This is a genomic window from Leptospira interrogans, from assembly GCF_900156205.1.
In the GTDB taxonomy this organism is placed as follows: domain Bacteria; phylum Spirochaetota; class Leptospiria; order Leptospirales; family Leptospiraceae; genus Leptospira; species Leptospira interrogans.
In genome coordinates, this window is record NZ_FTNA01000010.1 from 57,672 (window position 1) to 115,342 (window position 57,671).

The following is a 57,671-nucleotide window of genomic DNA, read 5'->3' on the forward strand; positions in this document are numbered from 1 at the left end:
TTCGTCCGAAGAAGGTTTCACATTTTGAATAGGAGCCCATCCAAAACCAGGAATATAAACATCCATCGTGTCTTTGAAAGAAACAGAATTTGAACTTGCAATAAAAGCAGTATATTGAGAACGAACAGGAACACCCGAATCCAAAAGACTTTTTTTTAAGGAAGGTATGGTATTTCTAAACAACCTAGCATCAAAAATTTTATCTACGTAATAAGAATTTTTCTGAGTTTCAATTGGTCCGTCTTTTAAAAAAAGTTTTAAATCATCTCCTACTTTCTCTTTTTTTTCCAAAAATTCATCCGTCACGTAATAACGGATATTTTGAGTCCGAACTTCAAAAGAATATTCTAATGTTTGTTTACCTTTGGAATCATCCACACCAAGGACTTTTACAAACGCTTTTTCACTTCCGATAAAATCCTGTTTAAATCCAGTTTGAGCCATTTTTAAATTTCGAATTCTTTGGTGTTCCGTCGTGGGTGGTTGAAAAATTCCAAGAGAACCTCCCGCGATCGATATTTCATTTAACGAAAAAGTTAACCTAACTTTCATTAGACGAATAGTTTCTCCGGAAGCAATAAAACGATCTGTCTCTACAAAAGAAACCTTTCGAACTTCTTTTCCAGCTCGATCGATTACAAAAATTTTACTTCCTAAAAAAACAATTCCTCTGATTTCTTTAGAAGGTGTTTTGATGGAACCAGTAATCGCTCCATTATCCGGATTGTATCGATAGATATTTCCATCGGAAGAATCTGAAACCCAGATAGAATCCCTTGCAAAAACTAAATCCCTAGGTTGAGCCCGGTCCGTTAAAAAACCTCCGATTAATTTTCCGGTTGCTTTGTCCAAAATGGAAATTTTTCCGTTCTCTTGATCTAAAATATAGAGTAGGGAATTAATACTTGCAACCCCGGCAATTTTTTCGATCGGAACCGGAATTCTTTCTGTAACACCGCCTGTATTGGGTTCTACCTTTAAAATAAGTTTTCGTCCGGCCACAAAAATCCTTCCTTCACGAGAATCAAAATTAATTCCTGTAAGAAAAGGAACGTTCAATGAAAACGATTCTTGTTTTCCATTTGGATCAACTCGATATAAAGATCTATGTGTAGAGTCTAAATACCAAAAATTTGTACCGTCGTATGTGAAACCGTATGCGTTTTCCGTAAGTTTGATTTCTTGATCTTGGTCAAAAACCGGAGTCGAAATTACGACCAGAACAAGGATTAAAGATCTGAATAAACCGATTTGAGAGAAGTCCATATTTCCTCAGCAAGACCAGGCCGATTTATATCCGTTCCAAATTGGATGGGAGAAGGTACAAAGATGAAGATCAACGTAAATAAAATCAACAGACCACCAATCTTTCGAACTCGATCCAATGGAACCGCCGAGTCAGGAACAAAAGGATGTTCTATTTTTATGATGAAATAAATCAGGAAACCCCACAGTAACCAGGAAAAATTCCACAGACATAGAAACAAAAAACAAATAAAAAGATAATAAATCCAATTTCTATATTTTTCACCAAAAACGGAATAAATCACGTGACCACCATCTAATTGACCAAACGGAAGTAAATTGATCGCCGTTACAAGAAGTCCAACCCAACCCGCCTGAGCCAAAGGATGAATCCAGACGTCTTGAATGGCAGGATTAAAAGGTCCTAAAATCCATTGATTTACGAAAATCGTAAAAATAGATTCCCCAAAAGAAATGATTCCTGGATTTCCTTTTACACTTTCCATAGGAACCAAAGAAGACATATAAATTCCTACCACATAACAAGGTACGGAAAGAATCAAACTCATAAGAGGACCCCAGATCCCTATGTCAAAGAGTTGCTTTTTATTCCGGATTGGTTCCAGAATTCGAATGACCGCACCCATAGTTCCAATAGGGGCTAATGGAATTGGTATAAAATACGGCCAGGTTACTTGAATACCGTAATAACGGGCTGCTAAAAAATGCCCCATCTCGTGAGCGAAAAGAATTATAATCAAAGAAAGAGAATAAGGAAGTCTAAGAAAAAATAATTCCTTTAAAGATTCAGCCGATAAGAAAGGGATCTTGAAAAATTCACTCTGAAATGTGAGAGTCAAAAAGGTTAATACAAACAAAATTATGTGTGTTGAAAATTTATATTGTTTCAAATTTATATTCTATTCTTCTTAGAAAGAATCCTCTTTACATCATATCACGAATTTTGAACCTTTTCCTTAACAGTTCTTGTTCAAACCAAATACTTTACAGGTATGATAATTTTTAAAATTTATCTTCCCAAGTTTTTGAAAAAGAATGTCGAATTGTTTCAGAAAGGTTAATTGTAGTTTTGGGAAAATGGAGATTAACATTTGTTTGAAAATATTAAATTTATAAGGAAATATGATCCCGCTGCTAAGTCTTACTTAGAAATTGTACTCTGTTATCCCGGTTTACATGCCCTCTGGTTTCATAAACTGGCTCATTTTCTTTATAGGATGAAACTCCCTTTAATCCCAAGGATGATCAATACTTTTTCCAGATTTATTACTGGAATCGACATTCATCCCGGAGCAAAAATTGCAAACGGGATTATGATCGATCATGGACACGGAGTTGTAATCGGCGAAACCGCCACAATCGCAAAAGGGTGTTTAATTTACCAAGGTGTTACTCTTGGGGGTACTGGAAAAGAATCTGGAAAACGTCATCCGTCTTTACTCGAAAACGTAGTGGTAGGCGCAGGCGCTAAAATTCTTGGAAATATTACGATCGGAAAAAACGTACGTGTAGGTGCTGGATCCGTAGTTATGAGAGACGTTCCACACGATAGTACGGTAGTCGGAATTCCTGCCAAAGTAGTTCGCTCTAAAATGCCAATCGGCGAAGAAGGCGAACACATGTTGGATCATAACGAAATTCCGGACCCGGTCGCTAAAGTATTTTCTATCCTACTTGAAAGAATAGAAACTCTTCAAAAAGAAGTGCATTCTATAGATAAGAGCGGGATTCATTCCGTTAAGTCAAACGACAATCTGGAAGAAATTTTAGATGAATTTATACACGGCGGAGGAATTTAAAGATCTATTTTGAAAATTTACGATTCTAAATTATTTAACGTGAGTTTGACGTAAAAAAATCTGGGCGAATCCGGCTGTCTATGGCAGCCGGACCGGGCTCTCAGCTCTGGTCAAGTTATTGTAAAACTCCAGAATTAGATTAAATTTTTATAAAATACCAATAACTTAACCTCGCATCGATCCCTTTCGCATTATGCCGAATTCACGTTATTTAGATCAAATAAGCGCGGATTTATTTTAAAATTCACATTATATATTTATTATGTAGCCAAATCTGAAAAAGAGCAAAGGATCAAATCGCGAAGAAAGGTAATATTGATACGATCCTCTTCTTTGTCTTTGAGAAAATTCGAATCATTTTGTAATCGTGTTTGAGATTAAAAAGAACTGCCTTAATAGCAGATTTTCTCAAAAAAAGTAATTACTCCTAGGCATATGAAAATAATACCAAGTTATTAACGGCCAAATTTGCGAAAAAAATAACGATACTTAAAAATACCGCAAATTCGGGATTTACGACATTTTAGAACAGGCCAAAACATTCAAATTTTTGAAACAATCTAATCCAAGTATTCTATTTATACGTCCGAGTAATAATTGCGAAACAATCACAATCTGTAAGAACTTTAAAATATAAACTCTTACAATCTAAGAGAAACCCCGCAAAAAGTTACGGGGTTTACTAACGAGGAAACAATTTTTTTAAAATTTAAAGGTGGTTATTTTTTCGGAATGAAACAGTCAATTCCATCGTTTTTTAATTTCGATTTCAACGATTCCGCCTCAGTTCTGCTTGCGAAATCCCCTAACTGAATTACAAATAAACCATCTCTTGTAAATAGGAAAGTTTTTTCACCGTATTCTTGTCCAAGATTAGATTTATAAGATTCAGCTCTAGATTGTTCCCGAAAAACACCTACTTGAACCGTATATCCTTTAGGAGCACCTTTGATATACTTTCCACCGGCAATCGGTTTGTTTTGATAATCCGATTTTTGAGGATTTAGTTTTTCAGGTTTTCCATCTTCTAAAAGAGCTTCTTCATCGTCAGAATTTTCGAGATCTTCGGATTCTTCGTTTGCAGCTCCTCCACGTTTTACTACTTTAATACCTACTTTAGCAATACCTACATCTTTAAAATCTAAAGTATCTGCAGCTTTTTCAGAAAGATCAATGATTCTATCCTTTACAAAAGGTCCTCTATCGTTGACACGAACTATAACTTCTTTTTGGTTTTCTAAATTTTGAACTCTAATGATGGAACCTAAAGGAAGTGTTGGATGTGCAGCAGTTAGTTTTGTTTTATCAAATTTTTCTCCGCTTGCCGTTGGTTTACCGTGAAACTTTGCGCCATACCAGGAAGACATTCCAACTTCGTCAAAATCTCCAGAAGAATTGGTTTTTTCAGGTGGTTGAGCTTTTGCATACTTTTCAACACTCAATTCTTCTTCGAAAGATCTACGTGCAGGTTTTTGAGAAACGAAATTTGAATTAGAATCCATCGGAATAATTTCTTTTTCAAAAAAAATCTCCGACGGATCTCCAGAAGCGCTGACGCTTCGTTTAGACTCTACCGACGCACAAGACGTAAAAATGATCAGGGCGGTTAAGATTGCTATTTGTTTCATAGTTTCCTCGGTCCTATTGATTCCTTTAAACAAATCGGTTGATCTGGAAAAAACCATTACAACTTTTTGAGTCGTCCGGGATAGAAATGATTCCGATAGTTATACTATGACAGGAGCGGATATAGGCAAAAGATTCAACCAAGCTTTGAACTTAGAAAAAGAAGGCAAATATCCAGAAGCGATTTTACTTTATGAAGGTTTAATTCAATCCCAACCAAAATACCAAAAGTCTTATTTAAATTTAGGAGCGCTTTATTCTAAACAAGGTAACTCCAAAAAAGCGATTGAGATCTATCAAAAAGCCCTACAGGTTGGAAAATCACCTGAACTTTACTATAACATTGGAATCGAACTTTATAGAAGTGGTGAAACAGAAACTGCAATTCGATCTCTTAAAAAATCTTTAGAAATTGAAAAGAAATTTTTAAAGTCACATATTCTACTTGCGTATTGTTATAGACAACTTGAGAAGGATGATAAAACAGAACTTTATCTTACCAATGCGATTCGGTTAGATCCTAAAAATCGAATGGCGCTTACAGCTCTTGCAACTCTATATTTTGAAAAAGAACGTTGGAAAGAATGTCTTGAAGCGGCCAACAAAGTAAGCAAACTTTTTCCGAACGATTCTAGAATGCAGGTGCTTCTTTCTGAAGTTCATACTCGTCTAGGAAATTTTAAACAGTCTTTTGAAATTCTTAAACAAGCGACTTCACAATCGAAAGGATTTACTCGTTTTTTAGACACAATCGAAGAATTCAAAAAAAATCCAGAAGAAGCAGCTTTCTTTGATTCATTAGAAAAGCTTACAAAAAATAAATTGAACGAATTTCGATCAAAATTTGAAATGAGTCAGGAAAATCCAGAAGACTTCTCTCCCCCAAACCCTCAGGATGCACTTGATCTTTCTTTGATGTATTTATTCCATGGTGACAAAGAGCGAGCTCTAAAATACATGCTCTATGCACAAAAACAATTGGAAGAATCAAATTCACAAAACGATGTCTGATTTTGATCTATTCAAAAACGAATTTTAGAAAAACGTTAAGTATTAGTCCCTACATTTTTGAATGATAAGATGATATTTTATAGTAAGACAAAGTTGTATAAGAGTTTTCATATTTTACAATATTTAAGAAACAACTACAGTAAACTTAAAAAACGATTTTTTTTATCATTCGTTCGGATAAGACTTTTTTCATTAAAGATCTGTTGCAAAATTCAGAAAATGTGGGAACTCATACGGGAATTTACTATCGAAAAAATAATTCAAAATTGTAAAACGAGCTTTATGAGACGTAATCTGTGGGAACTACCACGTTTTTCTTTTCGAATTTTAAAATGCACCTTACCATTTTTTATCATTTCCCTTTTTCATTTTTGTATTTATCCAATTCGAGAGGCGGAAGTCTTAGAAACGGATGTTTCATTTTTATATTTGAACTCTACTGAATTTCCACAAAACGAATTAGAAAAAATGAATTCGATTTGGAAAGTAAGAAAGCTTAGAGACAAAGGAACTACAGCGGAAGATAAAAATAATTTGGGAATTTTATTTGCAAAAAATTCGCTTTTGGATGATGCAGAATCGTTTTGGAAAGAGTGTATGAAAATTTCAGAATCAAATCCAGTATGTTTTTCAAATTTGATTCGAATGTATTATTTAATCGATGAATACGAAATCTCAAAAAAAGAAATTTCTATTTATCTAAAAACTGCAAAAAAAGAACAAATTCAGCAGGTCAAAAAATTACTCACAAATCAGAATCGGAAAGAAGAAACCATTTTACTTTTAGACGTTCAATCTAAAATCCCAGGTATGGAAGTAGTATCTTGGGACGAATTGAGTACATATTTTCTCGAAAAACAAGATTACGAAAAAGCGTATTTTTATTTGGAAAAAATTTTAGAAATCAATCCATATCATAAAAACGCTCGTGCTTCTATGGTTCTTTTAGCTCATGATCTGGAAAAATGGGACGATCTTTTAATGTTCGCAATGAATCTTAATTCTACGGATGATAAGATTCCGGATTTAAATTATTATATTGCAAAAGCATATTATGAAAAACGAAATTACTCCGAAGCTCTGGAATGGATTCGAAAATCCCCCGAATCCGAAAGAGAAACTCTTTCGTTTATAGAACTCTGGAAAAAAATTTTACTTTCGGTAAATCCGAACTCGGACTTACATCCGATTCTTACTTATATTAAAAAAATGCAAGCCAAGGGTATACAAATTAAAGAAGAAGACGTTCTGCCAACTCTCAATCCTTCCGGAAAAAAAACGATCGAAGATATTAAAGTAGGAAGATAAATACTTAGAACTATAAAATAAAGCACCCAGTACTCTGCGCTGAAGCAGTATTTTGTAATAGAAATTTACTGCATGTCCCAACGTGAGTTTGGCAAAAAATTTATAATTCTGAAAAAAGCTGGAATCTGAACTCTACAGATTAATCCTTTAAATGCAGAACTACCGCAATTTATAAAATAGAAGTTTATAACACTTGAATCTGTCGTATTCAAATTCAAGTGTGGAAACAAACTACTGTAGATTACGATTTTTAGGAGCAAATTCTAAAATTGTAGGAACTCATACTTTTACTTTTAGAAAATTTTTTTACACCGAGTTCACGTTAAAATAGGATTTAAATTTTGACGATAACCGCAAAACAGCGATTTTGTGCAAAAATCTGATTAATGATTCTTTTATATTCCATAGTAATTCCCACAATTTACAAAGTTTAACTGTAAATCCATGATTTGTGAGAGTTCCCACATCTATTTTTTACGAAAAAACTGACTAAGATAAAACGGATTTCTTAGATCGAATTTACTTTAATTTTACTTTATCGAAAAACTTACTACTCAGCGCATAAAAATAATACTTATGCTGATGTGAGACCTTCTTCTAAAAATTAACAAATCCGGATTAAACGCCATTTTTTGAAAACTTCCACATCCTTGGTAAAATCGATTGTTAATTTTCGATACTGTTTTTATACGTCGGGTAGTAAACTGGATAACCTAAACGTCTCGCTTCCTCATTGAAGCCGAACGGATTTTGATCCTGCCATAACAATTACTTATTCATTAAATTCCAAATTTTCAAAGCTTGTTTTAAATTTTTAGGTTCATGAGTTCGGATATATTCTACATTTTGAATACATAAATAAAGTTCGGCAATTACGGTAGGAATTTCTCTTTCTTCTACTTTCAAACCTCCGAGCGCATTTCCTAAAAATGATTTTTTTGTAACCGAAACCATCATCGGAGAAAACTCTTCCTGGAGAGTTTTAATTTTTTTTAATACTTCAAAACTCACCTGAAAATCAGAACTGAGAAAAAAACCCATTCCAGGATCAAAGATCAATTGCTCTTGTGCAATTCCCGCGTTTAATAAAATTTTTTTTCTTTCACGAAAAAACCGTACAATTTCTAAAATTACATTATTTGGTGTTAGATGTGATTTTGTTTCCGCACGATTGGAATGATTATGAGAATACATCAAAATAAACTTTCGATTGGTTCTGGCATATTTGGAAATCTCTCGAATAGATTCTTCATCTACAAAGCCTCGGATATGATTAATAAATTCCACACCCGCAGATAAAGAATTAGCAATTACTTGAGGTTGAAAAGAATCTACGGAAATACGAACTCCTTTTGCAACCAAATTGGAAATTAACTCCTTCATTCTTATCCATTCGATTTCGGGACCGATCAAACTTGCTTGAATATTAGAAGACTGAGCGCCTATATCAATTACATCTGCGCCTTGGTTTAACAGAGAATTTGCTTTTTCAGAGGAAGATTTAAAAGTAAGATACTTTCCTCCATCGGAAAATGAATCTTCGGTAATATTCAATACCCCAAAGATCTTTGTAGAATAACTTGAAGAATTCGAATCTTGTTTACTTTCCATCTTTAAAAACTTAGATATAAGACCGATACTCTAAGTAAGATCCTGAATTTAAACTAAAAACAATAATCTTTATATTCTTTTCGGAGCGGGTTCATGCGTCCTTTTTCTAAATTAATTTTTATTCTGGCCTTTTGTATTTTTTTGCCCGTTTTCTCTCAACCTCTACCGGACCTTCCGGAAAAACAATTTGGTCAACCTCTTAATACACAAAACGACGAATACAATCCTATAGTAAGCCCAGATGGAAGATACATCGTATTCCAGTCCAACCGTCCAGGCGGAGAAGGAGGAATGGACATTTGGATTTCCGAGAACATTCGCTTTTTAGATAAGGAGATACCAGCAGAATGGACTAAACCCGTAAATATGAATCAAAATATTTGGGAAGAATTAAAACGTCCACCAGCTGCTGGAGTTCGTAAACCAAATCTATTCAACTCTAACGCGTTTGAAGGTGGAATTTCAATTCTTTTCGATTCTAACAACGCGCCTTCGGAAATTTATTTTACTTCTACAATTAACCTTGCTGTTGGGCGTTCCGGTTTTGAAGGTTTGAATATTTATAGAACAATTAAAGATAAAAAAACAGGAAGATGGACAGACCCAGAACATCTCAGTGAAATTAATTCCAACTTCAATGATAAGATGCCCGCAATTTCTCCCGATGGAAATTTTTTGATCTTCTCTTCGGACCGTCCGGGGGGTTACGGTGATTTCGATCTTTGGATCTCGGTTCGTAATCCAAAAAACGGAAGTTGGTCCCAACCTAAAAATTTAGGTTCTCCCCTCAACTCTTCCGAAAGTGAAATTCTTCCTTTCATTCATCAAGACGGAGAACAACTTTATTTCAGTTCTAATCGAGAAGACGAAAGAAAAAAATTTAAGATTTTTAGAATATTCTTAAAATATAAATCTGCTCTAGACAACATGTTAGAAGACGAAGAAGAAACCGAAGAAATTCCTACAACCAAACCAACTGAAATCTTAATTCCTAAAATTGATCAATCTTCTTTATTACTTCTTCCCAAACCGTTTAACACTGATAAGTGGGAAGGTTTTGATAACGAAGGAATCAATTTTGACAAAGACGGTATCTGGGCTTATATTTCTTCCAATCGTTCTGGTGGAGAAGGTCAATTTGACATTTTCCGCTTTCAAGTTCCGGAATCTATTCGCAACTCCTATACTTTAAACTTCAAAGGTCTAGTTTTGGATGGTTCCGAAAAGACAATGATTGGATTAGATTCTACTTTAAAAATTTATGATGGAACTAAACCGGCTAACGTAATCACTTCGAAAAGAATCGGAGGAGATCTTAGCAAAGGAAAACCTTCTAATTTTGCAACAACTCTTCAAACCGGAAAGGTTTATAAAATAGAAATTAGTTCTCCTGGCTTTCATCCTCAAGAGGATATTTTGGATTTAAGAGGAAACATAGGTAAAAATCGAAAAGTTTATAGAACCTACGTTCTTTTACCAATTCAAGTTGGAGAAGGTAAAACGGAAGAAACAAAAATAGAACAACCCATAGAGAATCAAAAACCAAATTCTGCCGCGTTGAAAGTCATCGTAGCAGACGCATCTACAAAACAAATCATACCAGACGCTAAAGTTACTCTTTTTACACCTATGAACCGCAAAGGAGAATCTCTTGTCCAAGATGCGGATAAAAAATCTTTTCTTATTAAAAAATTACCAGATAACGATTTTGAATTATTTGCAACAGCTTCGAAATATATTTCTGAAAGTATCAATATTATTCAAAAAAATATTTCCAAAAATGGAACTGTAACAATTTATCTGAAAGCAGAAAGCGACGTAGATCCGGTTTATAATCTACGAGTTTATTTCGAATTTAATAAAACAAAAATCACAGAAGAGAATAAAAAGTTGCTAGATCCTCTTGTAGGCTATCTTTTGAAAAATGCGTCCGATAAAATTGAAATTGGGGGACATACCGACAACGTAGCCTCTAAGGAATATAACACAAGATTGAGTGCCAAAAGAGCCCGTAACGTTTACGAGTATCTTCTTTCAAAAGGAATTCCGGAGAAAAGAATGAGAATCAGGGCTTATTGGTATTCACAACCGGATGCAGACAATGAGACAGAAACCGGAAGAGCAAAAAATAGAAGAGTTGGTTTTAGAAAGCTCTGAGGAGTTTTCATGAGCGTACAATTTCAAACCCACATGCAAGCTCAAAGATCTTGGGAAACGATCCAAGATGTGAATAAGATAAAGTATATTCTCAAGGAATATATTCATTTTCAAGGTCTACTCGTTAAAGAATCTCCTTTTCATCAGGAATTAAAACCGATGGAAATTAGAGAAGACGGTACTTTCATTTTTCCAATTGATTCCACTTTAACAAACATCAACGACGAACTTGTACTTTATAGAACCCTCTCCAAACACATAGAGATCAGCTTTGACGTAATCGAAAAAACCGACACTCAGATTATATGCAAACCTCTCTTTGCAAGGATCGCAAAAGCAAAAAGAATGTCTCCTCGTATCGAAGGTTTGATGGGGAAAGTGATAGCTCATAAATTTTTAATTCCTAGAAAAGAATTAGATATTGCTAAAGTTCTAGGGACTTCCGGACAAATTATACTTAACGATTTAAATCGAAAAGTAAAACAGATTTATCCTTCTTCTAAGCTAGTATTCAATTCTTCTAAAGAACTTTCTCCAGAAGAAGAATTAGTAAAAAAATATAAAAAACCGATTTATATCCGTGATACGTCCACTTTGGATTCAAATCCAGAAGGGGAATTTGCAAACTTAGATTTACTCCCAATCAAAGAAACTCTCCAAGAGGAATTGATTTTAGAAGAAAGACTTCGTTTTTTCAAAAGCAGTAAAACTCGTTCTCTTCTTATCTATCCTATCCTTTTTAAAAGTGGGGGCGAAACTCAAATATTTGCGATGGGAGTAATCGAATCGAGTGAAGGCCCGATTTCGGACCAAGTCGTTCCTCTTTACAAAGAGATGGAAGAAATTTTTAATTCAAGAATGGGGGATTCAAATACAAAATCTCTGGATAAGAGACAAAACATTCTGAATATATCAGAAGGCGGAATCCTACTCGAAGTAACCGATCCAGAATTGATTCAATCTTTTTTGCACAAACCAGTTTTTACTGCGGACATTACTTTTAAGATGCAAGCCCCTCTGCGGTTTGCATTTCACATCCGACATATTTCCCAAGTCGGAGAAATCTATCACGTAGGCGCAGAAATAGTTGGCTCCAACGATGCTAAGGCAAATATGACTCTATTGAAGAAAAATATGAACTTCATTAAGACTCAGTAATTTGCCTTGGAAAATCAGAAAAACTTTTTAACCACAGCTCCTTACAAGGGGACCAGAGATTTTTATCCGGAGGATATGAGACTTCGGAACTGGATGTTTTCCGTTATGCGGGAAACCGTTCTCTCTTTCGGCTACGAGGAATACGACGGTCCTATTTTAGAATCCTTCGATCTCTACAAAGCTAAAAGCGGAGAAGAAATCGTTGAACGGCAGTTATACGATTTTATAGATAAAGGAGAAAGAAGAGTTGCAATCCGTCCTGAGATGACTCCTACGCTCGCAAGGATGGTAGCAGGAAATTTACGCAATCTTCCTAAACCTGTACGTTGGTTTTCTATTCCTAATTTATGGCGCTACGAACAACCTGGCAAGGGTAGACTCAGAGAGCACTGGCAATTGAATGTGGATCTTTTTGGAGTGGATTCTCATCGCGCCGAACTTGAAATTCTTTTGATTGCGGATTCGATTTTAAAAAAGTTCGGAGCACCGATTGGAAGTTATCAAATCAAAGTTTCTCATAGAAAACTTTTAGATAGTTTTTTAAAAAATTCCCTCAAACTCAATGGTGATCAAGTTCACGGGGTTTCTAAACTTTTAGATAAAAAATCTAAAATTTCTTCTGAAGCTTTCGAAACAGAAATGAAACCTTTTTTAAATAATTTTAAAGAACAATTCTCCCTGATTGAAACGTATCTCAATTCTAATTTAGAAACAGTTTCTAAGATTCCAGGAATCGATACAAATTCTGTTTCTTTTATCCAAAATTTATTTCAAGAGTTAGGCGAACTTGGAATCGATAAACAGTTGTTATTCGATCCTTCTATCATCCGAGGATTTGATTATTACACTGGTTGTATCTTCGAAGTTTTCGATACCAATCCAGAAAATAGAAGATCCTTATACGGTGGAGGAAGATACGATAATCTCATCGGTTTGTTTTCCAAGGAACAATTATCCGGAATTGGCTTTGGATTAGGCGACGTAACACTGAAAAATTTTTTAGAAGGCCATAATCTAATTCCAAATCTAAGTAGAGAAAAAACCATTTTTCTTCCAATTATGGATGAATCTCTTTTTGTAGATACTTTCAAACTTTCTAAAGAACTCCGTGAAAATGAAATTCTCACCGAAACAATGTTAGATTCCGCAAAAATCGGAAAACAAATTCAAATCGCAGAAAAAAAAGGTTATCGCTACGTATTGTTCCTTGGAGAATCGGAAATCCGCACGGAAACGGTCCAAATTAAAGACTTAATTTCCGGAGAACAAAAAAGCCTTCCAAGAAAAGGGCTTTCGGATACTCTTAAAAAAGATTTTCAACTTTGATAGACATTGTAGATCAAATCGATTTTTCACTCTCTACTTGGATTCGGACAAATCTCCACAATCCTAGATTAAATCGTATTCTTTCCAAAATCAATCGTGGAGAAGTATTTCTATTGATACTCCTTCCTTTTCTTTATTTGAAAAATGACCTTCCAATCGTTTGGTATTGGGTTTTACTTTTTACCGGTTTAATCACCTATGCAAATGATCGTTTTGTGCTTTTTCTAAAAAAGCTCATCGCAAGAAAAAGGCCTCTTATCACGATCGCTGGAAAAGTTGATTCTAACCCGGATATGAAACACTCGTTTCCTTCCGCTCACGCCGCCAATTCCATGACTGCCGTTTTGATTCTTGTACTGTTGTTTAAATTTTCTCCGGCCCTGATTTTAATCAGTTTTTTAGCCGGAGTAGGAAGGTTACTTTCTCTTCATCACTTTGTAAGCGACGTGATCGGAGGTTGGATGATCGGGACGATTTTCGGTTTTTTCGGCTTATTTCTTGGAAGCGCTCTTCTTAGGTTTTGCTGCTCCTGACTTAGATCCCAAAGCGTCTAACGTAAGTTTATGACGAACTTCACCCTGGTAAGTAATTGTAGTCGAAGAAAGAATTTCATCATTTAGATCTAAATTGATTTTTTTATCCTTAATCAACAGTTTAAGAAAATTTAAAACGTTCTTGCTGAACATTTTAGATGCGTCTGCAGGAATCGAACCAGCAAGATTTTTATGACCGATCACGGTAACTCCTTTTGGAGTAACTACATTTTGTCCATGTTTTGTATATTCGCAGTTTCCGCCCATAGAAGAAGCAAGATCCACAACTACAGAACCTGATTTCATATTATCTACGATCTTTTTAGTGATCAATAATGGGGCTTTTTTTCCAGGAATGAGCGCAGTTGTTATGATTACATCCGCCTTTTGAGCGTATTTATCGATCGCTTCTTGTTGACGTTTTTTATATTCTTCGGTTTGTTCAACCGCATAACCGCCAGCAGCAGCAGAATGGGAAGCGCCTTCTACTTCTACAAACTTCGCTCCAAGAGAATGAACCTGCTCTTTTACTTCTGGTCTTGTATCGAATACGTCTACTACCGCGCCCAATCTTCTACTGGAAGCGATCGCTTGTAATCCAGCAACTCCGGCTCCAATAATCAACACGGAAGCAGGTGTGATGGTTCCAGCCGCCGTAGTAAGCATTGGAAAAAATCTGGCTAAATGAGAAGCCGCGAGCAATACCGCTTTGTAACCGGCAACCGTTGCCTGAGAAGAAAGTACGTCCATAGACTGGGCTCTCGTAATCCTTGCGATTGCATCTAAACTTAAAACTTCTACCTTTTTAGAAGCAAGTTTTTGAACTGTTTGTGCATTCATCGCAGGTTGGAACATTCCTAAATAAATGGTTCCTGGTTTCATTTTTCCTAATGTTGTAGGGTCGGCAAAATGAATGCTTACAATGAGATTGGACTTATTAATAACATCTTGACGAGATACAAGACTTGCTCCAGCTTTTTTATAATCTTCATCATGATAATAAGATTGTTCTCCAGCGCCTTTTTCTACGAGTACAGTCGCCCCGATTTTTTTAAGCGCATCTACAATGTCTGGTGTAACGGATACTCTCGTTTCTTCTTTAGATTCTTTTAGAATTCCAATGTTCATAATTTATTCCCGGTGATCAAATAGTGCTTCCGGACTGGTCGGTAAAGTACGTCCAGAATTTCTTTGTATAAATTTAATCCAAGTTATTTTTAAAGTATTCGATGGTTTTCCGAATTCCTTCCACAAGAGAAACTTTCGGTTCAAATCCAAGTTGTTGTTTGGCAAGAGTCAAATCTGGTTTTCTACGCGCTGGATCATCTTGAGGTAGCGGCTTATGAACGATTTTAGAAGAAGAACCAGTTTCTTTTAAAACCAACTCCGCTAATTCACGAACTGTAAATTCTCCGTCGTTTCCTAGATTTACTGGCCCATTGAAATTTTCGGTGTTCATCATCCGAACGATCCCTTCTACTAAATCATCCACATAACAAAAAGAACGTGTTTGATCTCCATCTCCGTACAATGTTATGTTTTCTTTTTTTAGAGCCTGAACGATGAAATTACTAACCACTCTTCCATCGTCTGGTAACATTCTAGGACCGTATGTGTTAAAAATTCGAATTACCCGAATATCAACCTTATGATTTCTCTGATAATCGAAACAAAGAGTTTCAGCGACTCTCTTTCCTTCGTCATAACAACTTCTGATTCCGATCGGGTTTACGTTTCCCCAATACGTTTCTTTTTGAGGATGTTCTAGTGGATTTCCGTAAACTTCGCTGGTAGAAGCTTGAAGAATTCTTGCCCCTACTCTTTTTGCAAGACCGAGCATATTCATCATTCCTAAAACGTTTGTTTTGATCGTTTTGATCGCGTTTGATTGATAATGCACCGGACTTGCAGGACAAGCCATATTATAAATCTGATCTACTTCAAGTTTGATGGGATCAGTTACATCGTGTCTGATAAATTCGAACTTAGAATCATTTAAGAGTTTTTGAATGTTCTTCTTTCTTCCAGTATGCAAGTTGTCTAAACAGATAACTTCGTTGCCTTCTTTCAAAAGCCTTTCACACAGATGAGAACCGATAAACCCAGCCCCCCCTGTGATCAATATTCTTTGTTTTTTCATAGTTCTTCTTTTTCTAAAAACTCCGCTGGTAGCGGTTTTCCGTTTAGATCCAACCCTTTACTGAAAAACCATTCCATAACTTCGGGAGTTACTTCTCCAGGAAATGGAGTTTCCTTATTTTCGTTTTCGGAAGATTGGAAAAAATCGTTTTGTTGGAATTCTTGTTCCGGAACTACGATTTCTTCTGATTGGAAAACTTTTTTAACCGATACGAATATGATGGATAAGCTAAAAAAAGACCAAAGGAGAGCAATCAAATATCCCAAAACGATTACCGATTTTGGAACTACCTGAGAAGAATTTGCTCCTGTTATCCAGGCCGCCATAATCCCTGCGTCTGTGTATGCTATGTTTCCGGTAAAATCTAAAAGGTCGTATAAACTATAAAGGGAAATACTTGTTCCTATAAAAACGAGGACAAATCGATTGATTCTAAGATTAAAAAGCCCAAGCAATACAAATCCCAAACCCCAAAAAATTCCAGTATATTGTGCGAGGTTTCCAGGTTTGGAATACGAGATTGTCATCAGTAAAAGAATCGTTCCAAAAGAAATCAAAGTGGGACGTATCATCTTTCCAGAAAAACCTCGGTTTAATAAAAAACCCCCCATCAAACAAGATCCTAAATACCCAGCGGATACTACAAAAATAAAAAATCCACTTCCTGAACTTGCAATGGTTTCTCCGGATTCGTTTCCGTGAAGTTCGATCGTATGAACAGAACCACCGGTTAATAAAGCAGCGATCGCGTGACCGATTTCATGGATAAACACGATAAAATCTTTTAGATAACCTACAAGATGATGATCCCAAAAAGAAAAAAGCGTGAGAGCTATAGATATAAAAATCGTCAGTCTGAGAAATCGATTTCCCATCGATTTAGTTATCGGCAGTTTCTTTTATTTCCAAAAGAATTTAGAGTTTTCCCAAACCTTAGAATCAATCGTCTTTGAATTTCAACAATGTGGTAGTTCCCACAAAAAACCGTCGTATTTGAATGACTTATAGTTTTTTAACATTCTTTTGCTAATGTGAATTTGGCGTAAAGAACTCACGATTCTGAAAAAAGTTGGAATCTGAACTTTACAGATCAATTCTTTTAATGTGGGAACTACCACTCATTTCCATTTAGAATTTATACAATTCCCGCCTGCCTGAGTTTGAGAAATCATATGGATTATCCAAAACAACTTTAAAACGTAGAAACTAACACAAAACTTAGGTTTGTCTGTAAAATGATGTAGGAACTCTTACAAATCACGATTTTACGAACAAATTCTAAAATTCTAGGAACTACTTTTAGAAAATTTTTTCTTGCGCCAAATCCACGTTAAACATTCATTTTTTATAGTTAAAATTCGGCGAGAGTTCCACATTTCAAAGTTCTACCGTAAATTATAGATTTGTGGTAGTTCCCACATTTTTTGTGAAACTCAGCAAACACCTTCTATGGTAGGTGTTTAAGTTTTGGGACGGCCTTTAAGAAGTCTTAAAATGTTTTAAGATTTCGTACAACTTAGCCGCTTTACGAATGGATTCGTCCACGAGTTGTTTGATTTCTCCGGATGTTCTTGCGATCAATTCCGAACTTTCCGCGATGTTTTGCATGGATAAAGAAATTTCATCGGAAGCCGTTTTTTGAAACCCGGAAGATTCGCTTACGGTTTCACCGAGTTGATTGACTTGATCCGTATTCTTTCTGATTTCTCCCAACTTTTCCGCCTGAGCAAATAAAGATGCTCTCACAATCGTAGCGGAAGAATTTACTTCGCCTATATAATCCGTAAGTTGTTTAACGATGGATAAGGATTCTTGAAATTTCTCCGCGCCTAAATTAACCGCCTTTGTAGTGTTATCTATTAGATTGACTATGTCTTTGATAGATTCTCTAGTCTGAGAAGCTAATTTTGAAATTTCTTCAGCCACCACACTAAAACCTTTCCCAGCTTCTCCCGCTCTCGCAGACTCGATGGAAGCGTTTAACGATAGTAGATTTGTTTTTTCGGAGATCGAAGTAATAATTCCTATAATATTTGAAATTCCGTTCGAATATTCTTTGATTTCGTTCATTGCTAGAATTGCTTTTTCAAAAGTTTTTTCACTTTGAGAAGCCTTTTCTTTTACGGAAGAAGTTTGAGAAGAAAGATTATCCATAGATTTAGATACGTTTTGAATCGACTCGTTTACTTTTCCGATTCCGTCGTTAATTGCGGTCAGACCTGTAGATTGTAAATGAATTGATTTTACAATTTCATCTAACGTTGAAGATAGTTCGTGAGAAGCAGACGCTGTTTGTTCCACGGAAGCGGCCTGATTTTGTGTTTTAGATTGAAATTGTTCACTCGACTGAGAAAGATATTGATAAAGTTCCTGATTCTTTTCAAAGTTTTCTTTAATTTGAACCAACAATCCCCAAATACTGATTACAAAAACTCTAAGACTAGAACGAATTTCAAATATTTCGGAATTCCCTTTTTTTTCTGGAATTTCCATGAGGAAATTACCAGATACAATTTCTTTTTGAATTGAAATAATTTCTCGAATCTCTTTTCGATAATTTAGAATTGTATTGATCAAAAAAAGAATTCCTACACTTCCGCAAGAAACTCCTAATATAGGTAATACGATCATACCATTTCGAATCCATTCGAAATTTGCGAACAATAAGGGAACGAAAACAAGTAAGGCATATACTATAATCTTTCCGGAAAGCCCCAGTTTTTTGAATAATATCTGAATACCTTCTTTTAATTTCCAAAGAAATGATTTTGTATTTTTTAGTTGAGAGAATAAAATTTCCGCCCTTCTGATCTGATCTTCAGTCGCTTTTTTACGAACGGACATATAACCGGAAATCACACCTTCGTTCATTACCGGAGTAACCGTAGCATCTACCCAATAATAATCACCTGACTTAGCACGGTTTTTTATGATTCCACTCCAAGGATTTCCATCTTGTATCGTTTCCCACATCTCTCGAAAAATTTCGGAAGGAACATCCGGATGACGAATTAGATTATGAGGCTCGCCTAACATTTCCTCTTCGGAAAACCCGCTGATATTAGCAAAATCCTGACTTACATACGATATTCTTCCTTTCATATCCGTACGTGAGATTAGAACTGAATTGATAGGTATTGTTATTTCTTGACTTGTAATCGGGAGATTTTTTCTCATGATCCGTTACATTAAAAATGAACCTCGAGTATTTAAAACAAGAAATTCAAATAATGTTTCAAAAGAAAAAAATATAAGATGACCGTCTCGTCAAATCGAAAATATATAGAAAACGATCAATAAAAATTGAATATAATTTTATTAGAAATCACCTCAAAAATTTATCGTTTTTATTGCATTTAAGTTTTTAAGACAAATTTTTGTCTCTGGTTAAATTTTATCTCAAAAATTCATTCCATCACTTAAGGACATATTTTATAAAATCTTAATGTTTCCGTTTAGATCTAGAATTTAAACTTTAAGTGATATTACTAATTCCTATAAAATTGAGTACCGTAAATTTTTATTACGAACCTTATTTCAACGTAAAACGCTAGGTACTTTATTAGAGTTGTTAAAAAATTAATTCTCCATCTTGTTTCTATTTCATGAAATGGTCAATTGAAGCAGCTTTGTTAAATGCAGTTATGGAATTTTTCAGCAATTCTATTATATAACTTATAGAAATCTATTTTGAGTTTATCCCAAAAACCGTCCAATGTGAGAACTACTTACTACGAAAGTTGAATGAGTTTAGATCGCTCGAAAGCTCACAAATTTCTAAATGCGACTTAATTTGTAGGAACTACTATATTTTATTAAAAATTTCTAAAGAATGATTGCATAAAATTTTTTGAGGTTTTGGGACAATCTCTTTATATAATCATTATAAAATTAGTAGCACTTTACTTTTTCGTAGATTAAACGATCATTTCAAAAACAAATAGAATATAAGAATTTTTCTACTTTAGAGTTATACATAAATTACCACGATTTTTATTATAAAACTTGTTTGAACACAAAATATTGGTACTCTGTTATATAATTCTGTAACGATTTTAGTCGCTTTAAATTTTATGAAAGAACCGTTTTTAAAAATATAAAGTTTTAAAACAAATTCCAACTTTTGTATAAAACCACATGTTTTATATTCATCACAGTAAATCTATTTTATAGAGATTCCCAGTCATTCTATATGAAAATCTAAATAAAACTTCCCTAGGAATCTTGCCGTACCAATCGACAGAAAAAGGATGGGTTTATGAGCGTTAAACTTTCGTTTTTGATTTCGGGTTTAATTCACACTTTATTATTTCTTTTTTATTCTATAACTTTTCTAAAATTTTCAAAGATAGAAAATTTAAAAATTCATCTTAAAAAAGGAACTACTCCAACAGTAACCCTCAGCTTTTTACAAGATGGTTCAAATAAAAATTCAAAGTCTTTTATGTCTGAAAATTTGAGTAACGAAGGAACTTTAAGAAAGGAAATTGAAAAATTTAAAAACGAAATTCACTTTCCACAAGGCGCTCTGGATCAAAGACTGGAATCGGATTGTTCTTGGGAAGTAAGAATAAAGTCTGACGGAAAAGGGGAAATTTTAAGAACCCTCCAACCCTGTAAATATTCGATCTTTGAAGTCGAATTTAATAGGGCCTTAAGAACTTGGAAATTCGATCTTAAAGAGGGAACAAACCTGATCATTCCGGTTTCCTTTAAAATATATGATAGAGAATTCTGACGTTAACGAATGGTATGTTCTTTATACCAATCCTAGGTCCGAGAAAAAATTAAAACGATTATTCCAAGAAAGGAAGATCGAATGTTTTCTTCCTCTCATTTCTAAAAAGAAAAAATGGTCCGATCGTTGGAAGGTTATCGAAGAACCGATGTATCCTTCTTATATCTTTGTAAAAATTTCATTCTTTAAAGATCGAGTTAGAATTTTACAGTTACCTGGAGCACATCATTTTGTATTTTACTTAGGTAAACCATACATCATCCCGGAAGAAGATCTTGATTTAGTACGAACTTTTTTAGAAACGTATCCAGATAAAATCCAAGTTGAAATCCAAGAAAAACTTTTGCCGGGTAAAAAGGTTCTCATTCAAGAAGGGCCATTCGCCGGATTTAAAGCCGAAATTATACAAAGAAAAAATGAAGAACAAATCGTCGTTAAATTCCCCGGAATGAATTTGGTGACATCGGTAACTCTGGATATAAAAACGTTAAAATTGGAGGAAACTCTTGGATCCAATTTTTGAAAAGATAGAAAAAGCAATCGATACCGAAATAGAATCCATTCTTTACTTTAGAAAAAATTTAGATCCATCTATTAAACAAGCAATCGAATTGATTTTAGAATGCAAAGGAAAATTAATCGTTACTGGCGTAGGCAAATCAGGAGACGTAGGAAAAAAAATTTCTTCTACTTTATCTTCCACAGGAACACCTTCTGTTTTTTTACATCCCGCAGACGCAGCCCACGGAGACGCCGGAATCATTTCGTGTGAAGACATTATCATAGCCATCGGCAAATCAGGTGAAAGTGAGGAATTACTAAATCTAATTCCAACAATTAAAAATATAGGTGCAAAATTAGTTTCGATGACGGCTAACGTAGATTCTAAACTTGCAAAAGAATCAGACGTTGTTTTGATCACGCCAGTTTTAAAAGAAGCCTGTCCTCTTGAGCTAGCTCCTACATCTAGTACCACGATTGCTTTGATTTTAGGAGACGCCATTGCTATGTGTTTGATGGAATTGAAAAATTTTAAAAGAGAAAATTTTGCGCTTTATCATCCAGCGGGCAGACTTGGAAAACGTTTGAGTTTGAAAATAGATGATGTAATGAGGAAAGATAAAGATTTAGCCAAGGTATTACCGGATACAAAGTTAGAAAATATACTCACGGAAATTACAGTAAAAAGACAAGGGGCCACGGGAGTTACAGATTTAAACGGAACACTTTTAGGAATCATTACAGACTTTGATATTCGTAAAAAACTAAAAGAAGGAAAATTGGATTCCTCAATTTCGGCAGAACAATTGATGAACCCAAGTCCTACTATGTTTCTATCTGGATCAAATGCTTATGACGTTTTAAAACAAATGGAATCTAGGCCTAATCCAATTTCAGTCGCTCCGATTGTAGATAATTCCAAAAGACTGATTGGAATCGTTTCCATCCACGACCTTTTACAAAAAGGTCTTTGATTTATGAATCAGCGAGAATTTAAAATCGTTCTTACGATTAACGAAGACGAATTCTTTTCTCTTAAAAAACATCCCTTTTGTGATCGAATTGAAATTCGCCTCGACTTATTTTCTCCTAAAAATATCGGACAAAACTTAGTAGATAAAATCGAAGAACTGAACGCGAAATGTATTTTCACTTACAGACAACCGGAAGACACCGATCAAGTAGCATTTGCAAAAAAAGAAGAATTAGATTTTTATAAAATAATTTCCAAAATTGATCCTAAAGTTCATTATCTGGATTTGGAATTAAATCGCCCTAACGATCTTTTTGAATCGAACCTAGATAAAGGTTTTGGTCTGGTTCGATCTGTTCATAAATTCGATGGAATTTTATCGGAACAGGAAATTAGAGATTGGATTGATAAAGATTTTTATTTAAAATCAGAAAAATATAAATCGATTCTACCTTTAATTTATAAATTTGCTGTATTCCCAAACTCTATTCACGAATTAACTAAATTTCTTTCCTCCTTTAGAATTGTATCAAATGAATTCAGAAAATTGAATATACTTTTAACAGGAATTTGTATGGGGCCGTTAGGAATAGTTTCACGAGTATTTCCGGATTCTTTTGGTTCTATTTTTACTTATTGTTGTTTAAACAACCCCAAAGCTCCCGGCCAAGTGGATTTAGAATCTTTAATCCAATTACGAAATTTATAAGTTTATCTCCAAAATTTTTGTGTAAAATTACACGAGTTCAAGTTAAGGAAATTCATTTTTCTGAAAAAAGTTGAAATCTGAATTTAAAGACGATTCCTAAAAATTGTTGAAGAATTAATTCTCCATCTGTTTTCTTTGAATTGAAATGGAAAATTGAAACAATTTTGCCAATTCCACTATGAAAGTTTTTCAACAACTCTAATATAAAATCTAGGTCTTATCTAAAGCTTGATTATTATTTTGATTTGTTTCTTTATCAGAACCTTTAGTTTCCAAAAAAGACTTAAAAGAAGATTTTTCTTTAAACCGATCAAACTCTTTTTCTTCTGCTGCAGTGGACCAAATCGCTGGTTTTATTTCTGCTGCTTTGCGTATGTATTCCATGGTTTTTTCAAGATTGTCTTTATTCGCATAACATTTTGCTAATAAATAGTAAGCCCCCGAAGAATTATTTACTTTTTCCAAAAGCAAAATCGATTGATCTATCTTTCCAGTATAATAATAAGCTTTTCCTAGATAAAAACGATATTCCCTTTCCTCTTCCTCAGAAGACTGAACGGAATGAAAGTAACGAAGAGCCTTTTCATATTCTCCACGATTTGTATAATAACGGGCTAATTTTAAAATTCCATCGTTATAAACATCTGGAAGATTTTTAAATTCCGGATTTTCCTTTTCCAACTTAGAAGCGATTTCCTTTAAAATCGTATAACCTTCCGTTTCTTCCTTATTTTGAATTTTACAAAGAGCTAAGTACATCCGAATTTCATGAGTTCTTTCACCAAATTCCAGCGCCTTCTCTGCGGTTTTGATTGCGTTTTCGCAATCCTTAACTTCGTATTTGAGTTTAGTTAATCCGATCAAAGGTTGAACCGTATTATGAGCTGTATAAGATTTTCTATAATATTTAGCCGCTTCTTCATAATGTTTCATCTTATGATATGCAACTGCTTGATTTAAATTTGCATAATATAACATTTTTGCATTATCGTTTCCGATTTTATTTTCGAGTTTATCCAAAATACGAAGAGCTTCTGAATATTTTTCCAATCGAATCAAAATTACTCCGTATTTGTAAAGATAATCATGTTTCTCAGGAAAGTCTTTTACAAGTCCTTCTAGTAAAGTTTCTGCCTGTTGAAATTTTTTATGATTCGCATAAATGAGAGACAAATTCCAACGAGCAGATGCGTTGTTCGGTTCCTTTTTTAGAATTTTAAGATATTCTTCTTCGTTACTTGGTCCAGCGGTTTCCGTTTCTTCTGAATGTTTTTTAGAATGGTGATGTACTACGTGATGACCTGAAGAAAGCCTTTCTTCCGCCGTAGATCTAATTTTTTGAATATGCGATAGATCAGGACTAATTTTTAAAAGTCGATTGGAATAAGAAATTACTTCGTGATAATCCCTTTGATAATTAAAATAGAGAATAATTTTTTGATAACAATTGATTAGATCTTTTTTAGGTAAACTAAGACTCACCGCCTTTTTAAAACTTTGAATGGATTTTGGATAATCTCTTCTATATTCGTAGATATAACCCATATACATCCAAGCTTCGCCAGAAGTCGGATTAGCATCGTTAAACTTCTGGAACTCGTCCATGGCCTTGGAAAAGTCCTTTCTTGCATAAGCCTTTTTACCTTCTTTCAAATCCGCATACAACGAGACAGAGAAAGAATACAAAAAAATCGAAAAAAACAAAATTCGAAAAGCCATAGAACCAAATATTAGAAAGGAAATCTTTTTTAAAAGTGAATTTGTGATCTCTTTTTGAATCGGTTTATAATAAATTTCCTAAAATATATCCTAAAAATCCTTTCTTCGTGTTTTAACGAGTTTCATACGTTATTGATTACTTTAGAATTGACTCAACTTTTCAGATTTTTTTAAAGCAAGAGTTTGAGAAGCTCTAAGCACCAAACTCATTGTAGTAATTTGTGGATTGACAGAAAGGCCCGTCGGATATACGGAAGCGTCCATCACATAAATATTTTTATGACCGTACAACTCCATATTCAAATCTATGGCTCCTTTTTCAGGAGAATTTGCGGCTTGAATCGATCCATGAGGATGCGCAGAACCCACCACTAAACTTCCAGGATTGAACTTTTTTTCCAAAACCCAATCAAATTTAGTATTACGATCCACAAGAACAGGAGTTTCCATATCTGTAAACGGGAAGATAAGTTCTTTGGCTCCAGCTGCAGCCTGTACTTCCGCTAACATTTTCAAACCGCGAAGCATATTTTTACCGTCTCCGGAAGTAAGCTCAAAATAAACTTTCCTTCTTCCTAAAGACCATTTTACAGAAGCATTTGCTTCTCCATCAGATCCGTCTCGAACCAATACGATTCCGGCGCTCATATTGGAATATTTTTCGATCTGTTCAAATTGTTTCGATCCGTAAAAAGGAATCAAAGAAGCGACTAACGTAGGACGGAAAGGTGCCACTTCCAACCAAAAACCATAACCAGTATTATCCTGATTATGCCCATCTTTGATAACCGCAGATTGTGGAGGGCCTGAATACATATTGATTTTCTCATTGAAAACGGCAAAAATTGTACTCGTAGGATGTACTTTTAGATTTCTTCCTACCCAATCATTACCTATACCTGACCTTTGCAAAAGTGCTGGTCCTTCGATTGCACCCGCACTAACTACTACTACTTTTGTAGAAATTTTAAGTTTTTGAATGACCACATCCGGTGTTTTTTCATAAGGATCAGGGGTGAAGTCAGCAATTACCGTTTTTGTAGGTCCATCATGAATTACCTGTGCTTTCATATTTGCGATTACGATCGCACCAGATTCGATTGCGTCTGGGATATACGTCAAGAACATGGATTGTTTTGCATTAATCGGACATCCTAATCCACATCTTCCTAAACCAATACATCCTCTATTATTGTTATTTAAAACTTCGGGATCAAGACCCAAAGATTTTCCGCCTTTCATTAGAATATTATTATTTGCATTGATAAGATTCTGAGGAACTGGGTGAACTCCCAATCTTTCGTGAACGGAAGAAATATAAAAATCCATATCCTTTCTAGAATAACCTTTCAATCCGAATCTTCGATCCCATTCTTCCGTAACATAATCCGGAGGATAAAGAGAAGTCTGCCAGTTGACAGTAGTGGAACCGCCTATTGTTCTACCTTGAAGAATACTAAGAGTCTGTTCCTCAGTTACTATAAAACCGGCATCACGATATAATCTAGCAGAGGAGATAAATTCATTTCCATTAAACTGAGCCGGAGTAAAATAAGAGCCTTCTTCGATTAAAATCACGTTCCAACCGTTCTTTGCAAGCGTTGCAGCCGCAACTGCACCACCTGCGCCTGAACCAATTACGACTACATCTGAATTCAATTCCCAGATTCCGTTTTTAATACTTTCTTTTTTTATAATTTCCTTATGTTTTTTTGGAGTGATAATCTTATCATTCGCTGCTGGTATGCCGCCCATATATTACCCCTCGTATCCTGCTAATTTTTGAATTCTTTGATCTTTAGAAACTAGAAAGAAGGAAGTCTGTCTTAAAATAGAATAAATTCCTCGTTTTATACCAAGTGAAGAAGTTTTCCAAGATAATAAACGTTTCTCTCTTTCTTCTATGTTTAAAGAACTCATAGACTGTAAAGAAAAATCGAAAATAAAAGCCGCTAACGTGGAAGAAGGAATTCTTCCGAGAAGCAAAATAATATCTTCGGTATCAATTGGAGTTGGATGTCCGTATATATAATCGTCAGCTGCAATACCAAGATCAAAATCTAAAATTGGGTTTCCTTTTAGAAAAACTTCACCTATGGATTTAAAACCTAGATATTGAGTTTCTTTCAGTCCTCTCAGTTTGGGAATGGAACCGTTAGAACAAGCACCTAACCCAGGAAGCATTAAAAAGGCTGAAAGTTTTAGAACGAGTTTTAAAAAACGATTTCGAGAAATTGGTTCCTGCAAAAACGATTCCAAGTTTACCTCCAATTATGGATGGTCCGAGTAATTTCGATTTTTAATATAAGCCATTATAAACTTTTTAAATACTTTCAAAATGTTTTTGTATCAACATTCAAAAATACTTTGCATGACTTACGAAACTAAGAAAAACCGTTCCGCAGAAATATTAGAAAAGAATTTATTTGTCTATACTTTCTTTTGGAATTTTTTCATTTTTACAAAGATTTTAATTTCTTCGTAGTCGATTCGATCCAGTTCTACTTCAATTTTATCTCCAAGAGTATAAATTTTAGAATACTTTTTAGAGTAAAATGAAAAGTCCGTCTCTAAACGAATTTCACCTTCATCCGTAAACTCAGAAGAAAATAAACAAGCATCTACAGCAGGATTTTCCAGATCTACAAAAATTAAATGTGGTCTACAACCAGTGATCGTTGCTGAAAATTCTTTAATTCCAGTTTTTTCCAAATAGCGACATGCCTTAAGTTTATAATAATCCCTTTCTGCATCACTTGCTTTGCGTTCCTGATGTGAACAATGCAAACCGAAAGTCACTATTTCTTCCGGAGTATAAATAGGCTTTTTACCTAAAAGAATATTTTGTAAAACCCTATGGCAAACCAGATCAGGATATCTTCGAATCGGAGACGTAAAATGACAGTAGTCTTCAAATCCCAAACCCCAATGTCCTAAATGTTCTCCAGAATAATAAGCTTGCATAAATGTTCTCAATAAAAACATATTAAACAATCTTTCTGCAGGTTTTGCTTCTAATTCTTTTAGAACCGAACGAATAGATTCGTAACTAGAATCTTTGAGTAAAATTTTAGTGGCATTTAATTGAAGAAATGCGTTTAAGGATTCTATTTTTTCTTCATTCATGGCTTCATGAACTCTATATAAAGTCGGGTGTTTTTTCTTACGAATATATTCAGCAACTTTAATATTTGCAGAAAGCATAAATTCTTCTATGAGAATATGCGATTGGAGCCTATCTTGAATCGCTATTTCAATCACGTTGTGTTCGGAATCAGTGACCACTTTATTTTCTTTCAAATTTAAATCCACTCTTCCATCTTCGATTCTTTTTGTTCGAAGAATTTTGGCAAATTCATTCATTCTAAAGATCCAATTATCAGAATCCCCAGATAAGATTTCGGACTCGGCTTTGTTATAAGTATATCTTTCTTTTACATTTATTATGCTTTTATAATATTTTGCGTGAGTAATTTTTCCTTTCCAATCAGCTTCCATTTCCACGGTAAAAGCCAAACGATTTTTTCCGGCAATCAAGGAACAAAGACTTTCGGATAACTCGGGAGGTAACATAGGAACAACCCGACTTCCTAAATATACAGAAGTAGCACGATTATATGCTTCTTCGTCTAAATCGTTTCCCGGTCTTACATAATAAGAAACATCCGCGATATGTACGTAAAATCGAATTCGATTTTTTTCCTCTATAAAACTAATCGCGTCGTCAAAATCTTTGGAATACTCTCCGTCTATTGTAATACATTTCAGATTCCTAAGATCTACACGTTCATTCCAATCGTCCACAGTGCTTTCGTTTACTTCTTCAGGAAGATCTAATATTATATTTTCAGGATAAAGAATATTATAATTGTATTTCATCAACATTCTCATCAGATCCAAATCTTCTTTGGTATCTGACTCAAAACGTAAAAACTGGACCTCATAAAGATTCTTTTCGTGTTCCGTTTCTTCTTTTAATTTAACTATCAAAACGTCTCCGGATTGAATTTCCTCTTGAAGATCCGTAAGAATTGTTTTACGAAGAAGATAACCTTCCTTTTCCTCTCCGTCTATATCCAAAAGTTTTCCGAAAATAAACTTAGGCTCTTTTTCGGTGACGATCATTCTATAAAGATCGCGCCCTCTTCTGAGAATCTCCGTGACTTCTCCTTCTAACCTTCTCTTTTTACCAACTCCGTAAGGACGAACTTCTACTAAATCACCTTGAATGGCAGATTGTGTATATTGATTTGGAACGAAAATCTCGACTCCCGAAGAAAGTTTTACAAAACCGTCTCCTTTTTTACTAATAGAAATTGTTCCTTGAAGTTTCTGGTTTGAATTGATAATAATATTCTTTTTTTCTAATTCGATTAATCCTTCTGTTTCAAGAATTTTTAATGTTTCCAATATCTCCCTTTCTTTTTCTTGAAACTCCCATTTTTCTCTTTTTTTACCGTAAGAGTTTTGATTTTCTTCTCTTAGAATTTTCGCGTTCAAATCTTTAAATTGAATTACAGAACCCGCTCTGGATTGAATATACTTTAAGATTTTTTTTCCTATTTCATTCTCACGAAAACCGTCGGTTCTTTCTTTTTTAGTTTTATTGGATTTATCAAACGTTTTCTTTTTTCTGTTAGATTTTACAGATTTATTTTCTGTTGTTTGTTTTTTCTTTATATTCATAATTTCTAAATCGTTGATCTATCATCAACATAGGTTCCGCGCACGTAGTTAGGTACAAGTTTCCAATAAGGAAATCGATCCGGAAAATCCAGAGCTTCCTGAATCAAATTTATATTTTGATTCAATAAAGCTGATGCGGAAGGTAAATTTTCTAATATAGAATTTCCAGAAAAAAAATCCGTATGATCCGAATATTTTTGAGATGTTAAAAAAGTTTGCAAACGGTCTTCTGGAATTTTATTAATAATATCTTCCGGTCTAACATCAATCGAACCAAAAAAGCCTCTGTTATCTTCCATTCCAAAATAAATTTTTTTCTGTTTTGCTTCTATTCCTACAATCACAGGATCCCCAACTTCTTGATAATAAAACGAAGTATAAACGTTCAAACTATCAAATCCGATTGCGGGAATTTTCCAAAGCTGAGACAAATTTCTAGCGGTTGCAACCGCAATTCTAAGTCCGGTAAAAGAACCTGGACCCAAAGCACTTATGATTAAATCTGGGGTTTTCCAATTCGATTTTTGAAGAACACTTTTTAATTCCTGAATGAGAAGTTTGGAAGATTCTCTGGGATGAATTCCAGAATAGGAAGCAATTGTTTCTAATTCTTTATCCGGATTTAAACAAAAAGATTCCACTAAAATCCATTGATTAGTTGCGTCAAAGAACAGAATCTTTTTCATATCGAATGTTCCCACAAATTTTTCAAAGAAACAAAGTTCTCTATATCAGTACTTTTGATTATAATAGTTCTTTCATATTCAGAAATAGTTTTAAACTCCACTTCAATTTTTAAAGGCAAAAGATTCAAATCTTCTTTTGCAATCTGCCACCATTCTATTATAGAAACCCCCGTTTTTCCCCAAATTTCTTCGAAACCTAAATCTTCCAATTCATCCGGAGATTTTAATCTATGAAGATCAAAGTGATAAATTTGAAATTTTTCCTGACCAAATTTTTCTTTAGGTATAAAATTTTTTGCTAAAATATTTTGAAAGTTCAAACTTAGATCCGTTTTTTTAGAGATTGAATATTCATTTATTAAAGTATAAGTGGGGGAATTGACGTTTGTATTCGGAAAAATTTTTTTTACAAGTTTAGAAGCAAACGTAGTTTTACCGGCTCCCATAACGCCCGTAAATAAAAAAATAGGATGAAGTCCTTCCTTTAAAAAAGAAAGAATCAGTAAGGCAAGAAATTCGGCGGGTTTGTCAAGTTCATCTAGTTTTAGATTTTTAAATTCGAGTTCCAATTCATCCTCAAAACAATTCGCTTACCTTTTCTCTTTCAAAACGATAAACAGAAGTACAGAATTCGCAAGTTACTTCGATCATTCCGATTTCGTCCACGATCTGCATTGCTTCTTTCTTCCCTAATGTTTGAATTAATTCTCTGATTTTATTTTCAGAACAATCACAACGAAACTCAGGTTGACCTTCTTCTAAAATTTGAACCGCAGAACGAGTTGATTCACCGATTTTATTCAGACAGCTATAAACATCCTTTCCTAAAAAGTCGTTTATATTTTTATCTATTTTTTCTGAAAGACTTGCAATTTTTTGAATGTGTTCTTCCTTCGCTTCAGGTAATGATTGTAAAAGAATCCCTCTTACGTCCCAGTGAAATCCGTTTTTTCGAATGTATAAAGTCACAAAACAGATAATTTGTTCTGAACTATTTAAATAATTTCTAAAATTCTCTTCAAAACTTTGATTAAGATAGGGAACTACAGATTGATAGATACAAGCCCCGTCTTTCCAACGAAACACTTTCATCACTCCCGAATAATCTTCCATTGCCTTGGCTGGTTCTACGTCTTCTTCCGGTCTTTCTCTGAGAACCCCTTTCATTCTTCCTTGTCTATCGCTATAAGCAAGTACAGAATGTATGGAAGAATCCTCGTTAAATTGAATTTGCAAACTTACTTTCGTATCTTCTTTGATCTGGTCGGCCAAAAAAAAAGCGCCGATCATAGTTCTTGCAAGAAGTTCCGTATTTGAATCATCTAAGTTGTGTAAGTTGGAAGCCGCTGTAACGGAATAAGAAATTTCGGCGACTGAATATCGGAAGTGAACATCGGGTAAAATTCCGTATATCAATGAATCCTGATTGTGCATGGAATCCTTTTTGGCGAGAAATGAGAATTGAGGTTATAGACGTATTGTAATTCGCGTCATTTGTATCCTCTCAGACTTTTCTAGAAAAGACAGTATTTTTTATTTTAAACAACCCAGAAGAACGGTTTTCTTTGTTTTCAGATTCGCCCTTTAATTAAATTTCTTTCGAAAGAAAGGAGAACGAAATGATATTCGGAGCCGATTACTATCCGGAACAATGGACTCGAAAAGATTGGGAAGAAGACATCTCTATTATGAAAGAAATGGGTTTGAGTTCGATTCGTCTTGCGGAGTTTGCTTGGGCGATGATGGAACCTAAAGAAGGGAAATACGATTTTTCTTTTTTTGATCATATTCTAAGTTTAATCCAAAAAAACGAAATGACCGCGATTTTAGGAACCCCCACGGCAACCTTTCCTCCTTGGCTTGCTAAAAAATTTCCAGACATAATCCAGGAAAGAGATGGAATTCAAAGGACAATTGGCACCAGAAGACAGGCTTGTTTTTCTTCACCTAACTATAGAAAGGCGGTGATAAAAATTGTGACCGCAATGGCTAAACATTTTGGAAATCATCCTGTGGTAATTGGTTGGCAAATCGATAACGAAATCGGGCATGAAGGTTCTGATATAGATCATTCTCAAACATCTCTAAAAGCTTTTCGAATTTGGTTAAAAAATAAATATAAAACGATTCAAAACTTAAATGAAACTTGGGGAAATGTTTTTTGGGGAATGATTTTTAATTCTTTTGAAGAAATTCCGATTCCTGGTCGACACGTTGCGAGCAATTTTCATCCTTCTTTGATCCAAGACTTTTATCGATTTCATTCAGATACAATCATCGATTTCGTAAAACTTCAGGCACAAATTCTTAGAAAATTTTCAGTCGGAAGACCTCTCACTACTAACCTCTATCCTTCTCCATTTTTACCGATTATTGACATGGCAGAGTTGGCCACCTATTTAGATTATATTTCTTGGGACAATTATCCTACTTGGGGAGAACAAGAAGCTCCATTTCCTCATCCGTTCATCTCTGCGATGCAACAATACAACCGAGGTTTAAAAAATCTTCCGTTTACTGTTATGGAACAAATTTCTGGTTTTCAAGGACACGACCTACTTGGTTATCTTCCGGCTCCCGGACAAACCAAACTTTGGATGAAACATTCTATTGCACACGGTTCAAATGCGATTTATTTTTTCAGATATAGAACCGCGCGTTTCGGTCAAGAACAACTTTGTTACGGGATTTTAGATCACGATAAAAAAAAGACAGAACGTTATTACGAACTTCAAAAAGGAATCCAAGAAATTGAAAAATACACGGAGGATTTTACAGAAGAATTATTTCCGGCTGAGGTTGCTCTCGTACACGACATAGAAAATGCTAGAAATTGGAAACACCAGCCTATTTCCACCGGATTAAAATTCTCACCTGTTCCTTGGTCTCAAGTTGGTTATGATATTGAAATGGCTACTTGGTTTTCTGGCATGAACGTGTTAAACGTTAACACTCATTTCCGTCCCGCTTCTAAAATCGATTTTAAAGATTATAAAATTATAATACTTCCAATGTATACAATGGTTAACGAAACAGTTTTTAAACGTTTGGAAGAATTTGTAAGAGAAGGTGGAACTTTAGTTTTAGGTTTTAGAACTGGAGCCAAAGATTTAAACGGATGGATGTATGATTCTCAAATTCCGGGACCATTTGCAGAAATGGCTGGGATTAAAATTCGAAAGTTTGAATCGGTAGGCAATCAAAAGGTCAAGTTTCGTTTTCGTTTTTTTCCGGGAACTTGTTCTAAAATTTGTGAAATTTTAGAACCTACCACAGCGGAAGTTTGGGCTCGTTATACAGATGGAAAAAAATTCTACAAAGGAAGTCCCGTAATCACTGCAAATAATTATCATAAAGGAAAAGTCATTTACGTAGGATCTTCTTTAGAACCCTTAAGTTTTGTTCTTCTTTATAGACGTATTTTAAAAGAAGCAAAAATTCCATTCATCTTCTACGGACCCAATGTTGAGAAAATTTTTAGATCGGGAAGAAAACAAAATTATGAAATCTTTATTAATCATTCCGGAAAGAAAAGTCTTGCAGGTTTAAAAATTTTAGATCCTTATGAAGTTAGAATTCTTTCTAAAAAGAAATGAAATTTAAGCGGAAATTGTAGGAACTCCGCGTCCATTTATATTCATATAACTTGAATTAACGTGAAACAGTCGATGCAGGAGAACTCAACAGAGCACTTTCAAACTCAGCGTCTCGCTTCCTGAATGCCTATCCTAAGAAAGACATTCGCTGAGTTTTGTGGGTCGCTCAATACATCGCGTTCTATATTAGAGTTATTGAAAAATTCATAGTGGAAATTAACAAAACTGCTTTAATGTTCGTTTCAATGTAACGGAAGTAGATGGAGAATTAATTTTTCAACAACTCTAATAAATTGTAACCAAAGACGATATATTGTATCATGTTTTTTTCATACAATTTATTGACCAGAGTTGAGGTCTGGTCCAGATTTTCTTACACAGAACTTACATTACAATAGGAAAATTATAAAATGAATTTTTAATTTTTGCGAAGATCCCTAAAACAGTAATTTTACGCAAAAACTGAATTAAAGGATGACTCTTTTTTGGATTCTATAAATTTATAATGTGTTTTAACATACATTCTATTTTATGATAAAAATTTTTTTAGATCAAAAAAACTTATGAGAATTTATCATGTCGTTTAACAAAATGAAACAGGTGTAAATCCATTGGAACTGATTCAAATTGAAGAATTAAATAAAATTCTCTCATCCATATCTGGACAAAATCGTCCTCATGAAATTTTTGTAGATAATTTACATACTGCATTTTTAGAATTTGAAGAAAATTTTATTCTTCCATCTACTTCGGTTTACGAAATCGACTTTTCAGCTGCAAAAGAATTTCTTTTACAAGCAGAACAACTCATTCCAGAATTAATCCAAGGATGTAATGTACTTCCAATTCCTAAGCCCAAAAAAAACTCGAATCAACTTTTTTTGGTAAAAGAGATCCATTTTTCCGAAGAAAACCAAAATAAAAAATTCATCTTTGTAGTAAGCTTTATACTTACGTATTTAGGTGGCGCTCCAAATTCGATGATCGTCAAACAACCTGTACAGGGCAAAACGGCGGCAGTTAGAACTCGGAGAATTTACTTTTTGGCAAGAATTCTTCCTTTAGAATCTCTCGAATTTCAGAATGACGTCTTGGTAGATTTTTTAACCAGAAGATATAAAGAGACAGAATTCATGATAGATGTTGATTCCGTTTCTTCTTATAACAAATCACAACATACTTATTCTGAACTTTTCGACGACGTAGATTACTCTAAACAAATTTCTATGATTCATTCAATTTTAAACATCAACAAAGAAATTTGGAAACCAGGTAAGGTTTTTGAACCGATCGATGTAGAACTTCATACGATCAGTTCCAGGTTTTTAGAAAGTTCTCAAGAAAGAATTTTTAATCAATTTGAAACCTTCCGGCATTTGATTGATCTTTTATTGTCGCCGGAAAGCATGACCATAAATTTGATGAACCAGGAACCTTTGCACGAATGGCTTCATTCCTTCGAAACGGAAAGAGGTATAACTCCTTCCGGAAATATGCTTTGGAAAATCCTAAAACGAAAGTAATCTTTTTGAAGAGAAACCTATGGAACATCCGCTTGCCCCTCCCATTGATTTTCCGTTAGAGGAAGTCAAACGTAGGATCAAATCCGTTCAATCCGTATCCGGTATTTTTATTGAATCAGCTCTGAAACTTCAGAAAGATCTAAAAACTTTCTCTTTCTCGACTGAAATCGAAGAAAGAGATCAGATTCATAAAGCGGATGAAATGATGGGAAAGTTTATCGTAGAATATTTAAGACAAAATTTTCCTTCCGATTCTATTCTTTCCGAAGACCACTACAAACACGAAGGAAATAATTCCTTTCGTTGGGTTTTAGACCCGATCGATGGATCAATGAATTTTGTAAGAGGAATTCCACTTTATTGCGTTTCCATTGGACTCGAACACAGAGAATCCCCAGTTGCCGGAGTTGTATTCGCTCCGGGACTCAGTACAAAATATTCCGCAATCCTATCTCAAGGTGCATTTAAAAACGGACTTAGAATCGACGTCTCTAACACCGAATCCCTTGCTCGTGCAATGTTAGTTCCAAGTTTTCCAACAAATAGAAAAGAAATATTAAACGAAGTCATTTCCGATATAACCGCGTTTATCAGTTGCGGCAGATCGATGAGAAGAACCGGTTCTTTTGTTTTAGATACTTGTTGGGTCGCAGAAGGGCTATTAGACGGTATCTGGGAAAAAGGAGTCAAACTTTGGGACACCGCAGCCAGCTCCGTCATTTTGATGGAAGCCGGTGGCAAATTAACCGATTTTAATGGAAAACATTTTCTTTCCGGTAATTCCGAGGTAGTCGTATCCAACGGAAAGGTTCATTCTCAGATTGTAGATATTATGAGAAATGTTCGGGACTCCATAGGGAGAAATTAAGGCGTATTCAAAAACGTTTCTATACTACGAATCTGTTCGTCGTTTAGAGGAAGTCTATTCATAACTTTGCTCGTACGTTTAGGAATATAACCAGGAGGATACGTTCCTTCTACAATCCTCGCTTTTAATAATTCAAAATTTGATCCTCTAATCGCCGGCCCAACCGCACCATCTAAAGCGGGATTTTGATTGTGACAAGAGGAACAATTTGTAATGTATAATCCTTTCCCTTGAGAAATCATTTTTTGTTCTGGAGAAAGATTTTCGTCTTCTTTACAATTTGCTAAAATAAGAATCGAAAAAATACAAACAGTCAAAAGGCGGGAAAACCCGCCCCGATTTTTACTGATTTTCATGAATTAAAGAAGAGCCTCAAGTAAAACGTAGATAATTAAACAAAGAATAAATCCGGAAGTAATTACACCCTTAACGGTTTTGATCGGTTTAAAACTAGCGCTTTCCGGTGTTGCGGTTAACGCGTTGATTTCTACGATTGCAAGAATTCCTAAAATCACTCCCAAAAACGTATGAGCTTCCGCGCTAGTTACATCAAAAGAAATAGAAAGATTTCTTGCAGCTCCCATCAAAAATAACATAGGGATAGAAAGTAAAGTATTTGTCCTAGAAGCTAAAAGACCTCTTGCAGCACGAGGAGCCGGATTTTCCGTAGTTTCTCCCTTTGCAGATGCAATCACTACTTTTTGCGCAGGCCAAATCACAAACCAAACGTTAAACCACATCAAAGAACCGAGCAATCCCCCGCCGAGAATTATCGCAAGCCATTGGCCACTGGAAAGAGTAGCTCCGTTTATAATTTGATGAATGATCATACACCAGCCGCTAAGGAAAGTGAACATCGCACCCCAACGAAACCACCAAAGAACTCTTGGAACCAATTGTTGAGTGGCTTTTTTCTTTGTATCTGCGTCGGTTTCTGCAAAGAAAGAACCTTGTACAAAGTTAATGTACCAAAGTAACCCGATCCATGCAACACCTGCAAGAAAATGGATCCATTTAAAAATAAAATACAAGCCTTGACTTGTAAAAAGAGCGATTCCGTCCATAGTACCTCCAATTCATCGATTGAATTATGATTTTGTGTTCTAGAAAATAAGAGAACACTAAAATAAGTCCCGGAACTTAGACTCTCAGTCAAGCACTTTAGAAAGATTCTACAATCTATGATCAAAATCCTCTTCTTGTTAAAAAAGAAAACCGTAAAGCGGAATCAATAATTTCTGAAATAGATTTTTTTAAGTAAAAACAAACCTACTTCTCAAAATGGATTTCAATATAAATCTTCAATTAAAGTTTCCTGTAATATATCCCAAAAAGAAGGTTGATCGTCTTTTTCATCAGAAGAACGAAACGGCGAAAAACGGTCTCTAAAAATTTCAGCTTGTGATTTCAAAATTACTTTCATATTTTTTCCATTTCGAAACGATTCGGATTCAAATTTATTACCTCCTTTACCTTCACTTCCTTTTACAAGAAGAGTAAAATATTGATCAAAGTATTCTTCCATATTTCCAGGAATAAACCAATCTACCATTCCGGGTGGAAAAATTTTCAAAAACCGTCCGCTGATTTTCTTTTCCGGTAATTTAGAAAATTCCCCAGTAACTTTTTCATAATTTTTAGAGGAATAAAAACGAAGCGTATATCCTAAATTTCTAATATCTATTTTGAGTCCATAAACTTGAATGAATAATGAAATACGAATATGAAGAATTTCTGGCTTACTCCAATAACCAGCAAAAGTATCTGGAATTTTTAAAAAAGTTTTTGTTCCTTCGTTATAAAGTTCTATTCCACTTAAAAATTCTCCTGTTTTAAAGATTGTAATTTTATAAGAAACTTGATTGAGAAGTTTATCAAACCGTTTGTAAAACTGAGGATAAATAGCTTTGGTAGATTCATCTAACTCATAAAGAAGCCAAGAAAAATTTTCTCCTCTTCCGGAATTACAATGAGAAACAGAACAAAGATAACGATGTGTATTTGAAATCGTAGTCAGTTTTGAGGAATGATCAAAATCGGAACGAAGAAAATTTTGAAAACGATCTATATGATGGAAAAAATCTAAATAACTGTAAAAAGGAAGAATCGTAACCGTTTTACGTTTCATTTGAAACGTATTTTGATCTCGGAACGACGTCGGAAAATATTCCACATGAATTTGATACGGAACATCTTCCGGAATTTTTTCAGTTGTCAGAACGTTTTTAAATCCTTGGCTAGTTTTTTGAAGATAAAAATCGATTGAAAGAATATTATCTTTTTCTTGTAGAAGAAATTCATCCTTGGAAGTCAAATTTCCAAATAAGGCATTTCGAATTCCTCCATTTGGATATTCCTTAAGAATACTTTTCTGATATGAAAGATATTCTCTCCAATAAGCCGCTTGCTGCGGTTTCTTTTCCACACAATTAAAAAAAAGAATAAAAACACAGATTCCAATTTTACTTTTTTTGTTTACGTACAATTTCATACAAAAAGTCCACGGTTTGATCATCCACTTCTTTATAATAAGATTCGAATATTTGTTTTTTACTTCGGGAAAAAATTCTCAACCAGGAAACGTTAGGCCGAATCCCAGAAGACAAAACTCCTTTTGTATCCAATAAAATCGATTCATAATTCTTCGATTTATTTTCATCGATATAAACTTGAATCGCATTTGGAGCGTTTCTAAGATCTACAAACGCGATAAATTCCACAAAGTCTTCGGACTCGTCGATCAGGTTCTGCATTCTCCAATAAATTTTTCTTCCGTGCTTTCTACATAGAACTATATCCATGTAAGAACATCCTAAAAGAAAAACCATTTTTCCTTTTAAGTTTTTTGAATTTAAAACCTTGTTTCTTTGATCCTTAAGTTGAAAATCGGGAAGATCTGAGGAAAAAATCGAAACCGCAGATAAAAGACAAATTATAAAAAGGACTTTCTTAAACAGTAAAACTTGAAAACGAATAAAAAAATTAAATCGAAGTTTTATTTTTATTATAAAAAATCTCATTATTATGAATAAAATTGTTGAAAAATTAATTCTCCATCTGTTTCTATTTTATGTAAATCGGCAATTGAAGCAGTTTTGTTAATCGCCATTATGGAATTTTTCAACAACTCTAATATACATAAAAATAATATTACAGAATTTTTTAAAAAATTATAATATAGGATTTTTTTCATAAAAGCTATAAACTCTGGAATAAGTTCACTGTCTGTAAGAAGTTTTATAAAAACCCTACTTTTATTTTTTATACACCTTTATAGCAATATAAAAACTTAGAGTATATTCTAAAACTATTATGTTTTTTAGTAAACTGCCAATACTAAATTATTTATAAAAACTTCTATAAAATCCAAAAAACGATCTTGCTCAAAACTATAACGAGTATTTCATACTTAAACAAGACTTTACTATAAAATTTACATTAGAGTTATTGAAAAACTAATTCTCCATCTTGTTTCTGTTTTATGGAATAGTCGATTGAAGCAGTTTGTGTTAATCACCTTTATTGAATTTTATAAGATCAATAATCTCCCTTCATAACCATTTTAAAAACATTTGAGATTGTTTTAAATTATTTGCTTTTTAAAATTTTATTTCGTTTAGAATCTTATAAGGGTTTTAATTCAAACTTTCTGTGTTATTGAAAAGATTTTTATGTATCTCTGATAATTTCTAATAAAACAAACCTTTTCTACTTTGTCTGAAACCTAAAAACTCCATCCCAATTCTCATCTGGGGGTTTGGAAGAATATAGTTTACAACGTTTTAAATAAATCATAGAAATAAAATCTTTTGGTTCTTCTCGATAGAGTTGTCTAAAAATTTTAGCGGCTTCGTCAAACCTCTTGGATTTATATTCTAAAATTCCTTGAGACAATAACTCTAAAGTTTTCAGTTTAAATTCCTTGATTGATTCGGGATCGGATTCGATTACCTCATAAATATCCACGGCTTGATCTCTTTCTTTTAGAATAACCGAATCGATCATACGTATTCCTATTTCACTCATTCTATGAAGTCTAAGATACGTATGATGGGAAATTAATATTTTACTTTTGTAAAGTGCCGTAAGAGATCGAAGTCCAGATGAAAGATCAACTGCATCCCCAATTACAGTTGTATCGATTCTTCTTTCACTTCCTACGGTTCCTAAAATCACAGAACCGGTATTGATCCCAATGCCGATCTCTAAGTTCCAAAAAGATGGTATCAAAAAATTTTTTACTAATTTTCCAGATCGGATCGCATTTACCATTTTGATTGCTGATTCCACCGCGTTGTCTGCAGAATTGAAATTTTCTTTTGCTGCTCTTTCGTCGTAGTCTCCAAAAAGTGCAAGTATCTCATTTCCTATATATTTATCTACAAAACCAGTGGTTTTATAAACCAATTCTTCCATTTCGCTTAAATAAGAATTTAAAAACGTAATTGTTTGATTTAATGGAACTGTTTTAGAAAGACTTGCAAAATTTCGAATACAAGAAGTCAAAACAGTCATTGATTTTTCTTTACTATCGCCGACCGAAATCGATATGGGAGATTCTCTATCTATAATTCTAATAAAATCCACAGGAACAAATCGATAAAAAGCTTCTTTCTGATCGATAAGATATTTATTTAAAAGCTGAGCGTCTTTGTAAAGTTGAACGTATCTTAGAACTAATGTGCTGGCGATTGATATGATAAAAAATAAATAAACAAGCTTAAAAAAAGTAGAATGATACTTTGCATTTTCAAAAACCGAGCCGTATAATTCCCAAGTAGAAAAAACAATACATACGCAAATCCCCACCAATATTTTACGTGCATCTTGTTTCTTTTTTCTTACGGTTTGAATCGAAAAAAATAAAATATAAACTGAAAAACAAATCGCCAAAATTTGACAAATTTTAAAGGCGATATGCACCCAAGAAAATGGAACGGTTAAAAACGCAAAAAACAACCCGATCAAAAAAATTACAAAAAAAGAAGCAATCACACTCCCTTTTTCTTTTGGAGAGAAATAATCCTTTAAAAAATAATAGAAAGAAGGAAAAATCAGAGTCAAAGAAGAATACTGCATCCTAAAAAAAAGAGAACTGTCTAGTTCCGGATTTGGATTTACGAATTTTTGAAAGATCAAATTGGAAGAAGAAAAAAAATAAACCGAAGAAAAAAACGAGAACAATCCGAAATAGAGATAATATAAATCTTTTCTTCGAATAAAGTAAAAATAAATATGATAAATTCCGAATATAGTATAAATTCCATATAACAACAAATCCCAATATTCAAAGGTAGATTCATAAATTTGTTCTAAAGATAAAATTTTATATCCTTTTGAATGATAAAATCCGAAATGTTCATTTGGAATATAATGTGTAAAATCGGATTCTCCGATCATATATATTAAAATTGTATTTTTCCCTTCTTTTAAAACCCCAGATGGAATTGGTAAAATTACGGATTTTAAAGATCTTCGAACCGAAGGAATTAAATCTCCGGTATCGGTTTGTTTTAGAAATTTTTCTTTTCGAATTGGTATTCCGTTGAGATAAAGTTCCCAGTTTTCTCCCAGATCTGGGAAATAAATTGCAGTCGGTTGTTTTAAAAATGTTAGAAATATTGAATCCGAATGAATAGAAAATTCTACTTTTACGGTTACATCGTGAAATCCAGATTGTTTCGGTATGGAAAAAAGAAAATTGAAGTTAACGGGAAAGCGTGTAATTAATTTCCAATTTTTAAAATCTTTTGATTCTTTTTCCCTAGAATTCGTTTCAATATTCAGTTTTTCTTTTTTGTTTTTTAGAAAAGATTTCTGAACATTTGACTTTTCTAATCTATCTTTTAAATGATTTCCTAAACTAGCAGTCCATTCCGCTTGTGTTATTAGATCTAAATTTTGAAAACGATCGGAATCAGATACACAAGAACATAAAATCCAAAAGACTAATATGTATGCAAAAGTTCTAATAAGCCGAATCATTCAATCGGGTTCCATTCAAAAAATTTGAAGTGAAAAATGGTTTTTCAAAAACGAATCGATAAAATCACATAACGAGTTCGTCTTCACCGGCACGAGCCACGACGATTTCACCTGCATCTTCGAGTTTACGTATAATATTAACAATTTTCTGCTGAGCGTCTTCCACGTCTTTAATTCGAATCGGACCCATAAAATCCATGTCTTCACGAAGTAAGTTCGCAGCTCGTTTAGACATGTTTTTAAAAATCTTCTCTTGAACTTCTGTATCAACTGACTTCAAGGCTTTTGCAAGATCCGAATTATCCACTTCTCGCATTACCTTTTGGATCGCTCTGTCATCCAAAAGAACTATATCTTCAAATACGAACATTCTTTTTTTGATTTCTTCCGCAAGTTCGGGATCTTCTTCTTCCAGAGCTTCAATAATAGTCTTTTCCGTTCCCCGATCGACTAAGTTTAGAATCTCAACTACGGAATCAATACCACCCGCAGAAGTATAATCTTCAGAAGCCAGAGTAGAAAGTTTTCTTTCCAAAACTCTTTCCACTTCCCGAAGTACGTCCGGACTGACTCGGTCCATCGTTGCAATTCGTTTTGCAACTTCCGCCTGAATCGTATGAGGTAAGTTAGAAAGAATATTAGAAGCCTTTTGAGGATCCAAATAAGAAAGAATCAACGCGATCGTCTGAGGGTGCTCATTTTGGATAAAGTTTAATAAATGTTGCGGGTCAGTTCTTCGGATAAAGTCAAACGGTCTGACTTGCAAAGAAGAAGTAAGTCTATTGATAATATCAATCGCCTTTTGATTTCCGAGCGCTTTTTCCAAAAGGCCGCGAGCAAAATCAATCCCTCCGTTAGAGATGAATTCTTGAGCCATCATTAGCTCATTGAATTCTACTAAAACTTTTTCTTTGTCTTCGGGAGTAATCTTATCGAGTCGTGCGATTTCGAACGTAATTTGTTCGATCTCATCCTCACGTAGGTGTTTGAAAATCTCGGAAGACACTTCACTTCCGACCGCAATTAGAAAAACTGCGGCTTTTTGTCTTCCGGTTAGGTTTGTTTTCTTATTCAACACGCCCGAAGCTTCCCGTAAGAATCCTATCGGTTAAAATCATTCATTTCAACGAAAAGATTTTTAGGCCCGAGAAAGAAAATTCTCTTCTTTTAAGCGTTCCTTTCTGACCGGTTTTGTCGAGAAGTTGGAATCGATTGAATCTCAAAATTTTCTTTTTCAATACTTGATAAGAGTAATAACGTGTTTATAATTTTATGGCTTCTATCGCTTAATTCATTCGAAAACTGTCTCAAAGTTTTATAATTAATTATCTTTGAGTCCCCAACAAAAAGTATGAGTTCCTACAAAAACCGTCAACATTGTGTGACTTACGGCCCTTTAACATTGTAGTTTTTGTATGAGTTCCCACATTTTAACCATTTATCTGTAAAACATAGATCCGAATAGGGAAATCCTACAAATTTACTGATGCCTGCATAATAGATTAACTTGAATTTATAAATGAATTACCGTTTAGAAGCTAGATTTTTGATAATCTATTACACAATTCTCAATAGGTCTTTAAACAGATTTTCTGTTACTATAAATTTCTGATAATAGTTCCTACATTTTCAAAAACCAACTGTAAAATCTGAATTTGTGGTAGTTCCCACATCTTATTTTTTACGGAAAAGTTAGGTTTTATAATATGAATTTCTTGTATCTAATTCATATTATTTAAGAAATTTTTAGATTAATTGTTTTCGAATTTCTCTTAATTAAATTAGTTTAGTATAATATACTGTTCTAAAGTATAATTTAACTTTTTCCATCTTTTATTGAATAACTAGAGTTATTGAAAAATTAATTCTCCATCTGTTTCCATTATATTGAAATGGGCAATTGAAGTAGTTTTGCTAATCTCCACTATAGAATTTTTCAAAAACTCTATTGTAAATTACGCCAATAATCAAAATTGTCTGTCTTGAAAAGTATTTTGCAAATTAAACCAGTCTAAAAACTCTCACCAACTTTTGAAAAATAGATATACAACAACGAAAATATTTCTGAATATAATTTATTATTTAAAAAAGCATAATCCTAATAAATTTAGTAAATTTGAATGAAGAGAAACTTGACCAAAATAAAAACGAAAAAACTATCAGAATTGGAGAATGATTTTGAAATTGAAAGTTTACGAATATAAAAATTGTTCTACTTGCAGAAACGCACTTAAATTCCTTTCCGGAAAAAAAGTGAAATTGGAAATTTTACCAATTCGCGAAACTCCTCCTAAAAAGTCAGAACTCAAAACAATGCTTCAATATTTAGGTAATGAATCTAAAAAATTATTCAACACTTCTGGTAATGATTATAAAGAATTAGGTCTTAAGGATAAACTAAGTTCCTTATCTCTCGAAGAACAATTGGATCTACTATCCAAAAACGGAAACTTAGTCAAACGGCCTTTTGTTTTAGGAGAAGGTTTCGGATTTGTAGGTTTTAAAGAAGAGGAATGGAAAAAGTGGATTTCATGAGAATAATAGTAGTACCACCCATAATCTAATTTGCAATTATTCAAATCAAAAGAATCTTATTTATATTACCTATTAGCATTTTGTTATTATCCTGCGTTTCTAGACTCAGGAGACCTGAATTATCCGGAACAATCATGGAATATGATAAAAATCCAATTGAGGGATGTGCGGTAGGAAAAACATCTACCGATAAAAATGGGAAATTTAGCTTAAGTGAGTTAGAATATGAATTTTTAGAGTTAAATAGAAAATAATTTATAATTTTTCATCTATTTACTACTAACTATTTCATGGCTCTACTTTAGAATTTTATGATATAATGAACGTGAGTTCGTAGAGAAATCCGTTTTATTTTAGGTCAATTCTTTCCTAAAAAACAAATGTGGGAACTCTCACAAATTGTGGATTTACCAGTTAAACTTTAAAAATTCTGGGAACTACTATGAGATACAAAAAGAATCATCATCTAATCAGATTTTTGAACAAAACCTCTGTTTTGCGGCTGTCATCAAAATTTAAATCTCATTTTAACATGAGTTCGGTTGAGAAAAAATTTTCTAAAAGTATGAGTTCCTACAATTTTAAAATTTCTTCGTAAAATCGTGATTTGTGAGAGTTCCCACATCATTTTACAAACAAACCTAAATTTTGTGGTAGTTCCCACACTTGAATACTACAGATTCAATTGTTATAAACTTCTATTTTATAAATTATGGGAGTTCCCACATTTGAAGAATCGATCTGTAGAATTCGGATTCTAATTTTTTCAGAATCATGAGTTCCTTATGCCGAACTCATGTAATTAATTCTAAATAAAACAAGATTCCAATCATAAATCCACGGAAGTCCCAAACGTTCCGTTTACATCTGGTTCGACGAAAATTTGTGGGGCCGAAGTATATCCGTCCAATCCGTTTGATATATAAAGGTAAACGTTTCCAACATTTGTTCCACCTACGGAACTAGGAGCTCCCACAAGAACGTCACTTAAACCGTCACCGTTAATATCTACCGAAGCAATTGAATTTCCCATATCTCCTAAATTCACTGGAACCGTTAGAAGATTTAAAGGGTTCACAGTTAAACCCATTGTATCACCCGTAGTTAAATGAGTAATCGCATAACCTTGATTTGGAAACGTAGAAGTGTAAGAATAACCTCCGGTAAGAAGATCTAAAAATCCATCACCGTTTACATCTCCAGTTGCCACAGAAGTTCCAGTTTGTGACCCAACCAATCCTGAAATTGGACCGTTGGCGGTATTCACAAGAATTCCTAAATTAGATAAATATAAATGTACTCTTCCAACGCCGCCCGATTCTTGATAAGCCCCCACAAATAAATCCGCAAATCCATCCCGGTTTATATCGGTAGCAATTGCTGAATTTGCATACCATTCGTTTGCAGTCGATCCCGTAATTGTTTGAGAATAAGCAGCAAAAGCCCCTGCTGCTTGCGCAAGATAAATAAAAGAAGCGCCGACCTGTCCAGAACCGACCGCTCCTATAATCGCATCCGATTTACCATCTCCATTAATATCACCTAACGTAATGGCATATCCGTAAAATGCAGCACTACCTGCATTTCCAGGATTGTTCAATTGTTGACCAAACGTAACACCTTGCCCCATAACTCCATTTGAAAAATAAGAATAAACACGCCCAATATTTCCTACGTCATAAGGTACACCAATCAAAACGTCTGAAAATCCGTCTCCGTTTATATCTCCTACATCCACATTCAATAAACCACCAACACCAATAGGGATATAATTAATCGCCGTTGTCGAAAGCCCACCGATTGATCCTAAATAAATAGCGAATGTATTTGTTGCACTTCCTACAACTGCATCGGCGTATCCATCTCCATCGATGTCGCCTAACTTGACGGAATAACCAAATCCACCTGCCCCATTTAGTAAAGTGACCGGAACCAAATCTAAACCCTTTGCTTTCCCAAGAGAAAGATAAGCCCTAACTCGATTTGCAGCTTGAGAACCAATCAATGCATCTGGATAACCGTCGCCGTTAATATCCTTGTTTGAACCTTTTTGAACAGTGATTGTAATCGGAATAGAATTTGATTCCTTAGAAGTAGATCGAACCGAAATTGTATGTAAACTCCAGTCTCTCCAAATTCCACTTGAAGGAATTGTAGTAGAAACACCTGCGGCAGGAAGTTGAAATTTCCACTGATTGCCAGAAGTTTGAGCGTCCATAAATGGACCCGAATCTAAAGAAATTTGAACTCCGGAAGCAGACTCATCCATTTCACCAATTAAAAATCCTGTATTCAAAGTACTTTTTGATTTTATGTTGAGAATCGTAGGGGGAGGCAACTGAACCGACGTGTGCATACCGCAAATACTCGTTTTGCCGGAAGTTAAAATAAAATTTAAGAACAAAGATTTATAAAAAAGAGAAGTACTCGTATCGCACGGATTTTCCGTGGGCTTGACAGAACAATTTTGAAAGAGTAGAAATACACACAGTAAAAATAAAAATTGTTTCATGACTCTTCCGGATACTTTTTCACATCTAAAAACAAAAGCCTTAGATAGAAGAGACGAAGCCGTATTTCATTTTAATCAGTTTTGAACAATGATTTTTAGAAATTTATTTTTTTGCAATGTGCTTGATAAAAATTAATGATACTTTCGTTAAATTCAACAAACATTTCTCTAAATTTCAATCATAGAATACATCGTAGCTTTTTATGATTGTGTAAATGCAAGGCCCTATTCTCTAAACAGTATTTAGAAAATTTATTAGTGAGGTCAAAATTTAAAAAAACATTTTGCAAACTCATTCAGATGTGTTAATTCCCACAAATTGTGTTTCGTTTTCATCAAAGTTGTTCAAAAATTCCATAGTGACCGATTAACAAAACTGCTTCAATTACCGGTTTCCATAAAATAGAAACAGATGGAGAAGTAATTTTTCAACAATTCTATTATATAGTTATCAGTAAAACGATTATAAAAATTTTAATCCGACATCAATTATAAAAGTTCAAATCCCTTACCTTCTCTTATAATTGTAATTTCATCTCCAGTTAGATCTAAGATTGTAGAAAGTTCCACTTTTAAAATTCCTCCGTCTACAATCCCTTCTACACGAGATCCGTATATTTTTTCTAAAGAATCGACCTCGATGATAAATTCATCATTAGCAAAAACGGAAGTAGAAGTCAACGGATTAGGATGAATTTTCATTAACTCTTGTAAATAAATTGCATCCGGAATTCGAATTCCGATTTGTTTTTCTTTCTGATTAGAAAAAGAAACCCTTGGAAGATGTTTATTAGCGCTCGTAATAAAAGTAAAAGGACCCGGTGTGATTTTTTTCATCAATCGAAATGCATCATTCGAAAGATGTTCTATATAATTGGAAGCAATCGAAATACTTGGACAAATCAAAGAGAGAGGTTGATTTTTAGAAATATTTTTCAGTTCATATAATTTTTCAACACCCAGTTTAGATTGAGAGTCTGCCAACAAAGCATAAACCGTATCCGTCGGAAATATATAAATTTTACCTTGAGACAACTGATCCGAAATCTGTTGTAACTTTCTTTTTTCAGGATTGATGGAATGAAGAGAAAGAATCATTAAAAGTTAGACTGTTTAAAGTCCTGCGGTGATTCCTCCGTCTACTACAATCGTTTGTCCTGTTACATAAGAAGATGCGTCGCTGGCAAAAAAAATCGCTGCCCCTACTAAATCTTCTGGTTTTCCAAGCCTTCCCATCGGAATCGCATTAGTCATTTGTTCTAAAACATCAGGCTTTTCCTTAATCATCTCCGTCATATCCGTATCGATAAAGCCAGGACAAATTGCATTCACTCTATAACCGGAACCAATCCATTCGACTGCAAGAGCACGAGTCATATTGATCACGGCACCTTTGGTCCCAGAATAAACGGAAGCTAATTTTGTTCCTCTCATTCCTAAAATAGATGCAATATTGATAATATTCCCGCCTTTCTTTTTATGAATCTTGTAATAAGCAGTACAAGCTCTAAATACTCCCGTAAAATTCGTTTGGATGATAGATTCAATTTCATCTTCTTTTAAAAAAGCCGCGGGTTTATTAGAAGCAATTCCGGCGTTATTTACAAGGACGTCTAACCTTCCATGTTCTTTGACAATAGATTCAATAATTGGAGTCATTACATCCGGTTGACGAATATCCGCGGCAAAACCTTTAATTCCGGAACCGTCAAACTTCTTAATTGATTCTTGAGAAGAACCGGTTCCATAAACAATGGCTCCTGCGTTTTTAAAACCTTCTGCAAAATATCTTCCAATTCCTCGAGTAGAACCGGTTACTAAAACCGTTTTATTCTTTACGTTAAATAAATCGTTCAATGGATCACTCCCGGTTGTATTGTTGTTTTACTGGATAACAAGGACGAATATCTTCGATAGATTCCGATCCATTTGCGATAGAGGGTTTTTTTCCTCGTTCCGTATCGAAAACACGAATTAGTTTACGTGGATCGATTCGAATATTTTTTCCGAAGTCTGCATTTGTGTCTTTTGATTTTTCTTTTTTGGATTTTTTTTCGGAATACGGATCGAAAACTTCCGTATCTTTTTCTTCTTTTTCAATCGTTAGATCATCCGCAAGAACTTCCCGATCGATATAATGAGTTCCATCCTTTTCATAAGTATTATGCAGTGGATCACAATCAAACATATCGATTTTAGCAACAACGTATTCACAAAAAAGAAGATATTCTTTACAAAAATATTGAAAACTAGATTCTTTAATACGATCAAAACTACCTCTTCTACAAGAAGGAAAAATCAATAAAATTAAAAAACAAATCCAAAGTTTTTTGTAGAATATCTTAATATTCAAAAAATGATTCATAGAAATCTAAACCTTTTGTTTTTTCTTCTTTTAATATATTAGAGTTATTGAAAAATTAACTTTCTTTTGTTTCTTATTCATTAAAAGTGAACAGATAATACCGTTTTACTAATGTTAGATATGAAATTTTCAACAACCATAATATTAAGGTTTTATCTTATTTTCACTGCTATTATTTTGTGTTGAATCTTGATTTTTGATTTCATTTTTAGATTGGTTTTTTTCAGCAGAAATTCCCAATCTCCATTCGTAAGATTTTAAAGTTTTGGTTTTTTCTTTTTTTCGATTCGCTTCCGCTTCCGTATTTAAGCGACCTTCCGCGTCGTCCCAATATAACAATTCTTCAGGTTTTAGATAATCCGAATCCAGAATTTTATTTTTGGAAACTTTATCCGAAAGAGAAAGAGCGGAATCCTCATTTTTTCCGAGTAAAATTTTAGTTTGATAAAGCGAAAGAAGCGCCTGTCTTTGATAATATAAAGCCGAGGTTTTATCTCCTTTTTCTAACTCTTGAGCAGAAGCCTTGGACGTTTCACCGAAACGAATATAATATTTTTCTAATACAGGTAAAATAGAACGATTTTTATTTTTTTCGTCTAACCGAATGGTTACGATCAAAGGTGCTAATTCCTGACTCAATTGAGTCGTTTTACTTTCGTAGTCTTTTCGAATTGATTCTTCAAACGAAATAATAGATTTAAAAATATTTTCAAACGCGATTGTAGCGTTTCCGTATTCTGCTTTGATGTACAAGGTTTCAGCTTGTCCGTAATCGTTTGCAAGTTTATCTAGTTCTTGTTTTTTACCAAAATTGAGAAGAGAAACTCGGATTCCTTTTAATCCAAGATACGCTTTTTTTCGAACCGATTCTAATTTACCTATTTCTATCAATTCCCGATCGGATTGTGTTTTTTGTTTTTCTTTAGGATCTTTAGATTCATTTGAAACGGCTTGTGAAAAAATAGATACATTCCAAATCAGTACCAAAACACAAAATATATATCCGATCTGATCTCGCTGAGTTAATGGATTCTCTTTCATCTCTATCAATATCGGCAGGAAAACGAATGCAAGGCAAGGCTTTTCTTAGACTATGGATTTATGATTGTACTTAGATCCAAATCTCCACGTAGAAAGCAAATTTTAGAATCCTTGGATCTTGATTTTAGAATCGAATCAGAAGATATAGACGAAAGTTCTTTGAAAGACGAGCATCCTTTGGAATATTTAAAAAGGATCTCCTTATCTAAGTTAGGCACAAGATCCAAAGATGAACTTTTAATATCTTGTGATACGATTGTGGTCCAAGAAAATTCAATCCTACAAAAACCAGAGAATTTTTCGCAAGCAATAGAAATGCTTGAGAGATTATCAGGAAAAACTCACATTGTTTATTCTGGATTAGGAATTTATTATAACAGATTGGAACAATTTGCATTCGATTCTTCTAAAGTTCATTTCCATACTTGGAACAAGGAACAAATTAAAAAATACATCGAAAGATATTCTCCCTTTGATAAAGCAGGAAGTTATGGAGTTCAAGATATAGAAGGTCCGGTTCAATCTTTCGAAGGATCTTATACAAATATATTAGGTTTTCCGATTCGAATGTTTTTTCAGTACCACGAACTTTGGAAAAAATATTTAAAAGGAAATCAAGCGTAGAAATCGATTAGGCTTCCACGTGTAGTAGGCAAAGTTTCTTTTGATGGAGTAGAAAAATTTGTTCCACGAGTATTTGTGTCTGAATTAAAATCTTCACGACGAATGGGTTCCACAGCATACACTTTTCCTCCCATACGAGCAGGACTTACATACGTCAAAGCTTCGTTTGGAAAAGAAATCCTCTGGACTCCGGAACTGATATTCATAATCTAATCTTCGGAGACTTTATTTTATATCTTAAGGACTTGTTTTAAAAAAAGAGCCTATGAATTTTATTTAGGCAAATTTTAAGATAACGCAAGCTCGGTATAATGCGAAAGGGATCGATGCGAGGTTAATAAATTGAAACTTAAGGCGAAATATTGTATTACGTTCCCTGTATACAATTTATTGACCAGGGCTGAGAGCCCGGTCCGGCTGCCAATGGCAAGCCGGATTTTGCCCAATTTTCTTATATCGAACTTACGTTAAGATAGGATTTATATGAGTTTCTATTTTCGAGAAAAATTTAGATCCGATAAAGAATTGATAAAATTCTAAAACAGAGTTGTTAAAAAATGAATTCTCCATCCGTTTCTATTACATTGAAATGGACAATTGAGGTAATTTTGCTAATTTTCCACTACAAAATTTTTCAAAACTCTAAAGAACTTATAAATTAAATTTTTAACTAAGCAATGATCGCAAAACAACGGTTTCCTGTAGAAATTCAAAATTATTTTTTTGAATTTAATAGAAACTTTCTAAAACGATCTTTATACTTTTAAGAAAAAATAGAATGGCAACTAAAACTAAAGAATATAAAAATTCCATAGAATTCTTAAATGATTGGAATCAAAAATTACCTCAAATTGTTTTTGTAGCAGCCAAAGAATCTTACGAATTCGAAATTCTAGCAGAGAAATACAAAGACTCAATCCGAAAAACGGGGGAATCCCACGAAATTGTAATCTTTGTATCAGAACCAGGAGACTTTGAAAGATTTCAATCCGAAGCCTTTAACTTGGATATTTTCTCTAATAGAAAATTATTTATCATCAAATCGGGACTCGAATTTTTTAAACCAATATCCACCGGAAAAGGAAAGAATAACGAATCCTTACAAAAACAATTTTCAAACTTTCCGGATTCGATCCAACTTTTGATTCATTACAATCACTGGGAAGTTCCAAATAAAGTACTTCAAATTTTTGGTGGAAAAGCAAACCTCATCAAAACTAAAAATTTTTATCCAAACGAAACCCGTGGCGGACTTTTACAAGCTTGCAAAGAAATCGGAGTTCAACTCGACGAAGATGCAATAGATGAATTCCTTCACAAAATTCCTCCGTCTATGGGTGCATATCTTCAATCTCTTTCTAAACTGAAACTTTATCTTTCAAAAAAAATTTTTACCAAACAAGATATAGAAGATGTTTTACTGTTCAGTGGAGAATTCAATTCTTCCGGTTTAGTAGATTTTTTCATGGAATCAGATCGGATTCGTTTTTTTAAGGAATTGAAAAAATTTCAAAGTGGGAAAGATTCTTTGCTTTTGTTTTTTTCAATTTTAAAAGAAAAAATAGATCAACTTCGAAAATACAAAATTATTTCCAAAAAATACGAAACTTCTCTTTCTGACGAAGAACTCTATGAATTTCTGGGAATTCAATCCTATAGTCCTGCGAGAAAAAATTTTGTTCGTAACCGTCTTAAAAAAGAAGCGACCTTTTTTTCGGATAAAACAATTGGAGAACTTTATGATTTTCTAATAGATATGAATATTCGAATCAAAACCAACTCGGAAAAAGAAGAATCTCTATTTTATTTTAAACGTCGGATGGAAGATTTTTTCCTTCAACTTCGTCGGAAAGACCGAATTCTATAATCTTTCTATAAATCGTTCTTTCCGAAATCCCGAGTATTTTAGCGGCTTTTTCCCGATTTCCGTTTACAAGAATTAAATTCTTTTTGATAATCTCCCTTTCATAATCTCTCAAAGGAATTCCGGTTTTCACTTCGATAAATTCAGAATACACGTACGAAGTTTCGAACATCTGAGGTGGAAGATGTTTTACGTCCAAAATACGAACCGCAAACAAGGAAATCATACTTTCCAACAAATTTCTCAGTTGTCTAATGTTCCCAGGAAAATCATAATTTAGTAAAATATGATATAATTTCTCACTCAGCCGAATTTCTTTTCGTTTATATTTATCCGAAAGAATTTCTAAAAAATGTTTAATCAGAAGAGGAATATCTTCCTTTCTTTCTCTAAGATCCGGAAGGTCTAATCTAAAATTAGAAATTTCAAAATAGAGAGATTCTAAAATCTGACCGGCTTCTAATTTTTGTTTCCACTCTTTACCAGAAATAAAAACAAAACGAGAATTGTTTTGATTTTCGCGGATTCTTTTTAATAGATAAGCTTGGTTTTCTTTTGGAAAATTTGGAAAGTCCTTAAAAAGAAAATATACATTATCTTTGACCGAAAGTGCCGATTCTAAACTTCTCTGATTTTCGTGATGATCAGAATCTATAATAAATATTTGTGGATTTGTACCAGACAAACTTGCAATTAAATTGGAAACAAAAGTTTTACCGCTACCTGGACCTCCTGTAACAAATAACGGCAGATTACTCTGGGACAAAGATTTCAGTCGATTGAATATCTTAATCGAATTCGAAGCGTTGCCAATAAAAATATGTTCTTCAGAATTCAATTGAAGAGTCCTTTGTAAAGATTATAATCCTTTGACCTGTAAAACTCTACCTCGGATTATACATTCAAAGGAACTTTTATTTGTATTCTGAAAGTAATTTCTTACTTGGATAGGAGTACATTCTAAAATCTGAGATGGAGAAATTTTATAGTTTTCCGTTAGATTTGCAACATTCACAACACCGTCCACTGAATTTGCAGACGGAACATACCTTGTTTGATACTGAACTTGCTCGTCCACTTGTGGAATTTTCATTCCTTGCGGAAGAAAAATCCAATAAGCTTTTTCACCTGATTTTACTAAAACTTCCGTTTCATTTCCTTCTCTAAACTCATCCTTTAATAAAACCCCGGAAAGTAAAAAGGTAAGATTTGTTTGTAAAGTGTCGGAAGTAAAAATTTTATCACCCGTTAATTCAGAATATATTTCCATAAAATTCAAGGGATTGATTGATTCCGATTCCATATACTTACCCGAGTAGGATACTTTGTTAAGCGAGGATTCATCTATAGCTTGATTAGGAGACACGTTGGAATATGTAAAATAAATTTGTCTTCCCCGAAATATTAAAGTTTTTGAATCTTTAGTTGTACTAATTTTTCTAAAATATGTTATATCAAATAAATTTCCTTTGGGAAAAATTCCCTTATAATATCTTGTTTGAGACGCAGAAAAGTACGACGCTGTAAATAATAAAACCCGGTAACCAGAAGTTTGCAGATTCTGAATCGAAGAAGCTAAAGCAGGATTAGGGATTTTTCCTTTTGCGTTTGTAAGAATAACCACTTCTTGAGACTTAGAAACAGAACCAACTAACGATCGTTTTATGTTAAGTAACGCCTCTGATAAATCGTCCAGGTTAGATTTACCGAACGACTTTAAACTTCCAATTTGAGTTCTCAATTCCGCTAAAGAACTCGCTTTTGGAAGGATAGAAATTTTTCCTTCGGAAAAAGTTACGATTCTAATCCCAGTTAAAGAATCCCAAGAAGTATTTTTAACAAATCGAACCCATTCTTCTCTTTCTCTTTGAAAAGAAGGAGATAAATCGATTACGAAAATCAATTCTCTTGAACTCTGATTTGATACTGAAGCGATAGTTTGTCTTTTTTTAAAAGGAATCCAGGGGAAAGAACGTTCCGTCATAGAACGCATTAAAATGAAAAGATCGGATTTTTCTGAAAGGTGAAATTCTTCCAATCGTCTTTGAGAACAATCGTATAAAGTTCGATCAAGGGTAATATTGTTTTGAAAGCCAAGTTCATCCCGAACTAAAAAGTCTGTTGATAATTCGGAACAAATTTTGAGAAAATCTTCTTTTGCAAAGTGAGAGTTTTTGAACTTATTAAAAATTTCTTTATCTCTAACTTTTTCAGTGGTATCTACTCTCGCCCTTAGTAACAAGTTTGCATAAAAAGCCCCAAATTTAGAAATCTCTTGGGATCTGTCGTCGATTCTTTCTAAAGTTACAGGCAACCTTCCATCCATTTTTCCAGGAAGAAAAGTTATACTCGTAGAAAATATCGGGTGAGTCACCAAACAGAAGAAAAAAAATAAATTTCTCAGCATGTAGAACTTAGTATGATCCAAATGAATTCTTAGTTTTAATATGGGAAATCTTGGATTCAAAGCAACTCATTAAAAAATGTGTTGCACAAACTCGGTAAAGTATTAGCTTTTTTCATTTAGTAGATCAAGGAGAAAATAATGATCAATAGACTTATAGCTCTATCTTTAGCAACAATGATTTTTGCAGCTTGTTCCAGTACTGACACAGGACAAAAAGACGCAACTACTGTAGGTGATGGTGGATGGACTTTTGAAGGATGGGGTGGACCTCCAGAGCAAAGAAACGACGGAAAAACACCAAGAGATACAAATCCAAAAGACTGGTACTATATTAAATTTTCTTCCAGAGCATCTGGAAAAGCAGTTGCTAAGAAAAGTCAAGCGATGATGCAATCCACATGTCGCGAAGCTTCCAGACTTCAAGGCGCATCTGATGTAGTGAAAAAAATGGTTGGGGAAACAGTAGAATCTGCATCTGGAGTTTCTGATGGTGAAGCTACTGCATCTGTAATCGTTTCTCAATCTCAAGGTGTTGTAAAAGGAGTTGGTGTTTACGAATGTAAAGCAACCGGTTCCGGATCCGATCCGAAAGACGTTTCTAAAGACAACTGGGAAGAATGTCAGTGTGTAATTTACGCAAAATTTCCAGGTGGTAAGGATGCTCTCGTAGCAAAAGCTCAAGAGGTTTCCAAACAATAATTCGTTTTATTGAAGAGCTACGATATATTTACAAACCCCGCGTTTTATGCGGGGTTTTTTATTTGAAGTTTGTGGTTTAAAATCTATTTTTTTATATTCAAAATTTTTATTTTATTATCTATTTTAATATTTTATAAAAAGTAGTTTTATACGTTTTTTTAAATCAAAAAAACATTCTTTGAATTAAAGTAAGTTCAGTATAACAAATACGAAAGTCATTCTATGTTGAGTCTGCATCACAACCATAGAGACGTTGAGTTTAAAGAGTTGTTGTATTGAGTTTTTTCATTCGCCAAAATTTTCTCTACGTTAATTATCAATCTCACAAAAATCCGTTTACATACAAAATTGAAACACTATAAAATTGATCAGAATCAGTTTCTAAATTTAAAAATTACGAAGTAAAAATTTTGTCTTATAATTTTGATAAAAATATGACTGTGTTCAAATTCGTTTTACTTGTTTCCTCATTTTTTTTGCTGAGTTCTTTATCTCAGTGTACAACAATATTGCTTAGAGATTATCAAGAAAGTGCCAAGATATACGGTTTTTATTACTACTTTTATGAAGGATTTAAAGATACCTCAGGCAAACCCGGCGCAACAATCATAGAAAGTCCTGATGATTGGTTTGATTCAAATAAAATCTTTCAATACTGTGCAAACAATCCACTGTCATCTTTGGAAGCGAATCTTGATAAAGATTATTCGTATGAAATACAACGTCGTAAAAAAGACGAAATCTGTAAAAAACTCGGCAATTCTACCGAAAGTAATCTAATAATCGAAGCTAACGGAAATTTATTGCTCTTTGATTTAGGAACAAAAATAGCTGTTACCTCCGGACATCATCAACATTCTAGTATATCTCCACTTGACCTTGTCATATACAGAGGTCCTCCACTTCGAAAATCGATCCAAAACATAAAAGCCGCATGGATTTCCAAAGATTCGATTTGTCTTGAAGATTCATCGAAAAAAATTGTATCATTAGATTGTTCTCATACAGAAGGTAACGGAGACTTTGAACGCAGAGTGTGTTTTCAAACGTCTGCGGATTGTTCCAATAAAACACTCGCACCACTCCATCTATCTTCGATTCCCCGTTCTGCTCCTACTTACTTTTTAAAAGAAAGATGTTACGGAAAAGTAAATGAATGTAATAATGTCTCGATTGCGGTATGGTTTCCGGGACAACACGCTTCTAACAAATCGCAAATCATAGAAATTGAAATAGGTAAATTTTCGGAACAAATGATCATGTCCAAGACGATCCCATACGTTATGAGTTACGGTTTATACCCGGTCACAATTGTCTGGGACGTAATCACTTTTCCTTTTCAAATTGCGGCTTTTATTATTTTTTTCAATGATTTCAGTTTTTGGGGTTATGTTCCTCCGGGAAAGAAATAACGTGAATTCGGCGCAAGAAAGAATTTTCAAAAGTATAAGTTTCTACAATTTCAGGATTTGTTCGTAAAACCGCGATTTGCAAGTAGTTCCTACATTTTACAGACAAATCTAAATTTTGTGTGAGTTCCCACATTTGAATACTATAGATTCAATTCTTATAAACTTCTATTTTATAAATTGTGGTAGTTTCCACATGGAAAGAATCAATCTGTAAAGTTCAGATTCCAACTTTTTTCAGAAGTCATGGGTTCATAACATCGAACTCGCGTTAAAAAAGAAGATTTTCAAAAACG

The 57,671-nt window shown here is 33.9% G+C and carries 48 protein-coding genes (1 of these 48 only partly in view); 19 read left to right on the top strand and 29 right to left on the bottom strand.

Going from position 1 to position 57,671, the window contains the following annotated elements; genetic code table 11:
- Together BW942_RS10140 and BW942_RS10145 are read right to left on the bottom strand one after the other, a co-directional pair.
- A protein-coding gene (locus BW942_RS10140) for an NHL repeat-containing protein (protein ID WP_000347906.1) crosses the window boundary here: on the bottom strand, positions 1-1,266 show its 5' portion. It extends 150 nt beyond the left edge of the window; only the first 1,266 of its 1,416 coding nucleotides appear in the window; the start codon lies at positions 1,264-1,266; the stop codon falls past the left edge of the window.
- The gene (locus BW942_RS10145) at positions 1,230-2,123 is read right to left on the bottom strand and encodes a site-2 protease family protein (RefSeq protein ID WP_000497874.1); all 894 of its coding nucleotides are present in this window, start codon (positions 2,121-2,123) and stop codon (positions 1,230-1,232) included. The genes BW942_RS10140 and BW942_RS10145 overlap by 37 nt, the downstream gene beginning before the upstream one ends.
- Positions 2,124-2,357: 234 nt before the next feature.
- Between BW942_RS10145 and cysE the strand changes: the two genes are divergently transcribed.
- Positions 2,358-3,065, top strand: coding sequence for a serine O-acetyltransferase (gene cysE / locus BW942_RS10150; RefSeq protein WP_000462634.1), 708 nt, complete (start codon positions 2,358-2,360; stop codon positions 3,063-3,065).
- A 719-nt stretch (positions 3,066-3,784) separates the two neighbouring features.
- Here the strand turns inward: cysE and mpl36 are convergent.
- Positions 3,785-4,693, bottom strand: coding sequence for an RlpA family plasminogen-binding lipoprotein MPL36 (gene mpl36 / locus BW942_RS10155; RefSeq protein WP_033108072.1), 909 nt, complete (start codon positions 4,691-4,693; stop codon positions 3,785-3,787).
- A gap of 106 nt (positions 4,694-4,799) precedes the next feature.
- Here mpl36 and BW942_RS10160 point away from each other — a divergent pair, with 106 nt between their 5' ends.
- On the top strand, positions 4,800-5,702 hold the full coding sequence (locus tag BW942_RS10160; RefSeq protein WP_000145205.1) for a tetratricopeptide repeat protein: 903 nt from the start codon (positions 4,800-4,802) through the stop codon (positions 5,700-5,702).
- Between the two features lie 219 nt (positions 5,703-5,921).
- A complete protein-coding gene (locus BW942_RS10165) occupies positions 5,922-7,010 on the top strand; it encodes a tetratricopeptide repeat protein (RefSeq protein ID WP_000263748.1) in 1,089 nt (362 codons plus the stop codon).
- A gap of 768 nt (positions 7,011-7,778) precedes the next feature.
- On the opposite strand, the gene folP is transcribed toward BW942_RS10165, so the two are convergent.
- The gene (folP, locus tag BW942_RS10170; RefSeq protein ID WP_000444207.1) at positions 7,779-8,621 is read right to left on the bottom strand and encodes a dihydropteroate synthase; all 843 of its coding nucleotides are present in this window, start codon (positions 8,619-8,621) and stop codon (positions 7,779-7,781) included.
- Positions 8,622-8,714: 93 nt separating this feature from the next.
- Between folP and BW942_RS10175 the strand changes: the two genes are divergently transcribed.
- The 4 genes from BW942_RS10175 to BW942_RS10190 are packed head-to-tail and all read left to right on the top strand — an operon-like array spanning position 8,715 to position 13,795.
- Complete coding sequence (locus BW942_RS10175) at positions 8,715-10,778, top strand: OmpA family protein (protein WP_001247305.1); 2,064 nt, start codon at positions 8,715-8,717, stop codon at positions 10,776-10,778.
- Between the two features lie 9 nt (positions 10,779-10,787).
- Positions 10,788-11,936, top strand: coding sequence for a DUF1577 domain-containing protein (locus BW942_RS10180; protein ID WP_000116023.1), 1,149 nt, complete (start codon positions 10,788-10,790; stop codon positions 11,934-11,936).
- Positions 11,937-11,942: 6 nt separating this feature from the next.
- Complete coding sequence (hisS, locus tag BW942_RS10185) at positions 11,943-13,262, top strand: histidine--tRNA ligase (protein ID WP_000431287.1); 1,320 nt, start codon at positions 11,943-11,945, stop codon at positions 13,260-13,262.
- A complete protein-coding gene (locus BW942_RS10190) occupies positions 13,259-13,795 on the top strand; it encodes a phosphatase PAP2 family protein (protein WP_000565586.1) in 537 nt (178 codons plus the stop codon). Before hisS ends, BW942_RS10190 begins: the two co-directional genes overlap by 4 nt.
- Here the strand turns inward: BW942_RS10190 and BW942_RS10195 are convergent.
- The 4 genes from BW942_RS10195 to BW942_RS10210 form a co-directional block, all read right to left on the bottom strand.
- Positions 13,754-14,923 (bottom strand): Re/Si-specific NAD(P)(+) transhydrogenase subunit alpha, encoded by a 1,170-nt coding sequence (locus BW942_RS10195; protein WP_001020567.1) that lies wholly within the window; start codon positions 14,921-14,923, stop codon positions 13,754-13,756. The genes BW942_RS10190 and BW942_RS10195 overlap by 42 nt on opposite strands.
- A 73-nt stretch (positions 14,924-14,996) precedes the next feature.
- Complete coding sequence (locus BW942_RS10200; protein ID WP_000744700.1) at positions 14,997-15,935, bottom strand: UDP-glucuronic acid decarboxylase family protein; 939 nt, start codon at positions 15,933-15,935, stop codon at positions 14,997-14,999.
- Positions 15,932-16,810, bottom strand: a complete 879-nt coding sequence (locus BW942_RS10205; RefSeq protein ID WP_000528194.1) for a M50 family metallopeptidase — start codon at positions 16,808-16,810, stop codon at positions 15,932-15,934. Before BW942_RS10205 ends, BW942_RS10200 begins: the two co-directional genes overlap by 4 nt.
- 604 nt (positions 16,811-17,414) lie before the next feature.
- Entirely contained in the window at positions 17,415-19,112 is a 1,698-nt protein-coding gene (locus BW942_RS10210) for a methyl-accepting chemotaxis protein (RefSeq protein ID WP_001230742.1), read from the bottom strand.
- Between the two features lie 1,081 nt (positions 19,113-20,193).
- Between BW942_RS10210 and BW942_RS10215 the strand changes: the two genes are divergently transcribed.
- The 4 genes from BW942_RS10215 to BW942_RS10230 are packed head-to-tail and all read left to right on the top strand — an operon-like array spanning position 20,194 to position 22,856.
- The gene (locus BW942_RS10215; RefSeq protein WP_000114031.1) at positions 20,194-20,673 is read left to right on the top strand and encodes an LIC_10042 family TonB-like protein; all 480 of its coding nucleotides are present in this window, start codon (positions 20,194-20,196) and stop codon (positions 20,671-20,673) included.
- Complete coding sequence (locus tag BW942_RS10220) at positions 20,657-21,196, top strand: UpxY family transcription antiterminator (RefSeq protein WP_000572205.1); 540 nt, start codon at positions 20,657-20,659, stop codon at positions 21,194-21,196. Before BW942_RS10215 ends, BW942_RS10220 begins: the two co-directional genes overlap by 17 nt.
- Complete coding sequence (locus BW942_RS10225; protein WP_000371240.1) at positions 21,180-22,148, top strand: KpsF/GutQ family sugar-phosphate isomerase; 969 nt, start codon at positions 21,180-21,182, stop codon at positions 22,146-22,148. The genes BW942_RS10220 and BW942_RS10225 overlap by 17 nt, the downstream gene beginning before the upstream one ends.
- Positions 22,149-22,151: 3 nt before the next feature.
- The gene (locus BW942_RS10230; RefSeq protein ID WP_001076098.1) at positions 22,152-22,856 is read left to right on the top strand and encodes a type I 3-dehydroquinate dehydratase; all 705 of its coding nucleotides are present in this window, start codon (positions 22,152-22,154) and stop codon (positions 22,854-22,856) included.
- 210 nt (positions 22,857-23,066) lie between these two features.
- Here BW942_RS10230 and BW942_RS10235 read toward each other — a convergent pair whose 3' ends face one another.
- The 7 genes from BW942_RS10235 to BW942_RS10270 form a co-directional block, all read right to left on the bottom strand.
- Entirely contained in the window at positions 23,067-24,575 is a 1,509-nt protein-coding gene (locus BW942_RS10235) for a tetratricopeptide repeat protein (RefSeq protein ID WP_000885546.1), read from the bottom strand.
- A 141-nt stretch (positions 24,576-24,716) separates the two neighbouring features.
- Entirely contained in the window at positions 24,717-26,330 is a 1,614-nt protein-coding gene (locus tag BW942_RS10240; protein ID WP_000508949.1) for a GMC family oxidoreductase N-terminal domain-containing protein, read from the bottom strand.
- Between the two features lie 3 nt (positions 26,331-26,333).
- Positions 26,334-26,834 carry a hypothetical protein gene (locus BW942_RS10245; RefSeq protein ID WP_002145360.1) on the bottom strand — a complete coding sequence of 167 codons (501 nt, stop codon included), beginning with the start codon at positions 26,832-26,834 and terminating at the stop codon, positions 26,334-26,336.
- A gap of 171 nt (positions 26,835-27,005) precedes the next feature.
- Entirely contained in the window at positions 27,006-29,261 is a 2,256-nt protein-coding gene (locus BW942_RS10255) for a ribonuclease R family protein (protein ID WP_001022135.1), read from the bottom strand.
- Positions 29,262-29,266: 5 nt separating this feature from the next.
- Positions 29,267-29,947, bottom strand: a complete 681-nt coding sequence (tsaB, locus tag BW942_RS10260; protein WP_000721734.1) for a tRNA (adenosine(37)-N6)-threonylcarbamoyltransferase complex dimerization subunit type 1 TsaB — start codon at positions 29,945-29,947, stop codon at positions 29,267-29,269.
- Entirely contained in the window at positions 29,944-30,516 is a 573-nt protein-coding gene (gene tsaE, locus BW942_RS10265) for a tRNA (adenosine(37)-N6)-threonylcarbamoyltransferase complex ATPase subunit type 1 TsaE (RefSeq protein ID WP_000418142.1), read from the bottom strand. Before tsaE ends, tsaB begins: the two co-directional genes overlap by 4 nt.
- 7 nt (positions 30,517-30,523) lie before the next feature.
- Positions 30,524-31,381 (bottom strand): Hsp33 family molecular chaperone HslO, encoded by an 858-nt coding sequence (locus BW942_RS10270; RefSeq protein ID WP_000551848.1) that lies wholly within the window; start codon positions 31,379-31,381, stop codon positions 30,524-30,526.
- A gap of 185 nt (positions 31,382-31,566) precedes the next feature.
- Between BW942_RS10270 and BW942_RS10275 the strand changes: the two genes are divergently transcribed.
- The 3 genes from BW942_RS10275 to BW942_RS10285 all read left to right on the top strand — a co-directional run bounded on the left by BW942_RS10275 (position 31,567) and on the right by BW942_RS10285 (position 35,934).
- Positions 31,567-33,543, top strand: coding sequence for a beta-galactosidase (locus BW942_RS10275; RefSeq protein ID WP_000575933.1), 1,977 nt, complete (start codon positions 31,567-31,569; stop codon positions 33,541-33,543).
- Between the two features lie 611 nt (positions 33,544-34,154).
- On the top strand, positions 34,155-35,066 hold the full coding sequence (locus tag BW942_RS10280; protein ID WP_000420355.1) for an LIC_10030 family protein: 912 nt from the start codon (positions 34,155-34,157) through the stop codon (positions 35,064-35,066).
- Positions 35,067-35,085: 19 nt separating this feature from the next.
- On the top strand, positions 35,086-35,934 hold the full coding sequence (locus BW942_RS10285) for an inositol monophosphatase family protein (protein ID WP_000400940.1): 849 nt from the start codon (positions 35,086-35,088) through the stop codon (positions 35,932-35,934).
- Here BW942_RS10285 and BW942_RS10290 read toward each other — a convergent pair.
- From BW942_RS10290 to fliG, 6 genes are all read right to left on the bottom strand, one after another.
- Positions 35,931-36,290: a c-type cytochrome gene (locus BW942_RS10290; RefSeq protein WP_000703334.1), complete on the bottom strand. Its 360-nt coding sequence runs from the start codon at positions 36,288-36,290 to the stop codon at positions 35,931-35,933. The genes BW942_RS10285 and BW942_RS10290 overlap by 4 nt on opposite strands.
- Before the next feature lie 3 nt (positions 36,291-36,293).
- Entirely contained in the window at positions 36,294-36,998 is a 705-nt protein-coding gene (locus tag BW942_RS10295; RefSeq protein ID WP_000348685.1) for a urate hydroxylase PuuD, read from the bottom strand.
- A 224-nt stretch (positions 36,999-37,222) separates the two neighbouring features.
- The gene (locus BW942_RS10300) at positions 37,223-38,425 is read right to left on the bottom strand and encodes an LIC10025 family lipoprotein (protein ID WP_000781311.1); all 1,203 of its coding nucleotides are present in this window, start codon (positions 38,423-38,425) and stop codon (positions 37,223-37,225) included.
- A complete protein-coding gene (locus BW942_RS10305) occupies positions 38,397-38,954 on the bottom strand; it encodes a hypothetical protein (RefSeq protein WP_001210323.1) in 558 nt (185 codons plus the stop codon). Before BW942_RS10305 ends, BW942_RS10300 begins: the two co-directional genes overlap by 29 nt.
- 688 nt (positions 38,955-39,642) lie before the next feature.
- Positions 39,643-41,919 (bottom strand): adenylate/guanylate cyclase domain-containing protein, encoded by a 2,277-nt coding sequence (locus BW942_RS10310; protein ID WP_000620271.1) that lies wholly within the window; start codon positions 41,917-41,919, stop codon positions 39,643-39,645.
- Between the two features lie 64 nt (positions 41,920-41,983).
- Positions 41,984-42,997, bottom strand: coding sequence for a flagellar motor switch protein FliG (fliG, locus tag BW942_RS10315; protein ID WP_000932791.1), 1,014 nt, complete (start codon positions 42,995-42,997; stop codon positions 41,984-41,986).
- Positions 42,998-44,097: 1,100 nt separating this feature from the next.
- Here fliG and BW942_RS10320 point away from each other — a divergent pair.
- Entirely contained in the window at positions 44,098-44,454 is a 357-nt protein-coding gene (locus tag BW942_RS10320; RefSeq protein WP_001971937.1) for an arsenate reductase family protein, read from the top strand.
- Between the two features lie 829 nt (positions 44,455-45,283).
- Here BW942_RS10320 and BW942_RS10325 read toward each other — a convergent pair.
- The 5 genes from BW942_RS10325 to BW942_RS10345 all read right to left on the bottom strand — a co-directional run bounded on the left by BW942_RS10325 (position 45,284) and on the right by BW942_RS10345 (position 50,372).
- The gene (locus BW942_RS10325; RefSeq protein WP_000808720.1) at positions 45,284-46,966 is read right to left on the bottom strand and encodes an FG-GAP-like repeat-containing protein; all 1,683 of its coding nucleotides are present in this window, start codon (positions 46,964-46,966) and stop codon (positions 45,284-45,286) included.
- 489 nt (positions 46,967-47,455) lie between these two features.
- Entirely contained in the window at positions 47,456-48,064 is a 609-nt protein-coding gene (locus BW942_RS10330; protein ID WP_000603802.1) for an L-threonylcarbamoyladenylate synthase, read from the bottom strand.
- Positions 48,065-48,079: 15 nt separating this feature from the next.
- The gene (locus BW942_RS10335) at positions 48,080-48,823 is read right to left on the bottom strand and encodes an SDR family NAD(P)-dependent oxidoreductase (RefSeq protein ID WP_000998676.1); all 744 of its coding nucleotides are present in this window, start codon (positions 48,821-48,823) and stop codon (positions 48,080-48,082) included.
- A 4-nt stretch (positions 48,824-48,827) separates the two neighbouring features.
- Positions 48,828-49,331 carry a hypothetical protein gene (locus BW942_RS10340; protein ID WP_001015338.1) on the bottom strand — a complete coding sequence of 168 codons (504 nt, stop codon included), beginning with the start codon at positions 49,329-49,331 and terminating at the stop codon, positions 48,828-48,830.
- A gap of 144 nt (positions 49,332-49,475) precedes the next feature.
- Entirely contained in the window at positions 49,476-50,372 is an 897-nt protein-coding gene (locus BW942_RS10345) for a hypothetical protein (RefSeq protein ID WP_000662440.1), read from the bottom strand.
- 60 nt (positions 50,373-50,432) lie between these two features.
- On the opposite strand from BW942_RS10345, the gene BW942_RS10350 reads away from it, so the two are divergent.
- The gene (locus BW942_RS10350; RefSeq protein WP_000636518.1) at positions 50,433-50,996 is read left to right on the top strand and encodes a nucleoside triphosphate pyrophosphatase; all 564 of its coding nucleotides are present in this window, start codon (positions 50,433-50,435) and stop codon (positions 50,994-50,996) included.
- On the opposite strand, the gene BW942_RS10355 is transcribed toward BW942_RS10350, so the two are convergent.
- The gene (locus BW942_RS10355; protein WP_001027464.1) at positions 50,987-51,202 is read right to left on the bottom strand and encodes a hypothetical protein; all 216 of its coding nucleotides are present in this window, start codon (positions 51,200-51,202) and stop codon (positions 50,987-50,989) included. The two genes, BW942_RS10350 and BW942_RS10355, sit on opposite strands and share 10 nt — an antisense overlap.
- 572 nt (positions 51,203-51,774) lie before the next feature.
- Here BW942_RS10355 and holA point away from each other — a divergent pair.
- A complete protein-coding gene (gene holA / locus BW942_RS10360; RefSeq protein WP_000212007.1) occupies positions 51,775-52,863 on the top strand; it encodes a DNA polymerase III subunit delta in 1,089 nt (362 codons plus the stop codon).
- Here the strand turns inward: holA and BW942_RS10365 are convergent.
- Together BW942_RS10365 and BW942_RS10370 are read right to left on the bottom strand one after the other, a co-directional pair.
- Positions 52,805-53,698, bottom strand: a complete 894-nt coding sequence (locus tag BW942_RS10365) for a transcriptional regulator (protein WP_001083576.1) — start codon at positions 53,696-53,698, stop codon at positions 52,805-52,807. The genes holA and BW942_RS10365 overlap by 59 nt on opposite strands.
- A 21-nt stretch (positions 53,699-53,719) precedes the next feature.
- Positions 53,720-55,267 (bottom strand): LIC10012 family protein, encoded by a 1,548-nt coding sequence (locus BW942_RS10370; RefSeq protein WP_000945708.1) that lies wholly within the window; start codon positions 55,265-55,267, stop codon positions 53,720-53,722.
- A 138-nt stretch (positions 55,268-55,405) separates the two neighbouring features.
- Between BW942_RS10370 and BW942_RS10375 the strand changes: the two genes are divergently transcribed.
- Entirely contained in the window at positions 55,406-55,966 is a 561-nt protein-coding gene (locus BW942_RS10375; protein WP_000610519.1) for a lipoprotein LipL21, read from the top strand.
- Positions 55,967-56,400: 434 nt separating this feature from the next.
- Positions 56,401-57,378, top strand: coding sequence for a hypothetical protein (locus BW942_RS10380; RefSeq protein WP_000215618.1), 978 nt, complete (start codon positions 56,401-56,403; stop codon positions 57,376-57,378).
- The last annotated feature ends 293 nt before the right edge of the window (positions 57,379-57,671 follow it).

Coding starts and splice junctions, on each gene's coding strand:
- mpl36 (WP_033108072.1), bottom strand. CDS start 4,693: ATGAAACAAATAGCAATCTTAACCGCCCTGATCATTTTTACGTCTTGT.
- BW942_RS10160 (WP_000145205.1), top strand. CDS start 4,800: ATGACAGGAGCGGATATAGGCAAAAGATTCAACCAAGCTTTGAACTTA.
- BW942_RS10165 (WP_000263748.1), top strand. CDS start 5,922: ATGTGGGAACTCATACGGGAATTTACTATCGAAAAAATAATTCAAAAT.
- folP (WP_000444207.1), bottom strand. CDS start 8,621: ATGGAAAGTAAACAAGATTCGAATTCTTCAAGTTATTCTACAAAGATC.
- BW942_RS10175 (WP_001247305.1), top strand. CDS start 8,715: ATGCGTCCTTTTTCTAAATTAATTTTTATTCTGGCCTTTTGTATTTTT.
- BW942_RS10180 (WP_000116023.1), top strand. CDS start 10,788: ATGAGCGTACAATTTCAAACCCACATGCAAGCTCAAAGATCTTGGGAA.
- BW942_RS10195 (WP_001020567.1), bottom strand. CDS start 14,923: ATGAACATTGGAATTCTAAAAGAATCTAAAGAAGAAACGAGAGTATCC.
- BW942_RS10200 (WP_000744700.1), bottom strand. CDS start 15,935: ATGAAAAAACAAAGAATATTGATCACAGGGGGGGCTGGGTTTATCGGT.
- BW942_RS10205 (WP_000528194.1), bottom strand. CDS start 16,810: ATGGGAAATCGATTTCTCAGACTGACGATTTTTATATCTATAGCTCTC.
- BW942_RS10210 (WP_001230742.1), bottom strand. CDS start 19,112: ATGAGAAAAAATCTCCCGATTACAAGTCAAGAAATAACAATACCTATC.
- BW942_RS10215 (WP_000114031.1), top strand. CDS start 20,194: ATGAGCGTTAAACTTTCGTTTTTGATTTCGGGTTTAATTCACACTTTA.
- BW942_RS10220 (WP_000572205.1), top strand. CDS start 20,657: ATGATAGAGAATTCTGACGTTAACGAATGGTATGTTCTTTATACCAAT.
- BW942_RS10230 (WP_001076098.1), top strand. CDS start 22,152: ATGAATCAGCGAGAATTTAAAATCGTTCTTACGATTAACGAAGACGAA.
- BW942_RS10235 (WP_000885546.1), bottom strand. CDS start 24,575: ATGGCTTTTCGAATTTTGTTTTTTTCGATTTTTTTGTATTCTTTCTCT.
- BW942_RS10240 (WP_000508949.1), bottom strand. CDS start 26,330: ATGGGCGGCATACCAGCAGCGAATGATAAGATTATCACTCCAAAAAAA.
- BW942_RS10255 (WP_001022135.1), bottom strand. CDS start 29,261: ATGAATATAAAGAAAAAACAAACAACAGAAAATAAATCTGTAAAATCT.
- tsaB (WP_000721734.1), bottom strand. CDS start 29,947: ATGAAAAAGATTCTGTTCTTTGACGCAACTAATCAATGGATTTTAGTG.
- BW942_RS10270 (WP_000551848.1), bottom strand. CDS start 31,381: ATGCACAATCAGGATTCATTGATATACGGAATTTTACCCGATGTTCAC.
- BW942_RS10275 (WP_000575933.1), top strand. CDS start 31,567: ATGATATTCGGAGCCGATTACTATCCGGAACAATGGACTCGAAAAGAT.
- BW942_RS10285 (WP_000400940.1), top strand. CDS start 35,086: ATGGAACATCCGCTTGCCCCTCCCATTGATTTTCCGTTAGAGGAAGTC.
- BW942_RS10290 (WP_000703334.1), bottom strand. CDS start 36,290: ATGAAAATCAGTAAAAATCGGGGCGGGTTTTCCCGCCTTTTGACTGTT.
- BW942_RS10295 (WP_000348685.1), bottom strand. CDS start 36,998: ATGGACGGAATCGCTCTTTTTACAAGTCAAGGCTTGTATTTTATTTTT.
- BW942_RS10300 (WP_000781311.1), bottom strand. CDS start 38,425: ATGAAATTGTACGTAAACAAAAAAAGTAAAATTGGAATCTGTGTTTTT.
- BW942_RS10305 (WP_001210323.1), bottom strand. CDS start 38,954: ATGAGATTTTTTATAATAAAAATAAAACTTCGATTTAATTTTTTTATT.
- BW942_RS10310 (WP_000620271.1), bottom strand. CDS start 41,919: ATGATTCGGCTTATTAGAACTTTTGCATACATATTAGTCTTTTGGATT.
- BW942_RS10325 (WP_000808720.1), bottom strand. CDS start 46,966: ATGAAACAATTTTTATTTTTACTGTGTGTATTTCTACTCTTTCAAAAT.
- BW942_RS10330 (WP_000603802.1), bottom strand. CDS start 48,064: ATGATTCTTTCTCTTCATTCCATCAATCCTGAAAAAAGAAAGTTACAA.
- BW942_RS10340 (WP_001015338.1), bottom strand. CDS start 49,331: ATGAATCATTTTTTGAATATTAAGATATTCTACAAAAAACTTTGGATT.
- BW942_RS10345 (WP_000662440.1), bottom strand. CDS start 50,372: ATGAAAGAGAATCCATTAACTCAGCGAGATCAGATCGGATATATATTT.
- BW942_RS10350 (WP_000636518.1), top strand. CDS start 50,433: ATGATTGTACTTAGATCCAAATCTCCACGTAGAAAGCAAATTTTAGAA.
- BW942_RS10355 (WP_001027464.1), bottom strand. CDS start 51,202: ATGAATATCAGTTCCGGAGTCCAGAGGATTTCTTTTCCAAACGAAGCT.
- holA (WP_000212007.1), top strand. CDS start 51,775: ATGGCAACTAAAACTAAAGAATATAAAAATTCCATAGAATTCTTAAAT.
- BW942_RS10370 (WP_000945708.1), bottom strand. CDS start 55,267: ATGCTGAGAAATTTATTTTTTTTCTTCTGTTTGGTGACTCACCCGATA.
- BW942_RS10375 (WP_000610519.1), top strand. CDS start 55,406: ATGATCAATAGACTTATAGCTCTATCTTTAGCAACAATGATTTTTGCA.
- BW942_RS10380 (WP_000215618.1), top strand. CDS start 56,401: ATGACTGTGTTCAAATTCGTTTTACTTGTTTCCTCATTTTTTTTGCTG.